This window comes from Pseudomonas sp. S32 (assembly GCF_016648095.1).
GTDB classification, from domain to species: Bacteria; Pseudomonadota; Gammaproteobacteria; order Pseudomonadales; family Pseudomonadaceae; genus Aquipseudomonas; species Aquipseudomonas parafulva.
Window position 1 is genome coordinate 171,107 of sequence record NZ_JACVVF010000001.1, and the last position, 49,164, is coordinate 220,270.

Below are 49,164 nucleotides of genomic sequence, written 5' to 3' on the forward strand. Positions count from 1 at the left end.
ATTGAAGGTGTACGATGACGACCAACCCTGGATCAGCATGGCCCACCCCAAGGTGTTCACCGCCATGCGTGACAACGTGGAGGGCTATGTGATCAGCCCCCTGACCACCAACAACTTCGCTACCACCAAGGTGAAGTAGAACAACAACGACCGCCGGCAACCCAGACGGGGACCGGCGGCATTGCCGTGAGGGCGGCCAGCCCCACGGCCTGATGAGGTACCCCGACGATGTTGAGTTTTATTGCCCGGCGCCTTGGCCTGCTGATACCGACGTTTTTTGGTATCACGCTGCTGACCTTCGCGCTGATACGCCTGATCCCCGGCGACCCGGTGGAAGTGATGATGGGCGAGCGCAGGGTCGACCCGGAAATGCACGCCCAGGCCATGGAACGCCTGGGCCTGAACAAGCCGCTGCCGGCCCAGTACCTGGACTACGTGGGCAAGCTGGCCCAGGGCGACCTGGGTGAATCGCTGCGTACCCGCGAAAGCGTGTGGCGCGAGTTCATGACCCTGTTCCCGGCCACCCTGGAACTGGCCATGGCCGCCCTGCTGTTCGCCGGCATCGTCGGCCTGCTGGCAGGCGTGATCGCCGCACTCAAGCGCGGCTCGCTGTTCGACCACGGGGTGATGGGCCTGTCCCTGGCGGGGTACTCCATGCCGATCTTCTGGTGGGGCCTGATCCTGATCATGTTCTTCTCGGTGAGCCTGGGCTGGACGCCGGTTTCCGGGCGTATCGACCTGCTGTACGACATCGAGCCCAAAACCGGCTTCATGCTCATCGACACCTTGCTCAGCGACGAAGAAGGCTCGTTCAAGGATGCCGTGATGCACCTGATTCTGCCGGCCATCGTGCTGGGCACCATCCCCTTGGCGGTAATCGCGCGCATGACCCGCTCCTCGATGCTGGAAGTGCTGCGCGAAGACTACGTGCGCACCGCCCGCGCCAAGGGCCTGTCACCGGCCCGCGTGGTGTTCGTGCACGGTTTGCGCAACGCGCTGATCCCGGTGCTCACGGTGTTCGGCCTGCAGGTGGGCACCTTGCTGGCCGGTGCGGTGCTGACCGAAACCATCTTCTCCTGGCCGGGCATCGGCAAATGGCTGATCGAAGCCATCGGTGCCCGTGACTACCCCGTGGTCCAGAACGGCATCCTGTTGATCGCCTGCCTGGTGATTCTGGTCAACTTCGTGGTGGATATCCTCTACGGCCTGGCCAACCCACGCATCCGTCATCAGCGCTGAGGGCCACGCCATGAACAACCCGATTGCAAAACCCGTGTCGCCGGCAAGCCCGGTAGACCACAGCCTGCTCTACCCCTCGCCCTACAAGGAGTTCTGGCAGGCCTTCGCCCGTAACAAAGGCGCAGTGATGGGCCTGGCATTCATGTGCGTGGTGGTGTTCTGCGCACTGTTCGCACCCTGGGTCGCGCCCCATGACCCCAGCGAGCAGTACCGCGACTTTCTGCTGACGCCGCCGGTATGGCTTGAAGGCGGCACCTGGCAGTTCATCCTGGGCACCGACGAACTGGGCCGCGACCTGCTTTCGCGGCTGATCCAGGGTGCGCGGCTGTCGCTGCTGATCGGCCTGTCGTCGGTGGTGATGTCGCTGATCCCGGGCATCCTGCTGGGCCTGCTGGCCGGGTTCTTCCCGCAGCTGCTCGGCCCGTCGATCATGCGCCTGATGGACGTGATGCTGGCCTTGCCCTCGCTGCTGCTGGCAGTGGCCATCGTCGCCATCCTCGGCCCTGGGCTGATCAACACCGTGATTGCCATCGCCATCGTGTCGCTGCCTTCGTACGTACGCCTGACCCGCGCCGCCGTCATGGGCGAACTGAACCGGGACTACGTCACCGCTGCCCGCCTGGCCGGTGCCGGGCTGGGGCGGCTGATGTTCGTCACCGTACTGCCCAACTGCATGGCCCCGCTGATCGTGCAGGCCACGCTGAGTTTTTCTTCAGCCATTCTCGACGCGGCAGCCCTTGGCTTCCTTGGCCTGGGTGTCCAGCCACCCACGCCTGAGTGGGGCACCATGCTCGCTTCTGCCCGCGACTACATCGAGCGCGCCTGGTGGGTGGTGAGCCTGCCCGGCCTGACCATTCTGCTCAGCGTGCTGGCAATCAACCTGATGGGCGACGGCCTGCGCGATGCGCTGGACCCGAAACTCAAGAACGCCGCCTGAGGAGCACGCCCATGTCACTGTTGCAAATCAACAACCTCAACGTGCGCTTTGGCGACGCCAATGCGGTGCCCGTGGTCGACGGCCTGGACCTGAGCGTGCAGGCCGGGGAAATCCTGGCCATCGTCGGCGAGTCCGGCTCTGGCAAGTCGGTGACCATGATGGCCCTGATGGGGCTGATCGACGCCCCCGGGCGCATTACCGCCGACGTCCTGACCTTTGACGGCACCAACATGCTCACCCTCAGCGGCCGCCAGCGGCGCAAGGTGGTGGGCAAGGACATCGCCATGGTCTTCCAGGACCCGATGACCGCCCTCAACCCCAGCTACACCGTGGGCTACCAGATTGAAGAAGTGCTGCGCCAGCACCTGGGCCTGAAGGGCAAGGCGGCGCGCCAGCGTGCCCTCGAGTTGCTGAACAAGGTCGAGATCCCGGCCGCAGAAAGCCGCCTGGATGCCTACCCTCACCAGCTGTCGGGCGGTATGAGCCAGCGGGTGGCAATCGCCATGGCCATTGCCGGCGAGCCGAAACTGCTGATTGCCGACGAACCCACCACGGCCCTGGACGTGACCATCCAGGCGCAGATCATGGAGCTGCTGGTGAACCTGCAGCAGGAGCGCAACATGGCGCTGATCCTGATTACCCACGACCTGGCGGTGGTTGCCGAAACGGCCCGGCGCGTGTGCGTGATGTACGCAGGCCAGGCCGTGGAGGTGGGCCAGGTGCCGGAACTGTTCGACATCCCGGCCCACCCCTACACCGAGGCGCTGCTGGCAGCGATCCCCGAGCACAGCGCCGGCGCCGAGCGGCTGGCCACGCTGCCCGGCATCGTGCCTGGCCGCTATGACCGGCCACAGGGCTGCCTGCTGTCGCCCCGCTGCCCCTATGTACAGGACAACTGCCGACAACAACGCCCGGCCCTGGAGGCCAAGGCCCACAGCCAGGCCCGTTGCTTCTACCCGCTGAACCAGGAGGTGGCGTGATGGCCGTCGTTCTATCCGCCCGGGACCTGACCCGGCATTACGAAGTGTCTCGCGGGCTGTTCAAGGGCCATGCCCTGGTGCGTGCACTGAACGGTGTGTCGTTCGAGCTGGAAGCCGGCCAGACCCTGGCAGTGGTGGGCGAGTCCGGCTGTGGCAAGTCGACACTGGCCCGTGCGCTGACCCTGATCGAGCAACCCACCTCCGGCTCCCTGCAGATTGCCGGCACCGAGGTCAACGGCGCCAGCAAGGCCGAGCGCAAGCAGCTGCGGCGCGATGTGCAGATGGTGTTCCAGAGCCCCTACGCGTCGCTGAACCCACGCCAGAAGATTGGTGATCAGCTGGCCGAGCCGCTGCTGATCAACACGTCGCTGAGCAAAGCCGAGCGCCGTGAAAAAGTGCAGAAGATGATGGAACAGGTGGGCCTGCGCCCGGAGCACTACCAGCGCTATCCACACATGTTCTCCGGTGGCCAGCGCCAGCGCATCGCCCTGGCCCGGGCAATGATGCTGCAACCCAAGGTGCTGGTGGCGGACGAGCCGACCTCGGCACTGGACGTGTCGATCCAGGCCCAGGTGCTGAACCTGTTCATGGACCTGCAGCAGCAGTTCGGTACCGGCTATGTGTTCATCTCGCACAACCTGGCGGTGGTGCGGCACGTGGCGGACCAGGTGCTGGTGATGTACCTGGGCCGGCCGGCAGAAATGGGGCCCAAGGCCGACATCTACGAAAAGCCGTTGCACCCTTACACCCAGGCACTGTTGTCAGCCACACCGGCTATCCACCCGGACCCGCTCAAGCCGCGCATCCGCATTGCCGGTGAACTGCCCAACCCGTTGAATCCGCCTGAGGGCTGCGCGTTCCACAAGCGCTGCCCCTATGCCACAGACCGGTGCAGCAAGGAACTGCCAGGGTTCCGGCAGGTAGGCACGCGGCAGGTGGCGTGCCACTACGCCGAGCAGTTCCTGTAACGAATCAGGCCGCCGGTTCAGGCCGCCAGGCAAAAACAAAAGGGCCGCTTGCAGCGGCCCTTTTGTATTCAGTGCATGTTGTCAGTGCAGCGATCAGTGCACGAACAATGCGATAAGAATGATGATTGGAATTGGGATACCCAGCATCCACAGTAGAATCGAGCGCATAGTTATTCTCCTTGCTTATCGTTGAATGGTGCGGTGAGCGACGTAGTCGCCTTCAACCCACTGCACGTGATCGCGGCGACGGCCACCGTACAGGGCGGCGACGCTGGCGAAGAAGGCGCCGCACAGCAGGGCGACGAAGGTCCACAGGGCAGTCCATGCGGCCACTTTGGCAGCGGTGTCGGCCGCCTGCTTGGCGTCGGTCTTGAGCTGCTGGATCTGAGCCATTACCTGATCAACACGGGCTTCAGCTTCAGCCTGGGTCATGCGGGTACGTTGAGCCACCAGCTGTGCCAGGTAGGCGCGGTCTTCCGGGGCCAGCGCACCGTCACCGGCAGCACCCTTGGCCAGAATGCGGGCGGCCACACCATTGGCAGCGTCATCGCTGACCGGAGCCGGGCCTTCGCCACGGAACAGGCCATCAACGAAGTAGCCCAGGGAGTCGTCCGAGGCTTGCGAAGCCGCTGCACCGCCTGCCGCTACCGTTACACCTGCTGCCTGCGACGCAGCACTGGCGCCGGCACCTACCAGGTTGCCCGCGGTACCCAGTATCAGCATGGCCGCCACCAGCGTGGCGACAGCCCACGACAGGAAACCATGCGCAGTATCACGGAAATACACTTCATCGCCATGCAGGTTCGCCCATTTGACGCGCAGGCGACCGGCCAGGTAGCCACCCAGGCCGGAAGCGATGATCTGCGTCACCAACAACCAGACAATGGTGGAAATGCCCAAGGCTTTCGCGCTTGCCCCCTCATTGGCCCAGGGCGAGGTGGCCGCAAAGCCAAGCCCCGCACCCAGCACTACCAGTATGAGAGATACGGCGGCTGCAGCAGCGGCGCCAGCGAAGATCGCCGCCCAGGAAACACCTGAGCGGCTTTGTGTATCGACAACGGAGTAGTCGGCAGAGGGGATCATGATGTGTTCGCCTGTATGTTGTTAGCGAGAAGTCCATTCGCGCAGTAAACGTTGCAGCGGCTGTGCCAGTTGTCACAAAAAATGACGTCTATACAAATCAAGCACTTAGAAAAAAACGCCATTTTTTCATCGTGCAAAATGCGCGAATGGGCTGCTGGGGTCAGGTGTTCTGCATTCTTGTGGCAAGCCGGGCGACGAGGCATCATTTGCCCATGACCCTACCCGATGGCCCGGCCCAGACGCCGCTCACTGCCGATACCGTCCTGCGCTACCACCTGTGCTGGAAGTACCGTGACCTCGATGGCGTGCTTGCCCTGTATCACCCCGATGTCCAGTACCACGACTTCTTCCAGAACCGCGTGCTGGGGTACCAGAACCTGCGCGACTACGTGGGCGCCTGCCTGCCCCACGCGGCCGGGGAAGACATCGTGCACAGCGACCGGATACGCGTTGACGGCTGTACCGCATTCATCCAGTACCAAGTCACCGTGCAAGGGGGGGATGGGCTGGTGGCGTTCCAGTCCAGCGAAGCGATCACGGTCCGGGACGGGCTGATCTGGCGGGTGAATGAATACGCTACCCTGGTGCGCCAGGGCGGCAGCCCCCACAGCGGCGGTGGTTTACGCCCGGCCACCAGCCGCCTGGGCCTTTCACCCCGCCAGCTGTCGACCATGGCCCAGGACCTGGAGCATTACTTCCAGGGGCATCGCCCCTATCTGGACCCGGAACTGGACCTGCAGCAGGTGGCCAACGCCAGCGGCTACAGCCGCAACCAGATCTCCTACCTGCTGAACCAAGTGCTGGGGCAAAGCTTTTACCGCTATGTGAACCAGGCGCGCCTGCATCACCTGATGGCGACCCTGGACGAGGACAGCGCCACCACGCCCATCGACGACCTGGCGTTCAGCGCCGGTTTCAATTCGCTGTCGGCGTTCTATAAATGCTTCCGCGAACACACCGGCCTTACGCCCAAGGCGTACCTGAAGCAGATTTCCCTGCGTGCACGCACGTAAGACAACCGCCGGGGTTCGCCACTAGGATCGCCACATACCCCGCCGGATGTGGAGCCCGCCCCGATGCAACCCCTGCGCAGCCTGAGCTTGTGGATGGACCAGCTTGACGAGCCGCTGTGCGCTCGCCCGGCCCTGCGCGAGAGCCTCGAGGCAGACGTGTGCATCATCGGCGCCGGCTACACCGGCCTGTGGACCGCCTATTACCTCAAGCGCCAGGCGCCGCAGCTGAACATCGTGGTGATCGAGGCCAACATCGCCGGCTTCGGCGCGTCAGGGCGCAATGGCGGCTGGCTGATGGGCAACCTGCTGGGTGAGGACCGCCTGCTGGCGAGCCTCTCGCCGCAACAACGCCGGGCCAGCATCAACCTGCTGCACGCCATTCCCGACGAGGTCGGTACCGTGCTGCAGCGTGAGGGCATCGATTGCGACTACCGCAAGGGGGGCGTGCTGTACTGCGCCGCCCGCTACCCCGAGCAGGAGCGCAGCCTGCGCGCCTACCTCGACGACCTGTATCGCCAAGGCATGACCGAGGACGACTACCGGTGGCTAAGCCCCGAGCAGCTGGACGCCCAGGTGCGTATCAGCAATGCCTATGGCGCCATCTACAGCCCGCACACCGCCACCATCCAACCGGCGAAGCTGGCCCGCGGCCTTGCCCGTGCTGTAGAAGCCCTGGGGGTGCCTATTTATGAGAACACGCCCGCGCTTGACTGGCGGTCGGGCGAGGTCAGCACGCCCCTGGCACGCATCCGCTGCCAGTGGATCGTGCCGGCAGTGGAAGGCTATGCTGCCAGCCTGCCACCGCTGGGCAAGCATCAACTGCCGGTACAGAGCCTGCTGGTCGCCACCGAGCCGCTACCCGACACCACGTGGGATGAAATCGGCCTGGACCGGGGGCAGGCATTCAGCGAAGGCAGCCGCCAGGTCACCTATGGCCAGCGCACCACCGACAACCGCCTGGTTTTCGGCGCACGGGGCGGCTACCGCTTTGGCGGCAGGCTGCGGGACGACTTCAACCTCCAAGCCCATGAAGTGGAACTGCGCCGCTACCTGTTCAGCGACCTGTTCCCGCAGCTGCAGCACGCGCGCATTACCCACACCTGGGGCGGCAACCTGGGCATGGCCCGGCGTTTCCGCCCGCACATGCTGTGCGACCGCCAGCGTGGCATTGCCCTGGCGGGCGGGTATGGCGGTGAGGGCGTGGGGGCCACCAACCTGGGCGGTCGCACATTGGCGGCGCTGATTCTGAACCAGCACAACGCCCTCACCGGCCAGCCCTGGGTGCACGACAACCGCCCGCTCGCCAGCCTGGCCAGCTGGCCGCCCGAACCCTGCCGCTGGCTGGGCTACAACGCCATCATCCAGAGTTTCGTCCACGAGGACCGTACCCTCGCCAACCCGGCTACCCCGCCTTGGCGCCGGCGCCTGGCCAGCCACCTTGCGGACTTCATGGAAGGCTTCATGCACTGACTTCCCTACACCCAGACAGGACCTCGTTCATGAGCATCACCCAGTTCAAACAGACAGACACGGCTGTACTGCAAACCAGCAACCCGGTGGCGGTGCCGCTCGGCGAACCGGTGGCGGTCACCTCGGTAACCTGCGTGGAACGCAGCGACGGGGTGGAGACCGGTATCTGGGAATGCACCCCGGGCCGCTGGAGGCGGCAGATCGTGCAGCAAGAGTTCTGCCATTTCATCAAAGGCCGCTGCACCTTCACCCCCGACGGTGGCGAGCCCTTGGTGATAGAAGCCGGAGACGCACTGATGCTACCGGCCAACAGCACCGGCACCTGGGACATCCAGGAAACCGTGCGCAAGACGTACGTGCTTATTTTCTGATCCGCTGATCGCCTGCCTTCGATAACAACAGACAAAGCAAGGTAAACCCGACATGCGCACACTCCTGATCGCCCCCCTGATGCTGGCCGCCAGCGTGGCCGGTGCCGCCGAAACGGTAAAGATCTACAACTGGTCCAGCTACGTCGCCCCCGACACCCTGAAGAACTTCCAGCAAGCCACCGGCATCGTGCCCACCTATGACGTGTACGACAGCAACGAGACCCTGGACGGCAAGTTGATGACGGGCAATTCCGGGTACGACGTGGTGTTCCCTTCCAACCACTTCATGGCCCGGCAAATCCAGGGCAAGGCACTCAAGCGCCTGGACAAGTCCCAGCTGCCCAACTGGAAAAACCTCAACCCGGTGCTGCTCAAGGCACTGGAGGTCAATGACCCAGGCAACCAGTATGGCTTCCCGTACCTGTGGGGCAGTACCGGCATCGGCTACAACATCGACAAGGTCAAGGCCGTGCTTGGTGACAATGCACCGGTCGACTCCTGGGACCTGATTTTCAAGCCTGAGTACATGAGCAAGTTGAAGCAGTGCGGCGTGGCGGTGCTGGACAACGGCCCGGAGCTGCTGCCAATCGCCTTGCACTACCTCGGCCTGCCCCACCACAGCCAGAACCCGGCGGACTACGACAAGGCCAAGGCGCTGCTGATGCAGGTACGGCCCTACATCAGCTACTTCCATTCATCGAAGTACACCGGCGACCTGGCCAATGGTGATATCTGCGTCGTGGTGGGCTTCTCGGGGGATGTACTGCAGGCCAAGAACCGCGCAGAGGAAGCGCATAACGGGGTAAAGGTCGGCTACTCGATCCCGAAGGAGGGTGCCCCGCTGTGGTTCGACATGGTGGCAATGCCGGCCGATGCACCGGATGAAAAGGCAGGGTATGCCTACATGAACTACCTGCTGGAGCCGCAGGTGATGGCCAACATCAGCAACCATGTGCAGTACGCCAATGGCAACCTGAATGCTGACGGCCTGGTGGACCCGGCCCTGAAGGGCAACAGCATGATCTACCCAAGCGAAGCGGTGATGGGCAAGCTCTACGCCCTGGAGGCCATGCCCGCCAAGATCGACCGCATTCGCACCCGGATATGGACCAGCATCAAGGCCGGCAATTGACAGCGGCTGCACGCCGCGCAAGCTGCAAGCTGCAAGCAGTGCGGCCCGACACAGGTCCGCTTCTTCTTGTAGCTTGAGGCTTGAAGCTTGAAGCTGCTGACAGCTGCTTTCAGCAGCTGTCAGTGGTGCTCGCGGGTAGCGCGGAACTTGATGTCAGGCCAGCGCTCTTCCATCAGTGCCAGGTTGACCCGGGTGGGTGCCAGGTAGGTCAGGTGACCACCCCCGTCGATGGCCAGGTTTTCCATGGCCTTGTTCTGGAAGTCCTCGAGCTTCTTCTTGTCGTCACAAGTGATCCAGCGCGCCGACCAGACGGTGATGGGCTCGTAGGCGCACTCGACCTTGTATTCTTCCTTCAAACGGCTGGCCACCACATCAAACTGCAGCACACCCACGGCGCCCAGGATGATGTCGTTGCTGCGCTCGGGGAAGAACACCTGGGTGGCGCCTTCTTCCGCCAGCTGCTGCAGGCCCTGGCGCAACTGCTTGGACTTCAGCGGGTCTTTCAGGCGCACGCGGCGGAACAGCTCCGGGGCGAAGTGCGGGATGCCGGTGAAGCCCAGCGCCTCGCCTTCGGTGAAGGTGTCGCCGATCTGGATGGTGCCGTGGTTGTGCAGGCCGATGATGTCGCCGGCAAAGGCCTCTTCCAGCTGTTCACGCTCGGAGGAGAAGAACGTCAGCGCATCACCGATACGCAGGTCCTTGTTGGTGCGCACATGGCGCATTTTCATGCCCTTTTCGTACTTGCCCGAGCAGATGCGCATGAAGGCGATGCGGTCCCGGTGTTTCGGGTCCATGTTCGCCTGGATCTTGAACACAAAACCGGTGAACTTCTCTTCCACCGGCTCCACGGTGCGCTCGTGTGCCACCCGGCCCAGCGGGCGCGGCGCCCAGTCGACCACGGCGTCCAGCACATGGTCCACACCGAAGTTGCCCAGCGCGGTACCGAAGAACACCGGCGTGAGCTGGCCGTCGATGAACTCCTGCTGGTTGAACTCATGGCAGGCGCCCTGCACCAGCTCAAGCTGCTCGACGAACCCATCGTACTGATCGCCCAGGTGGGCACGGGCTTCGTCGGAGTCCAGTTGCTGGATGATCTTGGCTTCAGTGCGTTCGTGGCCGTGGCCCGGCGTGTACACCACGATGTAATCGCCGGTGAGGTGGTACACACCCTTGAAGTCGCGGTAGCAACCGATCGGCCAGGTAATCGGCGCGGCCTTGATCTTCAACACCGCCTCGATCTCGTCCAGCAGTTCGATCGGGTCGCGGATGTCGCGGTCGAGTTTGTTGATGAAGCTGACGATGGGGGTGTCACGCAGCCGGCACACATCCATCAGGGCGATGGTGCGCGGCTCGACGCCTTTACCGCCGTCAAGCACCATCAGCGCCGAGTCCACCGCGGTGAGGGTACGGTAGGTGTCTTCCGAGAAGTCTTCGTGGCCGGGGGTGTCGAGCAGGTTGATCATGTGCTCGCGGTACGGGAACTGCATCACCGAGGTAGTGATGGAGATACCACGCTGCTTCTCCATTTCCATCCAGTCGGAGGTTGCGTGGCGGTCGGACTTGCGCGACTTCACGGTACCGGCGACGGAGATGGCCTTGCCCATCAGCAGCAGCTTCTCGGTGATGGTGGTCTTACCGGCGTCGGGGTGGGAAATGATTGCGAAAGTGCGGCGCTTCGCGACTTCGGCGGCCTGGTTGGTCATGGGAAATCGCCTGACTTGGGATCGAAAAGGGGCAGTATCATACCCGAATTCACAGGCGGGCCAAAGCACCGGCGTGCCGCCTGTTCAGGCGACAGGCCGGTTGCGGCTCAATGGTCGTCCAGTAGTTCTTCACCGATATCGGTAACACGGATCTGCAAGTCGAGCGGTTCACCCTCACCTGCGCGAGCACAGGCGAACCAATGATCTGCCACGTGCTCGCGCTCGGTTGCGCACAGCTCCAGGTTGGTAGTCCGCGTCCAGATACGGGCTGCGACGTGATCACCCGGTTGCAAGCTGCGATCCATACCTGCGAGGGCTCCTTGCTCGTTCAGGGCCATCACCTTCCATAATCGCTCATCTGCGACCTTTTCATCGTACAGGCAACCGTAGTCATTGCCATTACGGTCCAAGTAGCGTTTTTTCGAGTTGAAGTCCCGCCCTGTACGGCGGCTCCAGGACTGGATGTCGTAGTATCGACGCCCCCTGGCTTCGTCCACCATGCACCGGAACCAGAACCGGTGAGGTTCACGGCCAACCAGTGACGACACAACCAGCCAGTCATCGGCGACGCGCGCCGCCTCCCCACCGCGCACTACCAATTTTGCGCAATCCAGAAACCCCTCCAAGCCCGGTGTCGAGCATGCCACGTGGGCGACGAAGGAGCGGTCATAGTCATGAACAAGCATTGAGTAACCTCCCGAATGAGTTTTTTATCTGGGGGCGCGAGCACCCTCACAGCTCAATATTTAAGGGCTATAGCGCTGTGAAAGGCTTAGGGAATTGGCAACCGCAAGGGAAATGGGCGCTGGCCAAATGCCGCCTCAGATGGGAACCTTATGCCCCCCGGAGACGTCCACTCCCCTGCAACCCACCTCGGTTCAGGGCTGGTTTCACCAGCATCCACGAGCCTGACGGGGCTCGACTCATGGCATGACCGCCCTGCCCTGCAGGCATCACGCTGCTACTCGCGAACACACCACCCGCCGCCCGATCGGGCCGGCCAAGAAGAAGTGTGCTCGCCGACGACAATAAGGAGTCCACCTGTGGCGAAACGCTACGGAAAAGGGCTGTTGGGATGGGCCACCGTGCTCGTCATCCTGGCCCTGCTGGTCCACTGGATCGGCCTCGACACAATCGCGCGCTATCGCGACGATCTGACGTTCTACCTGCAAGCGCACCTGGTGCTGGTGCTGGCTTCGATGGCGGCGGCATTGGCCGTGGGTATCCCCGCCGGCATTGCCTTGAGTCGACCGCACAGGGTCGACAAAGCCGAGCGCTTCATGCAGTTCTTCAACGTTGGCAACACCATCCCCCCCCTGGCCGTACTGGCCATCGCCCTCAGCGTTCTGGGCATCGGCGCAGGGCCTGCGATCTTCGCCCTGTTCCTCGCCTCCCTCCTGCCCATCGTGCGCAACACCTACGAAGGCCTGAAGAACGTACCCGCCTCGCTCAAGGAAGCCGCCACCGGCATCGGCATGACGCCGCGCCAGCAACTGTGGCAGGTGGAACTGCCCAACGCCGTGCCCATCATCGTCGGTGGCGTGCGGGTGGCCCTGGCACTGAATGTGGGCACTGCGCCGCTGGCGTTTCTGATCGGTGCCAACAGCCTGGGCAGCCTGATCTTCCCTGGCATCGCCCTGAACAACCAACCGCAGTTGCTGCTTGGCGCAGCTTGCACCGCACTGCTGGCGCTACTGCTGGATGCGTTGGTGAGTTTTTCCAGCAGACGCTGGCTGGAACGCGGCCTGGCCTGACCACTTGAGGGAACCCATGAAAAAAGTTATCGCCTTGCTCCTGGGCGCGGGCCTGCTGTTGTCAGGTTTTGCCCAGGCAGCGGAAAAACCGCTGATCCGTATCGGCGCCCGGGTGTTCACCGAACAGACCGTGCTGGCCGAAATCACCGCCCAATACCTGCGCGCCAACGGCTTTGACGTTCGCGTCACCGGCGGCCTGGGCAGCAGCCTGGCACGCCAGGCCCAGGAAACCGGCCAACTCGACCTGATGTGGGAATACACCGGCGTATCGCTGGTGTCGTACAACCACATCGACGAGCGCATGCCCAGCCCCGAGGCCACGTACGCCAAGGTCAAGGAACTGGACGCACGCAAGGGCCTGGTATGGCTCAAGCCATCGAAGTTCAGCAACACCTATGCCCTGGCCCTGCCCAGTGAAGTTGCCCGTGAGTACCCGCAGGTGAACACCATCAGCCAGCTGAACGAAGTGCTCGAGGCCGAGCAATCGCGCAAGCACCTGGTGGCGCTGGACACCGAGTTCGCCAACCGCCCGGACGGCCTTGATGGCCTGCAGGCGCGCTACGGCATGCACCTGGGCCGGGCCAACATCCGGCAGATGGATGCAGGGCTGGTCTATACCGCCCTGCGCAACAACCAGGTGTTCGCAGGGCTGGTGTACACCACTGACGGCAGGCTCAACGCGTTCGAGCTCAAGCTGCTGGAAGACGACAAGCATTACTTCCCTGACTACACCGCAGGGCCGGTGATCCGCAAAGCCGTACTGGACGCCCACCCCCAGCTCGCCGAGCTGCTGGCGCCCCTGGCCGACCAACTGGATGACGAGACCATGCGCCAGCTCAACGCCAAGGTCGACGTCCAGCACCAGAGCCCGTCTTCGGTGGCCGCCGCCTTCCTGCGTGAGCATCCCTTGCACGAGGTGACCCCATGAGCCTGTTCGACACGTTCGCCCACCTGGACTGGGCATTGGTCCTGCAACTGACCTGGCAGCACATCATGCTGGTGGGCATCGCCGTGGGCCTGGCCATCCTCATCGGCGTGCCGCTGGGCATCCTTATGACCCGTTTCCCGTTCCTGGCCGGCCCGCTGCAGGCCAGCGCCACGGTGCTGCTGACCATCCCTTCCATCGCCCTGTTCGGGTTGCTGTTGCCGTTCTACTCCAAGTTCGGCCAGGGCCTGGGCCCGCTGCCGGCGATCACGGCAGTGTTCCTTTATTCACTGCTGCCCATTCTGCGCAACACCTACCTGGCGCTGACCAACGTCGAGCCAGGCATCCGTGAAGCCGCGCGCGGTATCGGCATGACCTTTGGTCAGCGCCTGCGCATGGTCGAATTGCCCATCGCCGTACCGGTGATCCTGGCCGGCGTGCGTACCGCCGTGGTGATGAACATCGGCGTGATGACCATCGCCGCCACCATCGGCGCGGGCGGCCTTGGCGTGCTCATCCTCACCTCCATCAGCCGCAGCGACATGTCGATGCTGCTGGTTGGCGCCGTACTGGTCAGCCTGCTGGCAATCATTGCCGACCTGCTGCTGCAAACCCTGCAACGTGCCCTGACTCCAGAAGGAATGCGCTCATGATCGAACTGAAAAACCTCAGCAAAACCTTCAACGCCAACGGCAAGGATGTCAAAGCCGTGGACGCGGTCAGCCTTACCGTCAACGAAGGCGAGATCTGCGTGTTCCTTGGCCCCTCGGGCTGCGGCAAGAGCACCACGCTGAAGATGATCAACCGCCTGATTACCCCGACGTCCGGGCAGGTGTTCATCAATGGCGAGGACACCAGCGGCCTGGACGAGGTGACCCTGCGTCGTCACATCGGCTACGTGATCCAGCAGATCGGCCTGTTCCCCAACATGACCATCGAAGAGAACATCACCGTGGTGCCACGGCTGCTCGGTTGGGATAAGCAGCGCTGCCACGACCGCGCCCGCGAGCTGATGCACATGATCAAGCTTGAACCCAAGCAATACCTGCAGCGCTACCCCCGCGAGCTGTCCGGTGGCCAGCAGCAGCGTATCGGCGTGATCCGTGCCCTGGCGGCAGATGCACCGGTGCTGTTGATGGACGAACCGTTCGGCGCGGTGGACCCGATCAACCGCGAAATGATCCAGAACGAGTTCTTCGAAATGCAGCGCGCGCTGAACAAGACGGTGATCATGGTGAGCCACGATATCGACGAAGCGATCAAGCTGGGCGACAAGATCGCCATCTTCCGCGCCGGCAAACTGCTGCAACTGGACCACCCGGATACCTTGCTGGCGCACCCGGCAGACGATTTCGTCAGCAACTTCGTCGGCCAGGACAGCACGTTGAAGCGCCTGTTGCTGGTGCGTGCCGAAGACGCGGCAGACAACGCGCCCTCGGTAAGCCCGCAGACACCGGTAGGCGAAGCCCTGGAGCTGCTGGACGAACACGACCGCCGCTACGTGGTGGTGACCGATGGCCAGAACAAGGCGCTGGGCTACGTGCGCCGCCGCGACATGCACCGCCAGCAAGGTACCTGTGCCGACTTCCTGCGCCCCTTCAACGCCACCGCCTCCCACGACGAGCACCTGCGCATCCTGCTGTCGCGCATGTACGAGTTCAACCGCGCCTGGTTGCCGGTACTGGATGCCGAACAGGTGTTCCTGGGCGAGGTAACCCAGGAGTCGATCGCCGCCTACCTGAGTTCGGGGCGCTCCCGCGGGATGAAGACCAGTATCGTCTCGCCGGCCGAGGTGGCCGCCTCGTAACGTGCCACCTGCCAGCCGCAAACGAGGAATCGCCGGTCAGTAACAAAAAATTTATGCACAAATACCGGGACGCCCGTACCCGATAAATGTGGCCATAAATATGAACACCCCCGCGCCCCTCACCACCGGCGCTGCCCCCACCAGAACGTGCAAGTCCTTGTGGGGGCGGGCCTGTGTACACCACCTGGAAACAGGGCTATTCCACAATTCTTTACGCTTGAAACAGCCTGGGGAACATCGGCCGGTCATACGAGTCGGTTATTCGAAGGGTGGCGGGTGTATCCACGGCGATCACGCCGGGATTGCCTGTTGATTCTGCATTCTTCACGCCCTAAAGTGCGCGCCGAACGTCCATGCTGGAAACGATCCATCCGGCTCAAGTACTGAGTAGGCGAACCAAAGTGGGGATACGGAGGGCGTTCAGTTTGCAGCCACTTAAATTTTCAGTTTGCCCATGGAGTCCCTGAGCATGTCGATCCAGGTCGAAGATTATTTCGCACGCGACACCTTCCAGAAAATGAAGGCTTTTGCCGACAAGCAGGAAACGCCGTTCGTACTCATCGACACCCAGATGATCAGCAAGGCCTACGACGACCTGCGCGCCGGCTTCGAATTCGCCAAGGTCTACTACGCGGTCAAGGCCAACCCAGCGGTCGAGATCATCGACCTGCTCAAGGACAAAGGCTCGAACTTCGACATCGCCTCCATCTACGAGCTGGACAAGGTGATGGACCGCGGCGTCAGCGCCGACCGTATCAGCTACGGCAACACCATCAAGAAGTCCAAGGACATCCGCTACTTCTTCGAGAAGGGCGTGCGCCTGTACGCCACCGATTCGGAAGCCGACCTGCGCAACATCGCCAAGGCCGCACCGGGCTCGAAAGTGTACGTGCGCATCCTCACCGAAGGTTCCACCACGGCTGACTGGCCGCTGTCGCGCAAATTCGGCTGCCAGACCGACATGGCCATGGACCTGCTGATCCTGGCCCGTGACCTGGGCCTGGTGCCTTACGGCATTTCCTTCCACGTGGGTTCCCAGCAGCGTGACATCAGTGTGTGGGACGCCGCGATCGCCAAGGTCAAGGTGATCTTCGAGCGCCTGAAGGAAGAAGACGGCATCGAACTGAAGCTGATCAACATGGGGGGTGGCTTCCCGGCCAACTACATCACCCGTACCAACAGCCTGGAAACCTATGCCGAGGAAATCATCCGCTTCCTGAAGGAAGACTTTGGTGATGACCTGCCAGAAATCATTCTGGAGCCAGGCCGCTCGCTGATCGCCAACGCCGGTATTCTGGTCAGTGAAGTGGTGCTGGTAGCGCGCAAGTCTCGTACCGCCGTGGAGCGTTGGGTGTACACCGACGTGGGCAAGTTCTCTGGCCTGATCGAAACCATGGACGAGTCCATCAAGTTCCCGATCTGGACCGAGAAAAAGGGCGAGATGGAAGAAGTGGTCATCGCCGGCCCCACCTGCGACAGTGCCGACATCATGTACGAGCACTACAAGTACGGCCTGCCGCTGAACCTGGCCATTGGCGACCGCCTGTACTGGCTGTCCACCGGTGCCTACACCACCAGTTACAGCGCTGTGGAATTCAACGGCTTCCCGCCGCTGAAGTCCTACTACCTGTAACACCGAACGGGGCCGCAAGGCCCCGTTTTCGTTGGGGCCTTGCCTTCGCAGGCGGTGTAGCAGACGGGTTTTAACCCCTGGGGCTGTAAAGATTGTAAAGCCTCACGAATGTTAACCAATCTCAATTGCTGGCCACTATCACTTCCATTAACATCCCCGGGCGCCGCGCCTATGCGGCCGTACACAGGGTGATCGATGGTGGTGAAGAAGACGCTGTTCCAACTGCACTGGTTGTTTGGCATCACCGCGGGGTTGGTGCTGGCGTTGATGGGCATCACCGGCGCCCTGTATTCGTTCCAGGAAGAACTGCTACGCGCGTTCAATGGCGAGGTGCTGCGGGTCGAGGTGCGGCCCGAAGGTGTATTGCCGCCTGCCGAACTGGTCAAACGCGTAGAGGCCCAGCAGCAGGACAAGGTGGCAATGCTATGGGTGGATGTGCGTGAGGGTGATGCGGCCCGCGTATTCTTCACCCCCGCGCCAGGCGAGCGCCGCGGCGAACTGCGCTATGCCGACCCTTACACCGGTGAGCTGAAGGGGGACGTGGCGGGCCAGGGCTTCTTCAGCCTGATGCTCAACCTACACCGGTTTCTGGCCATGGGTGACACCGGCCGGCAGATCACCGGCGCCTGCACCCTGATGCTGGTGTTCTTCTGTTTGTCCGGGCTGTACCTGCGCTGGCCACGCAAGGCCCTGGACTGGCGCACCTGGCTTACCTTCGACTGGGCCAAGAAAGGCCGCGCATTCAATTGGGACCTGCACGCCGTGGCGGGTACCTGGTGCCTGCTGTTCTATCTGCTGTTCGCGCTTACCGGTTTGTTCTGGTCCTACGAATGGTACCGGGAGGGCCTCAACAGGTTGCTGGCCGATGCCCCGGCCGCAGGCCAGCAGCAAAAACGCGGCGAAGGCCGTGGCCGCCACGGCCCCCAACACGTCGACAAGAACGCCCCGCCGCTGGTGGTCGATTACGACGCCATCTGGGCCACCCTCAGCAACGCTGCCGGCCCTGGGCTGGCCAGCTACAACCTGCGCCTGCCCCCTGTGGGTGGGCAACCCGCCAACCTGTTCTACCTGCAGGCCGATGCCGAGCACCCCCGGGCATTCAATACACTTGTGCTGGACCCGGCCAACGGCCAAGTGCAGCGCCATGAGCGCTACACCGACAAGTCGTTCAAGGCCCAGCTGCTGCAGAGTGTCTATGCCCTGCACGTGGGCGAGTATTTCGGCCTGGTGGGGCGTATCGCCCTGACCATCGCCAGCCTGACCATGCCGGTGTTCTTCGTCACCGGCTGGCTGTTGTACCTGGACCGGCGCCGCAAGAAGCGCCAGGTACGCGCAGCCCGGGGCAATGTAGCCATTGCGAACACGGCGGGCGACGGCTGGCTCGTCGGTTTCGCCAGCCAAAGCGGCTTTGCCGAGCAGTTGGCCTGGCAGACCGCCGCCCAGCTTCAGGCGGCAGGCCTGGCTGTGCAGGTTCGGGCGCTGGGTACACTGACAGAGGAGGATTTGCGCCAGGCCAGGCGTGCCGTGTTCGTGGTCAGCACCTTCGGTGACGGTGAGGCGCCGGACAGCGCCCGGGGCTTCGAGCGCAATGTACTGGGCAAGGCCTTGGCACTGAACCACCTCAGCTATGCCCTGCTCGCCCTGGGCGACCGTCAGTATCCACACTTCTGCGGCTTCGCCCGCCGCCTGCAGGGCTGGCTGGGTGAGCGTGGGGCCACCTGCGCATTCAGCCCGGTCGAGGTGGACAGCGCCGACCCTGCGGCCTTGCAGCAATGGCAGCAGGCACTGACACGTCTGACCGGGGCGGAGCCGGTGACAGCGTGGCAACCGCCGAGCTTCGGTAGCTGGTCACTGGTCAGCCGCACACTGTTGAACCCGGGCAGCCTGGGGCAGCCGGTCTACCTGCTGGGCTTGCAGCCGCAGGAGCCTGCGACTTGGGAAGCCGGCGACTTGGTGGAGGTCCTGCCGCTCAACGGCCCTTGCCGGGTCGAGGCATTTCTCAAGGGCTTGGCGCTGGATGCCATGGCCCCAGTGCAACTGGGCGGCCTGACCGAAACCTTGGCCCAGGCGCTGGCGGGCCGGCAATTGCCGATGCGCCGGGATCATCTGGTGGGCCTGCACCCGCAAGCACTGGTGGAGGCACTGGTGCCCATCGGCACCCGCGAGTACTCGATTGCCTCAATCGCCAGCGACGGCGTGCTGGAGCTGATTGTGCGCCAGGAGCGACACACCAATGGGCAACTGGGCCTGGGCTCGGGCTGGCTGACCGAATACCTGCCCCTGAATGGCTCACTCACCCTGCGCCTGCGCCGCAACAGCGGCTTCCACCTCCCGGAAACTGCCGCGCCGATGGTGCTTATTGGCAATGGCACTGGCCTTGCGGGGTTACGCAGCCTGGTTCGCGCACGGATCAGCGCGGGCGAGCAGCGCAACTGGCTGCTATTCGGCGAGCGTAATCGGGCACATGACCTGCTGTGTGGCAGTGAGCTGCAAAGCTGGCTGGCCAGTGGCGACCTCACGCGCCTGGACCTGGCCTTCTCCCGTGACCAGGCAGAAAAGGTGTACGTGCAGGATGTATTGCTGCAGCAGGCCGATGAACTGCGGCGCTGGGTGGCCGAGGGTGCCTGCATCTATGTCTGCGGCAGCCTGCAAGGCATGGCCGCGGGTGTGGATGCGGCGCTCAACGGCATACTGGGCGAGGCAGCTGTGCAGCAACTGATCGAGGACGGGCGCTATCGGCGGGATGTGTACTAGGGTAGCCGGGTACCTGCCGACAGCAGCCGCCAGTCAATGCAGGTCGAAGGTGTCGGCGTCCAGGTTGGCCGGGAATTTGGTGCGGTAAGCGGCCAACTCCGCTGCGCTGAGCACCACCGTGAACACGCCGTCCGCCTCACCGGCGCTCAACAGGCTCTCGCCCTGGAAATCCAGCACCTGGCTGTCGCCGGAATACGCAAACCCTTTGCCGTCGGTCCCCACACGGTTCACCGCAGCCACATAGCACAGGTTCTCGATGCCCCGCGCCGGCAACAGGCGGTTCCAGTGCTGGCGACGGGCAGCGGGCCAGTTGGCGGTGTACAGCAGCAGGTCGGTGTCCTGGGCATCGCGGCTCCACACCGGGAAGCGAAGGTCGTAGCAAATCAGCGGGCGGATACGCCAGCCCTTGAGCTCGAACTGCACCTGACGCTCCCCAGGGGTGTAATGCTTGTGCTCACCGGCCATGCGGAACAGGTGACGCTTGTCGTAATGCAGGATCTCACCATCCGGCCGCGCCCACAGCAAGCGGTTGCGATGGCTACCGTCGGCTGCCTGAATGATGACGCTACCGGTGATCACCGCGCCGTGCTTCCTGGCCTGGGCCTTCAACCACTTGTAGGTTGGCCCGTTTTCCTGCTCGGCCAGGCTTTCGGACTGCATCGAAAACCCTGTGGTGAACATTTCTGGCAGGATCACCAGGTCCACCTCGCCCACGTGCTCCAGCAGCGCTTCGAAATGCGCGTAGTTGGCCTCGGGGTCGTGCCAGGCGAGTGTGGTTTGCACCAAGGCAATTTTCAGATTCGGCAGCGTACTCAAATCGCGCATAGTTTCTCCGCTGCCTGGCGCAGCGTCTCCTCTCGTTTGGCAAAGCACAGGCGCACCAGGCGCTGCCCGGTGATGGCCTGCTGGTAGAACACCGACACGGGGATGGTCGCCACCCCGTGCTCGCGGGTGAGCCACAGCGACATCTGCACATCGTCCAGGTCGGGGCGTATGTGCGCGTAGTCCACCAGCTGGAAATAGGTGCCTGCGGTGGGTGTGAACGTAAACCGCGAGCCCGCCAGTAAACCGCAGAAGAGGTCGCGCTTGGCCTGGTAGAACGCGGGCAACTGCTCGACATGTTCAGGGTGCGCGGCCATGAAGTCGGCCAGGGCACACTGCAGGGGGGTGACCCCGCAGAAGTTCACGTACTGGTGCACCTTGCGCAGTTCTGCGCTGAGCGCTGGCGGTGCGATCACGTAGCCAGTCTTCCAGCCAGTGACGTGGTAGGTCTTGCCGAACGAACTGACCACGAACGCGCGCCGGTACAACTGCTCATGGGCCAGCACGCTGGCATGGCGGGCACCGTCGTACACCAGGTGTTCGTAGACTTCATCGCTGACCACGAACACGTCGCGCTCGCCGATCAGTGCGGCCAGCTGGTTCAGGTCTTCGTGGGTGACCAGCGCGCCGCTGGGGTTGTGCGGCGAGTTGAGAATGACCATGCGGGTACGCGGGCTCAGGGCATCCGCGAACCGCTGCCAGTCGATACGAAAGTCACCGTCGCCAAGCTGCACGTGCACACAGCGCCCCCCCGCCAGTTGCACGGAGGGTTCGTAGCTGTCGTAGGAAGGGTCAAAAACGATCACCTCGTCACCGGGGTGAACCACCGCCTGGATGGCGCAGAAAATCGCCTCGGTGGCACCGGGCGTGATGGTCACTTCCTGGTCAGCATCCACCTGGGCCCCGTACAACCGCTGCACCTTGGCCGCCACCTGCTGACGCAGCGCAGGCAAACCGGTCATCGGCGAATACTGGTTGTGCCCGGCGGCCACATGGCGCCCTACCGCGTCGAGCAGCGCCTGTGGCCCATTGAAGTCAGGGAAACCTTGCGACAGGTTCAACGCACCCGTCTGCGCGGCAAGCTGAGACATGGTCGTGAAAATGGTAGTGCCGACATCCGGCAGTTTACTGCTGATCATGTCTCCCCCCTTTCCTAGCTGCAAGCTGCAAGCTTCAAGCTTCAAGCTTCAAGCCGTGAGCCGTGAGCCGCGAGCTTGAAGCTGCAAGAAAAAGCAAAGATAACGCGGTCTGCTTTTACTTGCAGCTTGCCGCTTGCAGCTCGCAGCTGCTTTACCGCTTGTCGCGGCGCTTTTTCTCGGCTTTTTTGTGGTGGGACATCAAGCGGCGTTTCTTGTTGACCTGGCGGTCGGTCAGGGTGTTTTTCTTGCCTTCGTACGGGTTGTCACCACCCTTGTACTCAATGCGGATCGGCGTACCGACCAGCTTCAGTACCCGGCGGTAGGTGTTTTCCAGGTAACGGGAGTACGACTTCGGAATCTTGTCGGTCTGGTTACCGTGAATCACGATCAGCGGCGGGTTGGCGCCACCCAAGTGGGCATAGCGCAGCTTGATGCGGCGGCCGTTGACCAGCGGCGGCTGGTGTTCGCTGACCGCATCCTCGAGGATCTGGGTCAGGCGGCTGGTCGGCCAGCGGGTGACCGCAGACAGGAACGCAGCCTGCACCGACTTGTACAGGTGGCCTACCCCAGTGCCGTGCAACGCCGAGATGAAGTGGATGTCGGCAAAATCGACGAAGAACAGCCGGCGCTCCAGCTCGGTCTTCACGTAGTCGCGCTCACCCGGCTCCATGCCGTCCCACTTGTTCAGGGCGATGACAATGGCACGGCCCGCTTCCAGGGCAAAGCCCAGCAGGTTGAGGTCGTGGTCAACCACCCCTTCGCGGGCATCCATGACGAAGATGACCACGTTGGCGTCCTTGATCGCCTGCAGCGTCTTCACCACCGAGAACTTCTCGACTTCCTCGTGGATCTTGCCGCGCTTGCGCACACCCGCCGTGTCGATGAAGGTGTACTTGTCACCATCACGCTCGAACGGGATGTAGATACTGTCACGGGTAGTGCCTGGCTGGTCGTACACCACCACACGCTCTTCGCCGAGCATGCGGTTTACCAGCGTCGACTTGCCCACGTTGGGGCGGCCGATGATGGCGATCTTGATGCCATCCTTCTCGCTCGGGCCCGGAATGCGCACGGCCTCTTCGCCTTCGGCCACGTCGGCGTCCAGCGCCTCTTCGACCTGGTCGCGCGGGACGTGGCCCAGTACGGCTTCCATCAAGGCGTTGATGCCGCGCCCCTGGGAACCCGCTACCGGAATGGCATTGCCCATGCCCAGCGGCGAGAATTCGGCGCGGGCAACATCGGCGTCGATGTTGTCGATCTTGTTGGCAACCAGAATCGCTTCTTTGTTGCGCTTGCGCAGGTGCTCGGCAATCATCTGGTCGGCGGCAGTCATGCCGGCACGGGCATCCACCAGGAACAGCACATAGTCGGCCTCTTCGATGGCCATCAGCGACTGCTCGGCCATCTTTTCGTCCATGCCCACTTCGTCACCGGTAATACCACCGGTATCGATCAGGATGAAGGAGCGACCCTGCCAGCTGGCATCACCATACTGGCGGTCACGGGTCAGGCCCGACAGGTCACCGACGATGGCATCGCGGGTTTTGGTCAGGCGGTTGAACATGGTGGATTTGCCAACGTTCGGGCGGCCCACCAGGGCAATTACGGGAACCATTGGCTCTCCACTCTTGAATTCTTGAAAATGCAAAGGCCGCTGCAAGGCAGCGGCCGGAGTTCGGGCGGCGTGTCCTACGCCGCGGCCTGAAGCCCTATCAAGGCTTCAAGCATAGCTTCAGCGGATGGTCAGTGCCTCGAGCTTGCCGCTGTTGCCAAATACATAGATGGTGTCGCCGACCACCAGTGGTCGGGCGCGCAGGCCATCGCTGTCGATACGCTCACGGCCAACGAAGCGGCCATCGACCTGGCTCAGCAGGTGCAGGTAGCCTTCGAAGTCACCCACTGCCACGTAGCTGCTGTACACCTCCGGGGCGGTCAGCTGCCGGCGAGCCATGGCATCGTTGGACCAGATGGCGCTGGAAGAACGCTCGTCCACCCCTTCGACGGTACCGGACGCTTCGCTGACGTAGACGTTGCCGAAGCCCTGGGCCACACCCACATAGCTGGAGGCGTCGCGCTGCCAGATCACACGGCCGCTTTCCAGGTCCAGGCCCGCAACGCGGCCCTGATAGGTACTGACGTACAGCGTACCACCGGAGAGCAGCAACCCGCCGTCGATATCCACAACACGGTCCAGCTCGGAGCGGCCCTTGGGAATGGCCACGCGGCTTTCCCACACGGGTACGCCGTTGCTGATATCCACCGCAACCACCTTGCCGGTGGACAGGCCGGCCACGGCCAGGCGGTTGGTGGCGATTGGCGCGCCGGTGCCACGCAGTGTCAGCACAGCGGGGCTGCTTTCGTAGATCCAGCGACGATCACCGGTAGCCGCGTCCAGGCCGATCAGGCGATCGTCCTGGGTTTGTACAACGACCACATCACCGTTGTTGGCAGGCGGCGCCAGTACTTCGCTGGTCACCCGCGAACGCCAGCGCTCTTCACCAGTGCTCGCGTCCAGGGCGATTACTTCACCCTTGAGGGTGCCGAGCATCACCAGGCCGTAGCCCACGCCGACAGCGCCGGACACTGGCAGGTCAAGGTCCTTGTTCCACACCACGTTACCGGTGATGCGATCAAGGGCATAAACGTCGCCCTTCACGTCGGACGCGTAGATGCGGTCGTTTTCAATGGCTGGCACCAGGGTGTTGTAGGTTTCGCCCTGGCCGTCACCAATCGAACGGCTCCACTGCTTTTTCAGCACCACTTCCTCGGTGAACTTGGTCAGCTCGGCCGGGGGCAGTTCCTTCTTGCTGTTGCTGCTGCAACCTGCGGCCAGTACGGCCAAGGTCAGCACTGCTGCTTGTTTCCAACCGATCACTTACGCGTCCCCTTTGGCCAGGTCATCCAGCTTCAATTGCAAGCCACCGACCGCCGCCTCGTCGGACAGCGCAGCCTTGGCTTTTTCGTAAGCGCTGTGGGCGTCGTCAGCGCGCCCCAGCTGCACCAGCAGGTCACCCTTCAACTCTTCACGGCTGGCCAGAAACGCCTTGTCAGCGTCGCCGTCCAGCAGCTTCAGGGCATCCTCGGCCTTGTTCTGAGCGGCCATTACCCGTGCCAGGCGCTGGCGGGAAATCTCGCCCAGGGTGGTATCGGCGGGCTTGTCCACCACAGACTTGAGCTCGGCAGCGGCGTCGTCAAGTTTGCCGGTTTCTACCGCCACCTTGGCCACGAACAGGCTACCGTACTGGGCATAGGCGGTACCGCCGAACTCGCTCTTGAGCTTGCCGGCCAGTTCCGCAACCTTGGTCGCGTCAGGCTGGCCGCTGGGCGTCAGGCTGGTTTCCAGCAAGGCCTGGTACAGCTGCGAAGCACCTTGGGACTGGTTGTTCTGGTACTTGTGCCAGGTATTCCAGCCCAGTACCACCACACCCGCCAACAGGGCGCCGGTCAGCAGCGGCTTGCCGTTGCGGTTCCACCAGTCCTTGACCCCTACCAGTTCATCATCGGTACTCGACACCCCAATACTCCTTTTCGCCTATTCGCTTGTTGAACCGCGTTACGCCTGGGCGATCGCGGTTTCCAGGTGCTCTGCAAGAGCATCCCAGGCAATGTTCTGTTGTTCGCCCTGACCGCGCAGGGGCTTGAAGCCGATCTGCTGGCTGGCCAGTTCGTCGTCGCCGAGAATCAGGGCGAACAGCGCGCCACTCTTGTCGGCCTTCTTGAACTGGCTCTTGAAGCTGCCAGCACCGGCGTTGACCGCCAGGCGCAGGCCCGGCAGGCGATCGCGCAACTGTTCCGACAGGCGCAACCCGGCCAGTTCGGCCTGCTCGCCGAAGGCGCACAGGTAGACGTCGACCTGACGGCTGATGGATTCAGGCACCTTGCCGAACGTTTCCAGCAGCAGGATCAGGCGTTCGATACCCATGGCGAAACCAACGCCGGGGGTCGGCTTGCCGCCCATCTGCTCGACCAGGCCATCGTAACGCCCACCGGCACACACTGTGCCCTGGGCGCCAAGTTTGTCGGTGACCCACTCGAAGACCGTCTTGCTGTAGTAGTCCAGGCCACGCACCAGCTTGGTATTGAGCTGGAACGGGATACCGGCAGCGTCCAGGCGCGCCCTGAGGCCTTCGAAGTGCACCCGCGACTCGTCGTCCAGGTAGTCTTCGAGCTTGGGTGCGCCCACCAGCACCGCCTGGGTGTTCGGGTCCTTGCTGTCGAGGATGCGCAGCGGGTTGCTCTTCAGGCGACGCTGGCTGTCTTCGTCGAGCTGCTCCAGGCGCGCCGAGAGGAACTCGACCAGCGCATCACGGTAGCGGGCCCGTGCTTCGCTGGTGCCCAGGCTGTTGAGTTCCAGCTTGACCGCGTCCTGGATGCCCAGCAGGCCCCACAGGCGCCAGGTGAGCATGATCAGTTCGGCATCGATGTCCGGGCCGTCCAGGTTGAACACTTCCACACCGATCTGGTGGAACTGGCGGTAGCGGCCTTTCTGTGGGCGCTCGTGGCGGAACATCTGGCCGATGTACCAGAGTTTCTGCACCTGACCGTTGCCGGTGATGCCATGCTCCAGCACCGCACGTACGCACGCTGCCGTGCCCTCGGGGCGCAGGGTCAGCGAATCGCCGTTGCGGTCCTCGAAGGTGTACATCTCCTTTTCGACGATGTCGGTCACTTCGCCGATGGAGCGTTTGAACAGCTCGGTGAACTCCACGATGGGCGTGCGGATCTGGCTGTACCCGTAGGTGTCCAGCAGGCCGGCAACGGTACCCTCGAAGTAGCGCCACAGCGGCGACTGTTCTGGCAGGATGTCGTTCATGCCACGGATGGCTTGCAGCGATTTGCTCACGAATAGTCCTTACGAATTCTGTGTATCAGCCACGGGCAATCAGTGCCGCGTCGGCTTCGGCCTTTTCGGCCGCTTTCTGGCGAATGAGCTTTTCCAGCTCATCCACCAGGTTGTCATTGGTGAGCTTCTGTGCCGGCTTGCCGTCGATGTACACCAGGTTCGGCGTACCACCCGTCAGGCCCACATGGGACTCCTTGGCTTCACCGGGGCCGTTGACCACGCAGCCGATCACTGCAACGTCCAGCGGTACCAGCAGGTCTTCCAGCCGCCCCTCCAGCTCGTTCATGGTCTTGACCACATCGAAGTTCTGCCGCGAGCAGCTCGGGCAGGCGATGAAGTTGATGCCACGCGAACGCAGGTGCAGCGACTTGAGAATGTCGTAACCGACCTTCACTTCCTCGACCGGGTCGGCCGCAAGCGAAATACGGATGGTATCGCCAATGCCTTCGGCAAGCAGCATACCGAGGCCCACAGCAGATTTCACCGTCCCCGAGCGCAGGCCGCCGGCTTCGGTGATGCCCAGGTGCAACGGCTGCACGATCTGCTTGGCCAGCAGGCGATAGGCTTCGACGGCCATGAACACATCGGAGGCCTTGACGCTGACCTTGAAGTCCTGGAAGTTCAGGCGATCGAGATGCTCCACATGGCGCAACGCCGACTCTACCAGCGCAGCCGGGGTCGGTTCGCCGTACTTCTTCTGCAGGTCCTTCTCCAGGGAGCCTGCGTTGACGCCGATACGGATCGGGATACCCCGGTCGCGGGCGGCATCCACTACAGCCCGCACACGGTCCTCACGGCCGATGTTGCCCGGGTTGATACGCAGGCAGTCCACACCCAGTTCGGCCACGCGCAGGGCAATCTTGTAGTCGAAGTGAATGTCGGCCACCAACGGGACGCTGACCTGCTGCTTGATGCGGCCGAAGGCCTCGGCGGCGTCCATGTCCGGTACCGAGACGCGAACGATGTCGACGCCGGCATCGACCAGACGCTGGATCTGCCCGACGGTAGCCGCCACATCGTTGGTGTCGGTATTGGTCATGCTCTGTACTGCAATGGGGGCATCACCACCCACCGGCACATTGCCGACCCAGATTTTGCGGGATTCGCGACGTTTGATCGGGGATTCGCCGTGCATGAGTTACTGTCCCAACTTCAGGCGAGCGGTTTCGCCACTGGTGAACGGGGCAACGTCGACGGGCTGGCCGTTGTAGCTGACCTGGGCGCCACGGGCAAAGCCCAGACGTACCGCGAAGGGCGGCTTGCCGGTCAGTTCGAGGTTGTCCCCCTTGCGCTTGATGGCGCTGAACAGCACCTTGCCGTTGCCATCGGAAACCTGGGTCCAGCAATCGGCCACGAACTGGATGGCGACCTTGGCACTGCCGGCTGGCACGGCGGCTGGCTGAGCAGCGGCCTCGGCCGATGGCGCAGGGGTGGCCGGTGTACTGGGTGCCGCCACGGTTGGGCTGGCGGTGCTGGGGGCAGGTGCCTGTTGCACCGTCGCCGGGCTGCTGGCCGGGGCCGTAGCGGCCGCAGGTGCCTGTTCGGCAGTGGCGGCTTGCTGGCCGGCCGTGTTCTGCTCCAGAGGCAACGGCGCGCTCTCGGGCTGCTGCCCTGCCGAAACCGCCTGGTCTTCAGGCTCATCGAGCGGGTGGATCTGGGTGGTGCCGTCTGCGCTTTCGACCTCGACATGTTCAAGGGCGATCTTCGACAGGTCCTTGCCACGCTGGCTGCCCTGGTCCTGCCACCAGGCGAAGCCACCCCCAACCACCGCCAAAAGCAGCAGCAGGCTGACGCCGCGCAGAATGTTATGGGACAGGCGCATGGGCTCTTCGATGCGGCCCAGCGAGTGCACGTCGCTGCCCTTGGCATGGGTGCCGGTGTAGCGGTCGAAGGCCTCTACCAGCGCGGCCTGGTCCAGGTCCATCAGCTTGGCGTAGGCACGGATATAGCCACGGGCGAAGGTGTGCCCCGGCAGCTTGTCGAAGGCGCCGGTTTCCACATGGTTCAACGAACTGAGGGTGAGGTTGAGCTTGCGGGCCACCTCGGCTTGGGACCAGTCCCGTTTTTCACGGGCCAGGCGCAAAAGCTCACCGGGGTTCTGGCCAGGCGCTACGGCTACTTCGGGATGCGCGGCGTTCATCGTTGCTCCGACAGGTATTGCTGATATTCCGGCGTACCGGGATAAAGTCGTTGTAATTGCTGGCCCAGCTCGGCCAATGTGCCTTGTTGGTCGAAGACCCTGGCAAGGCGGCTACCCAGCAACAAGCTACGGGCGTCGTGGTCGCTCAGCTGGCTGAAACGATCGTAGTAGTCCCGGGCCGGCACATAATGCCTGTTTTCGTAGGACAACTCAGCCATTTCCAGCAAGGCTTTCGGCTGCCGTTGGTCCAACTGCAGTGCTTTGTGCAAATAGGCATGCGCCTGGTCGCGGCGATCGAGCCGCAGGGCAGTCAGGCCGAGGTTCTCGAACACACGCGAGCGCTCAGGATACAGGGTATCGGCGCTGGCCAGGCGAAACATCTGCTCGGCCTCGGCAAATCGCCCCTGAGCATAAAGGAAACTGCCGTAATTGTTGCGAATTCGTGTGGTGCCGGTACTGGCCTGCAGGGCCTGGCGAAAATGCCGCTCGGCCAGGGCGGGCTCACCTTCAGCCTGGTAAACCAGCGCCAGAGCCGCGTGGGCATCGCTGTCGTGGTTGTCCAGTGCCAGCGCCTGGCCCAATGGCACCTTGGCCTGGCCGGTCAAACCCTGTTGCAAATAACCCAGGCCCAACTGCACGTAGGCGCGCCCCGCCTGCGCCCTGCCCTCGCGACTGGCCAGCGGGTCGCCGGTGCCGCCCGACACGCAACCGGCCAGCAGCAGGAGCGCAAGGATCGACAGCGCGGCGCGCAGGGTCATGGGCACGGTACCGGTCAGTGGCTGGCGGGGCTGTCTTGGCGCTCCACATCAGCCGAAAGCTGACGCACGGCAATGTAACGCTCGCTGCGGCGGGTACGGTCGTTGACCTGGCCGACCAACTGACCACAGGCCGCGTCGATGTCCTCGCCGCGGGTGGTGCGGGTGGTGACGTTGAAACCACCGTGGTGCAGCATGTCCTGGAAGCGACGAATGGCATTGTTGCTCGGCCGCTCGTAGCCCGAATGCGGGAACGGGTTGAACGGGATCAGGTTGATCTTGCACGGCACGTCGCGCAACAGCTCGATCATCTGTGCGGCGTGCTCGGGCTGATCGTTGACATCCTTGAGCAGCGTGTACTCGATGGTGAGCACGCGCTTGCCACCCAGGGTGTCCATGTAGCCCATGCACGATTGCAGCAGCATCTTCAGCGGGTACTTCTTGTTGATCGGTACCAGCTTGTTGCGCAGCTCGTCGTTGGGCGCGTGCAGCGACAGGGCCAGCGACACATCGATATGCTTGGCCAGCTCATCGATCATCGGCACCACGCCCGACGTGGACAGGGTGACGCGGCGCTTGGAGATGCCGTAGCCAAGGTCATCCATCATGATTTTCATGGCGGCGATGACGTTGTCGAAGTTAAGCAAGGGCTCGCCCATGCCCATCATGACCACGTTGGTAATCGCGCGGTCGATCTTGGCGGGGACGGTCCCGAAGGATTTGTTGGCAAGCCACACCTGGCCGATCACTTCGGCGGCGGTGAGGTTGCTGTTGAAGCCTTGCTTGCCGGTGGAGCAGAAGCTGCAGTCCAGGGCACAGCCGGCTTGCGACGACACGCACAGGGTGCCGCGATCGTCGGTAGGGATGTAGACGGTTTCGACGCAGCTGCCGGAGGCAACGCGGATGACCCATTTGCGGGTACCGTCAGCGGAAATGTCTTCACTGACCACTTCCGGTGGACGAATCTCGGCAACGGCCTCGAGCTTTTCGCGCAAGACCTTGCCGACGTTCGTCATGGCGGCGAAATCATCGACGCCAAAATGGTGAATCCATTTCATCACCTGGCCGGCACGGAAGCGTTTCTCCCCGATCGAGTCGAAGAATTGTTCCATTTCCGGCTGGGTCAGACCCAACAGGTTGATTTTGCCAGTAGATGTCGTCATGGATTCACCCTCACCCGTAAGCTTTCGCTTAGCGAGTGGTTACCTCGGTAGCAGCGAAGAAGTAAGCGATTTCGCGAGCAGCAGCAGCTTCGGAGTCCGAACCGTGAACGGCGTTGGCGTCGATGGACTCGGCGAAGTCGGCACGGATGGTACCGGCAGCAGCTTCTTTAGGGTTGGTGGCACCCATCAGCTCACGGTTCTTGGCGATGGCGTTCTCGCCTTCCAGAACCTGAACAACTACCGGGCCGGAAGTCATGAAGGCAACCAGGTCACCGAAGAAGCCGCGCTCGCTGTGCTCGGCGTAGAAGCCTTCAGCTTCGGCCTTGGACAGTTGTTTGATTTTCGAGGCAACGATTTTCAGGCCGGCTTCTTCGAAGCGGCTGGTGATCTTGCCGATGACGTTCTTGGCAACGGCGTCAGGCTTGATGATGGAGAAGGTACGTTGAACAGCCATGGATAACTCCAGAATATGAGTGTTGCGAAAAATTAAACCCGCGAATTATACGCGGGTTCCGGGGGATTGCCTAACCTGCAGATAACGCTTAATCGGCTTCGTCGATCCAGGCGGCCTGGATAGCTTCGAGCACTTTCTCACCGCCGCGTGACGGATCGTCGCTGAAGCCTGGCAATGCCAGCACCCAGCGGTGCAGGTCGACGAAATTCACATAACGAGGATCGACGTCAGGCTTGCTTTCTGCAAGCTCGATGGCGATATCAAGTACATCAACCCATTTCAGACTCATGTACAGGCCCTCAGTGCGGTGCTTCGGCAGCGTGGTTGAGCGAATACTTGGGGATCTCGATGGTGAGGTCCTGGTCCTTTACCACCACCTGGCAACCCAGGCGCGACTGGGCTTCCAGGCCCCAGGCCTTGTCCAGCATGTCCTCTTCCAGCTCGTCGGCTTCTTCGAGGGAGTCGAAGCCCTTGCGCACGATGCAGTGGCAGGTGGTGCAGGCCTTGACCCCACCACAGGCACTTTCCATCTCGATGTGATGATCGTGGGCCAGCTCCAGGACATTGGTCCCGGCCGGTACCTCCACGGTCAGCCCTTCAGGGCAGAACTTCTCATGCGGCAGGAATGTTACCAGCGGCATCGATTACTCCTCGATCTCATTCAGGTTGCGCCCGGCCAGTGCGGCTTTGACCGTCGAATCAAGGCGACGGGCGGCAAATGCATCGGTCACCTGCGACAGACGCTTGGTCTGTTGCTCGATGGCAGCGCCATCAGTGCCGGCCAGCAAATCACGTAGTTCTTGCATCTGGAATTCGATAGCCTGGCGCTCTTCGCCGCTGAGCAGGCGCTCGCCATCGGCGTCCAGAGCGCCTTGTACCGCCTCCAGCAGGCGTTCGCCGTCCACCTGGTGCTCGCGCAGCTGACGTGCCTGCTTGTCGGTGCCGGCATGTTGGAAGGAGTCTTTGAGCATGCGGGCGATTTCACCGTCGGTCAGGCCATAAGACGGCTTCACCTGAATGCTCGCCTCCACGCCCGAGGCCAGTTCGCGCGCCGCGACGCTGAGCAAGCCATCGGCGTCCACCTGGAAGGTCACGCGAATTTTCGCAGCGCCGGCAACCATGGCCGGAATACCGCGCAGCTCAAAGCGTGCCAGCGAGCGGCAGTCGCTGATGAGCTCGCGCTCACCCTGCAGCACGTGGATCATCATGGCCGTCTGGCCATCCTTGTAGGTGGTGAACTCCTGGGCGCGGGCTACCGGGATGGTGGTATTGCGCGGGATCACCTTCTCCATCAGCCCGCCCATGGTCTCAAGCCCCAGGGACAGCGGGATCACATCCAGCAGCAACAGCTCACCGCCCTCGCGGCGGTTGCCGGCCAGGGTATCGGCCTGGATGGCAGCGCCAATGGCCACCACCTGGTCGGGGTCGATCGAGGTCAGCGGGGCACGGCCAAACAGCGTACCCACCGCCTCGCGCACGCGCGGCACGCGGGTAGAACCCCCCACCATGACCACGGCGCTGACGTCTTCGAGCTCCACACCGCTGTCACGCACGGCGCGGCGGCAGGCCTTGAGGCTGCGGGCGACCATGGGCTCGATCATGGCGTCGAAGGCCGCTCGGCTGAGCCCACCCTGCCAGGCGCCATGGCTGACCGCGACCACGTCGGCGTCGGTGAGGGCTTCCTTGGCCGCGCAGGCAGCTTGCAGCAGGGCACGCTGGGTAGACGGGTCGAGGTCGGACGACAAGCCTGCCTGCTCGATGATCCAGCCAGCAATGGCATGGTCGAAATCGTCACCGCCCAAGGCAGTATCACCGCCGGTGGCCAGCACTTCGAACACACCTGCGGTCAGGCGCAGGATGGAGATATCGAAGGTACCGCCACCCAGGTCGTAGATGGCCACCACGCCTTCGGCGTTCTGGTCCAGGCCGTAAGCCACGGCTGCGGCAGTAGGCTCGTTGAGCAGGCGCAGCACGTTCAGGCCGGCCAGGCGCGCAGCGTCCTTGGTAGCCTGGCGCTGGGCATCATCGAAGTAGGCAGGCACGGTAATCACCGCGCCCACCAGGTCGCCGCCAAGGGTAGCCTCGGCACGCTCGCGCAGCACCTTGAGGATGTCCGCCGACACTTGCACCGGGCTCTTGGGCCCCTGAACGGTATCGATGAACGGCATGTGCGACTCGCCGCCAACAAAGCGGTAGGGCAGTTGCTCACCCAGCTGCTTGACGTCGGCCAAGCCACGCCCCATCAGGCGCTTGACCGACAGCACGGTATTGAACGGGTCGCTGGAGGCGGCATCACGTGCAGCCTGGCCGACTTCGCTGCGCCCTTCGAGGTAGCGCACCGCCGACGGCAGAATGACATTGCCCTGCGCATCGGGCAGGGGCTCGCTGACACCGCTGCGCAGTGCAGCGACCAGAGAATTGGTAGTACCCAGGTCGATCCCCACCGCCAGGCGGCGCTGGTGCGGCTGAGGGGTTTGACCGGGTTCGGCAATCTGCAGTAGGGCCATGCTTATCTGAGTACCTTAGGTGCCATCACGGGCGGCACCGGGTTAATCGTCGAGGCGCTCTTCGAGTTGGCGCACTTCTTGGGCGAGCTTGTCGAGGAACTGCATGCGGCGCATCAGGCGCTCGGCCTGCTCGCGCTCTGCAGCAACATCCCAGCAGGCGGCGAAATCGTCGTTCAGCGTGTCCTGGGCAACCTTCAGGCGCTTCTTGAACACGGCAACGCCGTCGAGATCCGCTTCATCCTGCAGCTCTTCGAGCTCTTCACGCCACTGCATCTGCTGCAACAGGAAGTCCGGGTCGTGGACCGTGACTTCCTGGGGCACTTCGTGGCCATCGATGGCCAGCAGGTAGCGTGCGCGGCGCGGGGCGCTGCGCAAGGTCTGGTACGCATCGTTGAGGGCTGCGGACTTTTCCAGCGCCACGCGCTGCTCACGCTCGGAAGCGTCGGCAAAGCGATCAGGATGAACATCGCGGGCCAACGCGCGGTAGCGAGTGGCCAGCTTGTCGAGATCCAGGCGGAAGCTTGGCTGCAGGTCGAATAATGCGAAGTGACAAGGAGTACCCACGGCCAGCCTCAGACGTTGAAGCTTTCGCCGCAGCCACACTCACCGCGCACGTTGGGGTTGTTGAACTTGAAGCCTTCGTTCAACCCTTCCTTGACGAAGTCCAGCTCGGTACCGTCAAGGTAGACCAGGCTCTTGGGATCGATGATCACCTTGACACCGTGGTTCTCGAACACCTCGTCTTCCGCAGCCAGCTCGTCGACGAACTCCAGCACGTAGGCCAGGCCCGAGCAGCCGGTGGTGCGCACGCCCAGGCGAATGCCTTCACCCTTGCCGCGCCCTTCCAGGGAACGCCGCACGTGGTTGGCGGCGGCTTCTGTCATGCTGATAGCCATCAGAGCTCCTTACCTCGCAACAGGCGACTTAGATCAAGCCTTTTTTCTGCTTGTAATCGCGTACGGCTGCCTTGATGGCATCTTCGGCGAGTACCGAGCAGTGGATCTTGACCGGCGGCAACGCCAGTTCTTCGGCCAGCTGGGTGTTCTTGATGGTTTCAGCTTCGTCCAGGGTCTTGCCCTTCATCCACTCGGTGGCCAGGGAGCTGGAAGCGATGGCCGAACCGCAGCCGTAGGTCTTGAACTTGGCGTCTTCGATGACGCCCTGCTCGTTGACCTTGATTTGCAGACGCATCACGTCGCCACACGCAGGGGCGCCGACCATGCCGGTACCGACATCGGGGTCCTCGGCATTCATCTTGCCGACGTTGCGCGGGTTTTCGTAGTGGTCGATGACCTTTTCACTGTATGCCATGGTGCAATTCCTTCCTCATCAGGGAGCCGCTCTTGCCGGCGACTGCTTAGTGGGCGGCCCACTCGATCTTGGAGATGTCAACGCCGTCTTTGTACATATCCCACAGCGGCGACAGTTCACGCAGTTTGTTCACCGCCTCGCAGACTTTCTGCGCGGCGTAGTCCACTTCTGCTTCGGTAGTGAAGCGGCCGAAGGAGAAACGGATCGAGCTGTGCGCCAGCTCGTCGTTGCGGCCCAGCGCACGCAGTACGTACGAAGGCTCGAGCGAAGCGGAGGTGCAGGCCGAACCGGACGATACGGCAATGTCCTTCAGCGACATCAGCAGCGACTCGCCTTCGACATAGTTGAAGCTCAAGTTCAGGTTGTGCGGTACACGGGCAGCCTGGCTGCCATTGACGTACAGCTCTTCCAGGCTGGACACCTGCTTGAAGAAGCGGTCGCTCAGGGCCTTGATGCGCACGTTCTCGGCGGCCATTTCCTGCTTGGCGATGGCGAAAGCTTCGCCCATGCCAACGATCTGGTGGGTTGGCAGGGTGCCCGAACGCATGCCGCGCTCGTGGCCACCGCCATGAATGGTGGCTTCAAGGCGTACCCGTGGTTTGCGGCTGACGTACAGCGCGCCGATCCCTTTGGGGCCGTACACCTTGTGCGCCGAGAACGACATCAGGTCGACCTTGAGCTTTTGCAGGTCGATTTCGACCTTGCCGGCGGACTGGGCAGCGTCGACGTGGAACAGCACACCGCGCGAGCGGGTGAGTTCGCCGATGGCGGCGATGTCGTTGATCGAGCCGACTTCGTTGTTCACGTGCATCAGCGACACCAGGATGGTGTCATCGCGCAGCACCGCCTCGACCATGGCCGGGGTGACGATGCCGTCTGCGCCTGGCTCGAGGTAGGTCACTTCAAAGCCTTCACGCTCCAGCTGGCGAGCCGTGTCCAAGACCGCCTTGTGCTCGATCTTGGAGGTGATGATGTGCTTGCCCTTGGTGTGATAGAAGTGCGCCACACCTTTAAGGGCGAGGTTGTCGGACTCGGTGGCACCGCTGGTCCAGACGATCTCGCGCGGGTCGGCATTGATCAGTTCGGCAACCTGGCGACGGCCGTGCTCGACCGCTTCTTCGGCCTTCCAGCCGAAAACGTGGGAGCGCGAAGCAGGGTTACCGAAGTTGCCGTCCGCCGTCAGGCAGTCGGCCATCTTCTGGGCCACGCGTGGGTCAACCGGCGTGGTCGCGGAGTAATCGAGGTAGATCGGCAACTTCATTTTTCTCTCCTATCAGGCGGTGGCGTCGCTCGTCGTCCCTGGGGGATCAATCGACGGCGGACGTCTCAATCTTGTCCAGCTGGGCAGACAGGCCGGCGACACGGCGCAGGTCCTGGCGCTGGGCGACTTCCTGCACCTCACGGCGCTTGACGAGGTCGGCCAGGCTGATGCCGCTGAGGAATTCGTGAATCTGCTGGCTGAGGTCGCACCACAGGTGGTGGGTCAGGCAGGTATCACCGGCGTGGCAGTCCCCGAGCCCCTGGCAACGGGTGGCATCGACCGATTCGTTGACCGCGTCGATGACCTGGGCAACCTGGATGGTTTCCATGCCCCGCGAGAGCTGGTAGCCGCCGCCCGGGCCGCGCACGCTGGATACCAGGCTGCTGCGGCGCAGCTTGGCGAACAGCTGCTCCAGATAAGAGAGGGATATGCCCTGGCGCTCGGAAATGTCCGCCAAAGACACCGGCCCATGCTGCGCGTGCAACGCCAGGTCGAGCATGGCAGTGACGGCGTATCGGCCTTTGGTAGTCAGTCGCATGGCTATTGGGTACCACGGGAGTTTCGGGATGTGTGCGAGTATGCGATTCCCGAGCATTTAAGTCAACTATTAGACCTACTGCTTTAGTCGGGTTTGCATACGGGAGGGCGGCGCGATTGTAGCAGACAGGGGGCGTTTAGCACACGCCCCCTGTCCGGGGCGTGCTTCGGGTGTGGCGCAATCAATGCGACCGAGCGTCGCGCTGGGCCAACTGGGCGGCCTCGGTGAACTCATCGTCCGGCAGCGCCGGCAGCTCCTTGGCGCAGTAATCGCTGCCCATGCGGGTCAGCGCACCACACATACCCTCGAGGCGTTCGTCCACGGCTTGCAAGTGGTCGAGCATCTGACCGATGGCACGGGCGACCGGGTCCGGCATGTCGCCGCTGACGCCATAGGCATCGAAGCCGATCTTTTCCGCCATGGCCTTGCGCCGGGCTTCCAGCTCGGTGTCTTCGCTCTTGACGATGATGCGCCCCGGGATGCCAACCGCAGTAGCGCCAGCCGGCACCGCCTTGGTCACCACCGCATTGGAACCGATCTTGGCCCCGGCACCTACCGTGAAGGGCCCCAACACCTTGGCCCCCGCCCCTACCACCACGCCGTTTTCCAGGGTGGGGTGGCGCTTGCCCTTGTTCCAGCTGGTACCGCCCAGGGTGACGCCTTGGTAGAGGGTGACATCGTCGCCGATCTCGGCCGTTTCACCGATGACGATGCCCATGCCATGGTCGATGAAGAAACGCCGGCCAATGGTGGCGCCGGGGTGGATCTCGATGCCGGTCAGCCAGCGCCCGAAGTTGGACACCAGCCGCGCCAGCCACTTGAAGTCGCGTTTCCACAGGGCATTGCCCAGGCGGTGCAGCCAGATGGCATGCATGCCCGGGTAGCAGGTCAGCACTTCAAAGGCGTTGCGGGCAGCCGGGTCACGGTGGAAAACGCTTTGAATATCTTCACGCAGGCGTTCGAACATCTGTCAGTCCTTCCGTTTATGCGGCTCGCCACGGACCACTTTCTGGGTCTCGGTGAGAATGCCGCGCAAAATGCTCATTTCCGAACGCTCGACCGCCACCCGCCCATACAGCCTGCGCAAGCGCGGCATGAGGTGCTTGGGTTTCTCCGGGTCGAGGAAGCCGATACCTACCAGGGTTTTTTCCAGGTGGTCGTAGAACAGCTCCATTTCGTCCATGGTTGCCAACTCGTTGGCATCAACCTTTTCGACCTTGCCCGGCGCGGGCTCGGCCGCCAGCCACGCCATGCGCACCTCGTAGGCAAGCACCTGCACGGCGGCGGCCAGGTTCAGCGAACTGAAGCCGGGGTTGGAGGGAATGTGCACGTGGAAGTGACATCGCTGCAGCTCTTCGTTGGTCAGCCCGGCATGCTCACGCCCGAATACCAGGGCGATCTCCTCACCGGTGCCAGCATGCTCCACGGCCTTGGCGCCGCAGTCACGGGGGCCGATCAGCGGCCAGGGGATACTGCGCTCACGGGCACTGGTGCCCATGACCAGGTTGCAGCCAACCAATGCCTGTTCAAGGCTGTCGACCACTACGGCGGCGCCCAGTACATCGTCGGCACCGGACGCGCGGGCGCTGGCGTCCGCTGCCGGGAATTCCTTGGGCTGCACCAGCACCAGGCGCGTCAGGCCCATGTTTTTCATGGCACGCGCAGCGCCGCCGATGTTGCCGGGGTGGCTGGTATTGACCAGAACAACACGAATATTTTGCAGCAAGGTGTTGTGCTCACAGATGCAGAAATCAGGGCCATCGATCTTACAGAACCGACGGGCGTAACGCCAAGGAAGCGCATGTGACCCTTTTGCCGTCAAAGTTTTCTGCTAGAATGATCGGCTTTCTTCTTTAACATCTCCAGGTGACCCGCCCATGCAGCCTATGCTGAATATCGCCCTGCGCGCCGCTCGCAGCGCCAGTGAACTGATTTTCCGCTCCATCGAACGCCTGGATAGCATCAAGGTCGATGAGAAAGAGGCCAAGGACTACGTTTCCGAAGTCGATCGCGCTGCCGAGCAAAGCATCGTCAATGCCCTGCGCAAGGCCTACCCGAACCACTCCATTCAGGGCGAGGAAACCGGCCTGCACGCCGGCTCCGGCGAGGAAGGCAAGGACTACCTGTGGGTCATCGACCCGCTGGACGGCACCACCAACTTCCTGCGCGGCATCCCGCACTTTGCCGTCAGCATCGCCTGCAAGTACCGCGGCCGCCTGGAGCACGCCGTCATCGTTGACCCGGTTCGCCAGGAAGAATTCACTGCCAGCCGCGGCCGTGGCGCCCAGCTCAATGGCCGTCGCCTGCGGGTCAGCTCGCGCACCAGCCTTGATGGCGCCCTGCTGGGCACCGGCTTCCCGTTCCGTGACAGCCAAATGGCCGACCTGGACAACTACCTGGATATGTTCCGCGCCCTCACCGGCCAGACTGCCGGCATCCGCCGCGCCGGCTCGGCCAGCCTGGACCTGGCCTACGTGGCCGCCGGCCGCTTCGATGCCTTCTGGGAATCGGGCCTGTCGGAATGGGACATGGCAGCAGGCGTGCTGCTGGTGCAGGAAGCTGGCGGCCTGGTGAGCGACTTCAACGGTGGCCACGACTTCCTCGAAAAAGGCCACATCGTTGCCGGCAACATCAAGTGCTTCAAGGCAGTACTGACGGCTATCCAGCCGCACCTGCCAGAGAGCATGAAGCGCTAAGCGCAGATCGCCGAAATGCAAAAAGCACCCCTCGGGGTGCTTTTTTGTGCCTGATGGTTTTATGTAGCCTGAACCTGTCTCATCGCTAACAAGCTCCCTGCTTGAGGGGCGGGTTAACCCGCGCAGAGGCCGGCTCAGGCAGCATAAATCACTGGCCAGCATCACTCAAAATCAACTTGCCGTTCTTGTCCAGCGGAATGGTCGAGCCGGGCTCGCGGTCCATCTTCACATGGCCGACCTGGTCGCCGATGGTGTACTTCACGTTATACCCCACCACCTTGTCACTGATGTCATTGACCGTGTTGCAGCGGGTTTGCGTGGTGGTGTAGGTGTCACGCTGCTGCATGCCTTCCTGCACCTTGTTACCGGCGTAACCGCCACCTACCGCACCGGCCACCGTCGCGATCTTCTTGCCGGTGCCGCCACCGATCTGGTTACCCAACAGGCCACCGGCCAGCGCACCCACCACAGTACCTGCAATCTGGTGCTGGTCTTTCACCGGGGCCTGACGAGTGACGGTAACGTCCTTGCACACTTCGCGCGGCGTCTTGACCTGCTGCTTGATCGGCTGCACGTCAGTGACCTGGGCATATTCAGGGCCTTTGTTCACCAAGCTGTAGGTCGCCACAGCACCTCCGGCGGTAACACCGACAGCACCCAGAACCGCACCCACCAGCATTGATTTATTCACGTGAACCTCCTGATCGTACTTACGGGGCTGTGCCCGCCTTCTCCCTGCCTTGGAGCAAAAAAAAAGGCGCGAGTTCAATACTCGCGCCCTGTTACCTGCCCAACGGAAGGAAGATTCCGTTACGGGCGGTCGTCCACGCCCTCTGCCTTGGCTGGCGGGATCAGGTCTTCGCTGTTCAGGTTCAGCCAGATCAGCACCACGTTGGCGATGTAGATCGACGAATAGGTACCCGCCATCACACCAATGAACAGTGCCAACGAGAAGCCGAACAGGTTGTCGCCGCCGAAGAACAGCAGCGCAGCGATGGCCAGCAAGGTAGACACCGACGTGGCGATGGTACGCAGCAGGGTCTGGGTGGTGGACACGTTGATGTTCTCGATCAACGACGCCTTGCGCATCACCCGGAAGTTTTCACGTACCCGGTCGAATACCACGATGGTGTCGTTCAGCGAGTAACCGATGATCGCCAGCACGGCCGCCAGCACGGTCAGGTCGAAGGTGATCTGGAAGAACGACAGAATACCCAGGGTGACCACAACGTCGTGGATCAGCGAAATGATCGCACCCACGGCGAACTTCCACTGGAAGCGGAACGCCAGGTAGATGAGGATGCCGCCCAACGCCAGCAGCATGCCCATGCCGCCCTGGTCGCGCAGCTCTTCACCCACTTGCGGCCCCACGAACTCCACGCGCTTGAGCGTGGCCGGGTTGTCCCCGCCCGCCTTCTGCAGCGCGGCAGCCACCTTGTTGCCCAGTTGCGGGTCATCACCCGGCATGCGCACCAGCAGGTCGGTGGTGGCACCAAAGCTCTGCACGATGGCTTCATGGAAGCCAGAATCGTTCAGCTCGGCGCGCACCGCCTTCAGGTCAGCCGGGCGCTCGTAGGTCAGCTCGATCAGCGTACCGCCGGTGAAGTCCAGGCCGAAGTTCAGGCCCTTGTGCCACCAGCTGAACAGTGCCAGCACGGTGAGGAGTACGGTGATGGCGAACGCGACATTGCGCACGCCCATGAAATTGATGGTTTTCATCGCAGCTCCCTCAAACCCACAGCTTCTTGATGTCACGCCCGCCGCAGGTCAGGTTGACCATTGCACGGGTCACCATGACGGCGGTGAACATCGAGGTGAAAATCCCGAGGGACATGGTGACCGCAAAGCCCTTGACCGGGCCGGTACCCATGGCGAACAGGATGCCGCCTACCAGCAGGCTGGTCAGGTTGGCGTCGATGATCGCGGTGTAGGCGCGGTTGAAACCTTCGTGAATGGCGCGCTGCACCGACATGCCGGCTTTGAGCTCTTCGCGGATACGCGAGAAGATCAGCACGTTGGCGTCCACCGCCATACCCATGGTCAATACGATACCGGCGATACCCGGCAGGGTCAGCGTGGCGCCCAGCAGCGACATCAAGGCCAGCAGCAGCACCATGTTGCCTGCCAGGGCGATGGTGGCGATCACGCCGAAGCCGCGGTAAATGGCGATGATGAACAGCGAGACGAACAACATGCCCCACAGCGACGCATCAACACCCTTGGTGATGTTGTCGGCACCCAGGCTTGGGCCAATGGTACGTTCTTCAGCGAAGTACATCGGCGCCGCCAGACCACCGGCACGCAGCAGCAGTGCCAGTTCCGACGACTCACCCTGGCCGTTGAGGCCGGTGATGCGGAACTGGCTGCCCAGCGGCGACTGGATGGTCGCCAGGCTGATGATCTTTTTCTCTTCCTGGAAGCTCTGCACCGCGACGTCTTTCTCGACGCCGTCGACAGTTTGCTTGACGTAGCGGGTGATCGGTTTCTGCTCGATGAAGATCACCGCCATGCTGCGGCCCACGTTGCTACGCGTGGCGCGGCTCATCAACTCGCCACCGTGGCCATCCAGGCGAATGTTCACCTGTGGGCGGCCGTGCTCGTCGAAGCTGGCCTGGGCATCGGTCACCTGGTCGCCGGTGATGATCAAGCCACGCTCGACAGGGGCGGAACGGCCACCTTCGCGGAACTCGAACACCTCGGTGGTGGCCTTGGAAGCGCCTGGCTCGGCACCGAAGCGGAACTCCAGGTTGGCGGTTTTACCCAGGATACGCTTGGCTTCGGCAGTGTCCTGCACACCCGGTAGCTCGACCACGATACGGTTGGCGCCCTGGCGCTGTACCAGCGGCTCGGCGACACCCAGTTCGTTGACCCGGTTACGCACAGTGGTGAGGTTCTGCTTGATGGAGTATTCGCGGATTTCGGCGACCTTGGCCTGGGTAAGCGCCAGGCGCAGCACGGCGAGGTCGTTACGCTCGGTAGTGGTCAGGTCGAAATCGCTGAAATTCTTGCGTACCAGGGCACGTGCCTGTTCGCGGGTAGCGTCGTCGGAGAAGCCCAGCATGATGCCGCCATCCTGCTGCGGCAGGCTGCGGTAGCGTATGCGCTCCTTACGCAGCAAGGTCTTGACCTCGCCTTCGTAGACTTTCATGCGGGCGCTCATGGCCTTGTCCATGTCCACTTCCAGCAGGAAGTGCACACCACCGGACAGGTCCAGGCCCAGCTTCATCGGGCTGGCACCCAGGTTGCGCAGCCACGTGGGCGTGGTCTGGGCCAGGTTCAGGGCTACGACGTAATCATCGCCCAGCGCCTTGCGCACTACATCCTTGGCTGGCAGCTGGTCTTCCTGGTTGGTCAGGCGGATCAGGCCACTGCCCTTCTCACCCAGGCTGGTGCCTTTTACGGTGATCTTGGCATCGACCAGCGCCTTGCTGACGCGATCGAGGTCGGCCTGACTGACCTGCAGCGCCGAGCTGGCACCACTGATCTGTACAGCCGGATCATCCGGGTAGAGGTTGGGAGCGGAATAAATAAAACCGATCGCCAGTACCACCAGGATCAGTGCGTATTTCCACAGAGGGTATTTGTTCAGCATCACGCCGCCCGTTCAAGACGCGGGGCGCGTTGCGCGCCCCGACTGGAAAAATGAAACCGGTAACTCAGATAGCCTTGAGCGTACCTTTTGGCAGGGTGGCCGCAATGGCACCCTTCTGGAACTTCAGTTCGACAGTGTCGGACACTTCCAGCACCACGAAATCATCGGACACCTTGACGATCTTGCCGGCGATACCGCCGTTGGTGACAACTTCGTCGCCTTTTTGCAAGTTGCCCAGCAGGTTCTTCTGCTCTTTGGCACGCTTGGCCTGCGGGCGCCAGATCATCAGGTAGAAGATGACCAGGAAGCCGACCAGGAAGATCCACTCGAAACCGGTGCCGGCAGGGCCAGCGGCAGGTGCAGCAGCGTCCGCGTACGCGGCGGGGATGAAGAAGCTCATTGGGCACTCCTAATGCAATGTTCTAATAATGGATGCAAACAGTCAGTCCAAGGGCGGCACAGGCAGCCCGCGCTTGGCGTAGAAGGCGTCGACAAAGGCGGCCAATTTACCCTGTTGAATAGCCTCGCGTAAACCGGCCATCAAGCGCTGGTAATGGCGCAAGTTGTGGATGGTATTCAGCATGCTGCTCAGCATTTCGCCGCACTTGTCCAAGTGGTGCAGATACGCGCGGGAGAAGTTGCTGCAGGTGTAGCAATCACAGGTCGGGTCCAGCGGCGATTCATCATGACGATGGAACGCGTTGCGGATCTTGATCACCCCTGTATCGACAAACAGATGGCCGTTACGTGCGTTACGCGTTGGCATCACGCAGTCGAACATGTCGACGCCGCGGCGCACACCCTCAACGAGATCTTCCGGTTTGCCTACCCCCATAAGGTAACGAGGTTTGTCAGCAGGCATCTGGCCTGGCAGGTAATCCAGCACCTTGATCATCTCGTGCTTGGGTTCGCCCACCGACAGGCCACCAATGGCCAGGCCGTCGAAACCAATGTTCTCCAGGCCTTCCAGCGAGCGCATGCGCAGGTCCTGGTACATGCCGCCCTGGACGATGCCGAACAGCGCCGCCGTATTGTCGGCGTGGGCATTCTTCGAACGCTGGGCCCAGCGCAGCGACAGCTCCATGGAGGTACGGGCAATGTCGTGCTCGGCCGGGTACGGGGTGCACTCGTCGAAGATCATCACCACGTCCGAGCCCAGGTCACGCTGCACCTGCATGGATTCTTCAGGGCCCATGAACACCTTGGAGCCGTCCACCGGCGAGGCGAAGGTCACGCCCTCTTCCTTGATCTTGCGCATGGCGCCCAGGCTGAACACCTGGAAACCACCGGAATCGGTGAGAATCGGGCCTTTCCACTGCATGAAGTCGTGCAGGCCGTTGTGCTTCTTGATCACCTCGGTGCCCGGGCGCAGCCACAGGTGGAAGGTGTTACCCAGGATCATCTCGGCGCCGATCGCCTCGATGTCGCGGGGCAGCATGCCCTTGACCGTGCCATAGGTGCCCACCGGCATGAACGCCGGGGTTTCGACGGTACCACGGGGGAAGGTGATGCGGCCCCGACGGGCCTTGCCGTCGGTGGCCAGCAGTTCGAAGGACATTCGACAGGTGCGACTCATGCTTGATCCTCGGGCCCGCGTGGCGCCGGATTGCGGGTGATGAACATGGCATCACCGTAACTGAAGAAGCGGTACCCCTGCTCGACCGCTGCCGCGTAGGCAGCCATGGTCTGGGAGTAGCCGGCAAAGGCCGAGACCAGCATCAGCAGCGTGGACTCGGGCAAGTGGAAATTGGTGACCAGGGCGTCTACCACATGGAACGGTCGGCCCGGGTAGATAAAGATGTCGGTGTCGCCGCTGAACGGCTTGAGCACGCCATCACGGGCTGCGCTTTCCAGCGAGCGCACGCTGGTTGTACCGACTGCGATTACCCGCCCGCCACGGGCGCGGCACGCCTCGATGGCATCGACCACATCCTGGCTCACTTCGAGCCACTCTTTATGCATGTGGTGGTCTTCGATGTTGTCCACCCGTACCGGCTGGAAGGTGCCGGCCCCTACGTGCAGGGTGACGAAGGCACGCTCTACGCCCATGGCGGCAATTTGCGCCAGCAGGGCCTCATCGAAGTGCAACCCTGCAGTGGGCGCGGCAACGGCGCCGGCGCGCTCGGCATAGACGGTCTGGTAGCGCTCACGGTCCGCGCCTTCGTCGGGGCGGTCGATGTAGGGCGGCAGGGGCATGTGGCCGACCCGGTCGAGCAGCGGCAGCACTTCTTCGGTGAAACGCAGCTCGAACAACGTGTCGTGGCGGGCGACCATCTCGGCTTCACCGCCGCCTTCCAGCAAAATGACCGTACCCACTTTGGGCGCTTTGCTGGCGCGCACATGGGCCAGCACACGGTGGCTGTCCAGCACCCGCTCCACCAGCATTTCGAGCTTGCCGCCCGACGCCTTCTGGCCGAACAGCCGTGCCGGAATGACCCGGGTGTTGTTGAACACCATCAGGTCGCCGGGGCGCAGGTATTCGAGCAGGTCGGGAAATTGCCGGTGCGCAAGCGCGCCGGTTGGCCCATCGAGCACCAGCAGACGGCTGCCATGGCGCTCGGCCAGCGGGTGGCGGGCGATCAGGGAATCAGGGAGTTCGAAGGAGAAATCGGCGACGCGCATGATGATGTTCGGTTCGGCAGGGCCGGGAAGTTTAGCCCAATGTGTGAAAATTGACCATGAAAGCCGATTGACCGACCAGCGGCACCTCTCTATACTGCGCGCCACGCCCTGATGGCGGAATTGGTAGACGCGGCGGATTCAAAATCCGTTTTCGAAAGGAGTGGGAGTTCGAGTCTCCCTCGGGGCACCAAAATCCGGAAAAAACCGACCTAGTGGTCGGTTTTTTTTTGCCCGCTCCACAGCCAGCCCCCTGCGCGGCCTCTGGCGCCAGGCTATTGATTTTCCCCCCGCACAACCATGCAGGAAGCCTATTGGCCAGTGGCCACACTAGTCCATAAGCTTACATTCGTCGGATATATGCCGAATGTATTGCTTCAGTAATGGCATTTAGCCATATTGCGGCACCCTTCCCTCTCACTTCCGTGTGAACCATGAAGACAATCGCGCCCTGCATGGCGGCAATGATGCTGCTCAGTGGGTGCAATGGAATGCCAACGTCCTACGTTTCAGACCCTGTCTACAGCCAAGCCTTCGTGGTCACCTCCGGTGCGCCGCTGCCCATGCTGCTGATGGCCAGCGCCATACAGTGGAACGACGATTACGCCGTCACTGCCAAGCACACCCCCTTCCTGCGCAACGTGGTGCACGAAGGCCTAGGGGATGTGGTGTTCTTCAAGCACAAGGCCAGCGCAGTGCCGCATTGGCGCCAGTACGTGCCAGGCGAAGCCGTTACGGCAGTGGGTTTCAACAGCCTGATGATGCCGGTGCAAGGCAAGGGCCATGCGCTTTCGTCGCTGGTGCGCCTGGATGGCACGCCCGGCAGCGTGTTTTATTCGGTGCACGATGGCCCGATCACCAAAGGTATGTCTGGCGGGCCAGTGTTCGCCGATGACGGCAATGTGGTTGGCATCAACGTCGCGATCATCCCCACCCGCGAGATCGACGCGGCCAAGCGGCCGGACCTGGCCGGCAAGGACCGGGTCAGCGTGTTCATGTCGTTCAGCGAAATCGACAAGGAATGGCGCCGCTACCAGTACCTGCTGGCACACAAGGCCAAGCCCGGGGCACCGGGGTCGGTGAAAGGCTACGTGGCCGTCGCGGCCAAGTCCTGATCAGGCCGGCTGCGGATTGGCGGGCGCCAACATGATGCAGTTGCGCCCGGCATTCTTGGCGCCGTACAGGGCCATGTCCGCCGCATGCAGCCAGGCTTCGGCATTGTCCATATGCGGCTCATACGGCGCCACGCCAATGCTCAGGCTCAACGCCAGTTCTGGCAGCGCCGGGTCGCGGAAGGCTTCCACCGCAAGGCGCAGGCGCTCCAGCACTTCACGCGCCTGGGCGGGGGTGGTTTCGGGCAGCATCACGCAGAACTCGTCACCGCCATAGCGCGCTGCCGGGTCGCGCTTGCGCAGGTGCAGCGACAAGGTGGCACTGATGACCCGCAGGATCTTGTCGCCAACCAGGTGGCCATACCGGTCATTGACCTGCTTGAAATGGTCGACATCGATCAGCGCCAGACAATTGCCACCGCCCCCGGCTTGGCAACGCTCGAATTCGCTCAGCAGCAACGCCTTCCACGCACCGTGGTTGCTCAAGCCGGTCAACGCATCGGTCTGGCTGAGGCGGGCCAGGGCGCGCTTGTGCTTGCCAAGCTGAACGGTCACCTGATAACAGATCAGGCCAATGGCCATGGGGTAGATCAGCAGTATCGGCAGGCACGCCAGCATCTGCGCCTGGGTGGTGGCTGGGAACAGTGGCGGCCCATACAGCCACAGCCCCAACGCGATGCCGGCTGCCTGGGCTGTCAAGGTTTTGAACAGCATGTGCCAGCCGCCTGCAGCGATCTTGTCCATGGCGATCATCGACAGGATGATGACGCTGGGCAGTGGGTTGAGCCCCATCACGCCTGCCCAACAGCCGCCGGCAAAGCCATCGAAGACCAGGTTGCGTTGCTCGGTGCGGAACGGTTCGCCGGAGCGGCGGGCTAGCTGATACGCCAGGTGCGGCCAGACAAAGCCGTGGACAAACAGCAGTGCCCACACCCAGCCGGCAGGCTGCAGGGGGAAGATGCCGATCAATACACAAAAAAAGCCGAGACCGGTACCGATGGCGCGGGGGGCATACATGCGTCTGGCGAAAGAAAGGCCTTTGCCTGTGCGCTGGTTCATGGCGGGGTACCGAAGGAATGCTGCCCTGGAGATGCATCGGACGGGCCACGCAGCGTGGGCATGGGCAGCCATTCGACACAAGGCATTGTGCCACTATCGAGCCGATGCGGGCAAACCTGTTGGACGAAATGCGACGCAGGTGTGAGGGTGTGGCTCGAACATGGTTTGCAACACCCAGCCTGCGAACCTTCGCCACTGCCCGACGTCCCATCCAGCACACTGAAACGTTTGAGGTGCGCCATTTGAAAGACGTCATCATTCGCAAGTATCGCCTGGCAGTGAAGACCATTGGCTACATCGGCTGGTCACTGTTCTGGCTGCTGATCTGGGACGTGCTGGTCACCATTGATTTCATGCTGTTCTTCAACAGCAAGTTCACCTTGCCGCTGATCCCGCTGACCCTGCTAGGCTCGGCCCTGGTGGTGCTGGTGAGCTTTCGCAACAGCAGTGCCTACAACCGCTGGTGGGAAGCACGCACATTGTGGGGCGCGCTGGTGAACAGCTCGCGTAGCTTCGCCCGGCAGACGCTGACCTTGATCGATGACCCCGAAGACGGCCTCAACCCGGTCAAGGCTACCCTGCTGCGCCGTCATATTGCCTATGTGAACTGCCTGGCGGCCCAGCTGAGGGGCGAAAAATGCGCGGACGAACTGGGCGCATTCATCCCCGAGGCGGAGTTCGAGCGGCGCACGCGCTCCAACAACTTCGCCAACGACATCGTCAGTGGCTCCGCTGCCCTATTGGCACGTGAATACCAGGCTGGGCGCCTGGACAGCATTCGCCTGGCGCGCCTGGAGTCGACACTGGTGGACTTGTCCAATGCCCAGGGCGGCATGGAACGTATCGCCAATACGCCCCTGCCCTACCCCTACGTGTACTTCCCACGGCTGTTCATTACCCTGTTCTGCCTGATTGTGCCGGTGGGGTTGGTAGAGTCGCTGGAATGGTTCACGCCGCTGGCGTCTACCGTGGTGGGCTTCATGCTGCTGGCCATCGAGCGCATCGGCACCGACCTGCAGAGCCCATTCCGCTTCAGCGAGCATCAGATCCAGATGGACACCATCTGCGAGACCATCGAGCGGAACCTGGAGTCGATGCAGCGCGGCGCGCAGTCCGCTGAGGCAGTGACTGCCTGATACTTTTTGCGCAACCGCGGTGGCGCAGGGCGAGCAGGGTAAACCCCGCTCACCTGCCGCCACGCACATAACGCTGGCGCAACACGTCGCTCAAGGCATCCACCAGAAACACCAGCACCAGCATGCCCAGGATCACCGTGCTGGCCTGCGCCTCCTGGAACAGGCTGAGGGTGGTGTAGAGCATCTGGCGGCCCGCACCCCCCCCCCCCAAAACCCGGGCCCGGGGGTTAAAACGCGCGGTGTAGCCC

Annotated in this window: 49 protein-coding genes, 1 tRNA gene and 1 pseudogene (1 of these 51 running past the window's edge); 19 read left to right on the forward strand and 32 right to left on the reverse strand. The window is 62.7% G+C overall.

Annotated features, from left to right (window positions below):
- The 5 genes from IAE38_RS00800 to IAE38_RS00820 form a co-directional block, all read left to right on the forward strand.
- Nucleotides 1-139, forward strand: partial view of an ABC transporter substrate-binding protein gene (locus IAE38_RS00800; protein ID WP_201215308.1) — the 3' end only. It extends 1,472 nt beyond the left edge of the window; 139 of the gene's 1,611 nt are visible here — the last part of the coding sequence; the start codon falls outside the window, past its left edge; it ends in the stop codon at nt 137-139.
- 89 nt (nt 140-228) lie between these two features.
- The gene (locus IAE38_RS00805) at nt 229-1,239 is read left to right on the forward strand and encodes an ABC transporter permease subunit (RefSeq protein WP_028631561.1); all 1,011 of its coding nucleotides are present in this window, start codon (nt 229-231) and stop codon (nt 1,237-1,239) included.
- 10 nt (nt 1,240-1,249) lie between these two features.
- Entirely contained in the window at nt 1,250-2,176 is a 927-nt protein-coding gene (locus tag IAE38_RS00810) for an ABC transporter permease subunit (RefSeq protein WP_028631562.1), read from the forward strand.
- 11 nt (nt 2,177-2,187) lie between these two features.
- On the forward strand, nt 2,188-3,156 hold the full coding sequence (locus tag IAE38_RS00815; protein ID WP_201215310.1) for an ABC transporter ATP-binding protein: 969 nt from the start codon (nt 2,188-2,190) through the stop codon (nt 3,154-3,156).
- Entirely contained in the window at nt 3,156-4,124 is a 969-nt protein-coding gene (locus IAE38_RS00820; protein WP_201161922.1) for a peptide ABC transporter ATP-binding protein, read from the forward strand. The genes IAE38_RS00815 and IAE38_RS00820 overlap by 1 nt, the downstream gene beginning before the upstream one ends.
- A 183-nt stretch (nt 4,125-4,307) precedes the next feature.
- Here the strand turns inward: IAE38_RS00820 and IAE38_RS00825 are convergent, their stop codons facing one another.
- Nucleotides 4,308-5,207, reverse strand: a complete 900-nt coding sequence (locus IAE38_RS00825; RefSeq protein WP_028631565.1) for a hypothetical protein — start codon at nt 5,205-5,207, stop codon at nt 4,308-4,310.
- Nucleotides 5,208-5,419: 212 nt separating this feature from the next.
- Here IAE38_RS00825 and IAE38_RS00830 point away from each other — a divergent pair, with 212 nt between their 5' ends.
- The 4 genes from IAE38_RS00830 (at nt 5,420) to IAE38_RS00845 (ending at nt 9,193) form a co-directional block, all read left to right on the forward strand.
- On the forward strand, nt 5,420-6,220 hold the full coding sequence (locus IAE38_RS00830) for an AraC family transcriptional regulator (protein ID WP_201215312.1): 801 nt from the start codon (nt 5,420-5,422) through the stop codon (nt 6,218-6,220).
- 63 nt (nt 6,221-6,283) lie between these two features.
- Nucleotides 6,284-7,690, forward strand: a complete 1,407-nt coding sequence (locus IAE38_RS00835; RefSeq protein WP_201161920.1) for an NAD(P)/FAD-dependent oxidoreductase — start codon at nt 6,284-6,286, stop codon at nt 7,688-7,690.
- A gap of 29 nt (nt 7,691-7,719) precedes the next feature.
- Nucleotides 7,720-8,061 carry a cupin domain-containing protein gene (locus IAE38_RS00840; RefSeq protein WP_028631568.1) on the forward strand — a complete coding sequence of 114 codons (342 nt, stop codon included), beginning with the start codon at nt 7,720-7,722 and terminating at the stop codon, nt 8,059-8,061.
- A 52-nt stretch (nt 8,062-8,113) separates the two neighbouring features.
- Complete coding sequence (locus tag IAE38_RS00845) at nt 8,114-9,193, forward strand: polyamine ABC transporter substrate-binding protein (protein ID WP_201161919.1); 1,080 nt, start codon at nt 8,114-8,116, stop codon at nt 9,191-9,193.
- A 119-nt stretch (nt 9,194-9,312) separates the two neighbouring features.
- Here the strand turns inward: IAE38_RS00845 and IAE38_RS00850 are convergent, their stop codons facing one another.
- Complete coding sequence (locus IAE38_RS00850; protein WP_201161918.1) at nt 9,313-10,896, reverse strand: peptide chain release factor 3; 1,584 nt, start codon at nt 10,894-10,896, stop codon at nt 9,313-9,315.
- Nucleotides 10,897-11,003: 107 nt separating this feature from the next.
- Nucleotides 11,004-11,582, reverse strand: a complete 579-nt coding sequence (locus IAE38_RS00855; protein WP_201215314.1) for a hypothetical protein — start codon at nt 11,580-11,582, stop codon at nt 11,004-11,006.
- A 357-nt stretch (nt 11,583-11,939) separates the two neighbouring features.
- Between IAE38_RS00855 and IAE38_RS00860 the strand changes: the two genes are divergently transcribed.
- The 6 genes from IAE38_RS00860 (at nt 11,940) to IAE38_RS00885 (ending at nt 19,769) form a co-directional block, all read left to right on the forward strand.
- The gene (locus IAE38_RS00860; protein WP_028631571.1) at nt 11,940-12,650 is read left to right on the forward strand and encodes an ABC transporter permease; all 711 of its coding nucleotides are present in this window, start codon (nt 11,940-11,942) and stop codon (nt 12,648-12,650) included.
- Nucleotides 12,651-12,666: 16 nt separating this feature from the next.
- Nucleotides 12,667-13,578: a glycine betaine ABC transporter substrate-binding protein gene (locus IAE38_RS00865; RefSeq protein ID WP_201161916.1), complete on the forward strand. Its 912-nt coding sequence runs from the start codon at nt 12,667-12,669 to the stop codon at nt 13,576-13,578.
- Nucleotides 13,575-14,228 carry an ABC transporter permease gene (locus tag IAE38_RS00870; protein WP_028631573.1) on the forward strand — a complete coding sequence of 218 codons (654 nt, stop codon included), beginning with the start codon at nt 13,575-13,577 and terminating at the stop codon, nt 14,226-14,228. Before IAE38_RS00865 ends, IAE38_RS00870 begins: the two co-directional genes overlap by 4 nt.
- Nucleotides 14,225-15,382 (forward strand): osmoprotectant ABC transporter ATP-binding protein OsmV, encoded by a 1,158-nt coding sequence (locus tag IAE38_RS00875; protein ID WP_028631574.1) that lies wholly within the window; start codon nt 14,225-14,227, stop codon nt 15,380-15,382. Before IAE38_RS00870 ends, IAE38_RS00875 begins: the two co-directional genes overlap by 4 nt.
- A 469-nt stretch (nt 15,383-15,851) precedes the next feature.
- Nucleotides 15,852-17,015, forward strand: coding sequence for a type III PLP-dependent enzyme (locus IAE38_RS00880; RefSeq protein ID WP_028631575.1), 1,164 nt, complete (start codon nt 15,852-15,854; stop codon nt 17,013-17,015).
- A gap of 198 nt (nt 17,016-17,213) precedes the next feature.
- Entirely contained in the window at nt 17,214-19,769 is a 2,556-nt protein-coding gene (locus IAE38_RS00885; RefSeq protein WP_201162038.1) for a PepSY domain-containing protein, read from the forward strand.
- A 33-nt stretch (nt 19,770-19,802) separates the two neighbouring features.
- Here IAE38_RS00885 and IAE38_RS00890 read toward each other — a convergent pair whose 3' ends face one another.
- From IAE38_RS00890 to trmJ, 21 genes are all read right to left on the reverse strand, one after another.
- Nucleotides 19,803-20,594: an amidohydrolase gene (locus IAE38_RS00890; protein ID WP_201161915.1), complete on the reverse strand. Its 792-nt coding sequence runs from the start codon at nt 20,592-20,594 to the stop codon at nt 19,803-19,805.
- Nucleotides 20,582-21,730, reverse strand: coding sequence for a pyridoxal phosphate-dependent aminotransferase (locus IAE38_RS00895; RefSeq protein WP_201161914.1), 1,149 nt, complete (start codon nt 21,728-21,730; stop codon nt 20,582-20,584). The genes IAE38_RS00890 and IAE38_RS00895 overlap by 13 nt, the downstream gene beginning before the upstream one ends.
- A 151-nt stretch (nt 21,731-21,881) precedes the next feature.
- Nucleotides 21,882-23,345, reverse strand: coding sequence for a ribosome biogenesis GTPase Der (der, locus tag IAE38_RS00900; protein WP_201215316.1), 1,464 nt, complete (start codon nt 23,343-23,345; stop codon nt 21,882-21,884).
- A gap of 117 nt (nt 23,346-23,462) precedes the next feature.
- The gene (bamB, locus tag IAE38_RS00905; RefSeq protein WP_201215318.1) at nt 23,463-24,605 is read right to left on the reverse strand and encodes an outer membrane protein assembly factor BamB; all 1,143 of its coding nucleotides are present in this window, start codon (nt 24,603-24,605) and stop codon (nt 23,463-23,465) included.
- Nucleotides 24,606-25,244, reverse strand: a complete 639-nt coding sequence (locus IAE38_RS00910; RefSeq protein ID WP_060482248.1) for a tetratricopeptide repeat protein — start codon at nt 25,242-25,244, stop codon at nt 24,606-24,608.
- A 39-nt stretch (nt 25,245-25,283) separates the two neighbouring features.
- Nucleotides 25,284-26,573: a histidine--tRNA ligase gene (gene hisS, locus IAE38_RS00915; protein ID WP_201215320.1), complete on the reverse strand. Its 1,290-nt coding sequence runs from the start codon at nt 26,571-26,573 to the stop codon at nt 25,284-25,286.
- A 25-nt stretch (nt 26,574-26,598) separates the two neighbouring features.
- Nucleotides 26,599-27,708: a flavodoxin-dependent (E)-4-hydroxy-3-methylbut-2-enyl-diphosphate synthase gene (gene ispG / locus IAE38_RS00920; RefSeq protein ID WP_028631583.1), complete on the reverse strand. Its 1,110-nt coding sequence runs from the start codon at nt 27,706-27,708 to the stop codon at nt 26,599-26,601.
- Between the two features lie 3 nt (nt 27,709-27,711).
- A complete protein-coding gene (locus IAE38_RS00925) occupies nt 27,712-28,713 on the reverse strand; it encodes a RodZ domain-containing protein (RefSeq protein WP_201215321.1) in 1,002 nt (333 codons plus the stop codon).
- The gene (pilW, locus tag IAE38_RS00930) at nt 28,710-29,471 is read right to left on the reverse strand and encodes a type IV pilus biogenesis/stability protein PilW (RefSeq protein ID WP_201215323.1); all 762 of its coding nucleotides are present in this window, start codon (nt 29,469-29,471) and stop codon (nt 28,710-28,712) included. Before pilW ends, IAE38_RS00925 begins: the two co-directional genes overlap by 4 nt.
- Nucleotides 29,472-29,485: 14 nt before the next feature.
- Complete coding sequence (gene rlmN, locus IAE38_RS00935; protein ID WP_060482251.1) at nt 29,486-30,631, reverse strand: 23S rRNA (adenine(2503)-C(2))-methyltransferase RlmN; 1,146 nt, start codon at nt 30,629-30,631, stop codon at nt 29,486-29,488.
- A gap of 28 nt (nt 30,632-30,659) precedes the next feature.
- The gene (gene ndk, locus IAE38_RS00940; protein WP_028631587.1) at nt 30,660-31,085 is read right to left on the reverse strand and encodes a nucleoside-diphosphate kinase; all 426 of its coding nucleotides are present in this window, start codon (nt 31,083-31,085) and stop codon (nt 30,660-30,662) included.
- 88 nt (nt 31,086-31,173) lie between these two features.
- Nucleotides 31,174-31,374: a Fe-S cluster assembly protein IscX gene (gene iscX, locus IAE38_RS00945; RefSeq protein ID WP_028631588.1), complete on the reverse strand. Its 201-nt coding sequence runs from the start codon at nt 31,372-31,374 to the stop codon at nt 31,174-31,176.
- A gap of 10 nt (nt 31,375-31,384) precedes the next feature.
- Nucleotides 31,385-31,726 carry an ISC system 2Fe-2S type ferredoxin gene (gene fdx / locus IAE38_RS00950; RefSeq protein ID WP_201215325.1) on the reverse strand — a complete coding sequence of 114 codons (342 nt, stop codon included), beginning with the start codon at nt 31,724-31,726 and terminating at the stop codon, nt 31,385-31,387.
- Between the two features lie 3 nt (nt 31,727-31,729).
- Nucleotides 31,730-33,592, reverse strand: coding sequence for a Fe-S protein assembly chaperone HscA (hscA, locus tag IAE38_RS00955; protein ID WP_201215327.1), 1,863 nt, complete (start codon nt 33,590-33,592; stop codon nt 31,730-31,732).
- 42 nt (nt 33,593-33,634) lie between these two features.
- The gene (hscB, locus tag IAE38_RS00960) at nt 33,635-34,156 is read right to left on the reverse strand and encodes a co-chaperone HscB (protein ID WP_201215329.1); all 522 of its coding nucleotides are present in this window, start codon (nt 34,154-34,156) and stop codon (nt 33,635-33,637) included.
- Between the two features lie 8 nt (nt 34,157-34,164).
- The gene (gene iscA, locus IAE38_RS00965) at nt 34,165-34,488 is read right to left on the reverse strand and encodes an iron-sulfur cluster assembly protein IscA (RefSeq protein ID WP_028631592.1); all 324 of its coding nucleotides are present in this window, start codon (nt 34,486-34,488) and stop codon (nt 34,165-34,167) included.
- 28 nt (nt 34,489-34,516) lie between these two features.
- On the reverse strand, nt 34,517-34,903 hold the full coding sequence (gene iscU, locus IAE38_RS00970; protein WP_003248539.1) for a Fe-S cluster assembly scaffold IscU: 387 nt from the start codon (nt 34,901-34,903) through the stop codon (nt 34,517-34,519).
- 46 nt (nt 34,904-34,949) lie between these two features.
- Complete coding sequence (locus tag IAE38_RS00975) at nt 34,950-36,164, reverse strand: IscS subfamily cysteine desulfurase (RefSeq protein WP_201215331.1); 1,215 nt, start codon at nt 36,162-36,164, stop codon at nt 34,950-34,952.
- 46 nt (nt 36,165-36,210) lie between these two features.
- Nucleotides 36,211-36,702, reverse strand: coding sequence for a Fe-S cluster assembly transcriptional regulator IscR (gene iscR / locus IAE38_RS00980; RefSeq protein WP_028631594.1), 492 nt, complete (start codon nt 36,700-36,702; stop codon nt 36,211-36,213).
- Nucleotides 36,703-36,883: 181 nt separating this feature from the next.
- On the reverse strand, nt 36,884-37,669 hold the full coding sequence (gene cysE / locus IAE38_RS00985) for a serine O-acetyltransferase (protein WP_201161909.1): 786 nt from the start codon (nt 37,667-37,669) through the stop codon (nt 36,884-36,886).
- Between the two features lie 3 nt (nt 37,670-37,672).
- On the reverse strand, nt 37,673-38,428 hold the full coding sequence (gene trmJ, locus IAE38_RS00990) for a tRNA (cytosine(32)/uridine(32)-2'-O)-methyltransferase TrmJ (protein WP_201213978.1): 756 nt from the start codon (nt 38,426-38,428) through the stop codon (nt 37,673-37,675).
- Between the two features lie 151 nt (nt 38,429-38,579).
- Here trmJ and suhB point away from each other — a divergent pair, with 151 nt between their 5' ends.
- On the forward strand, nt 38,580-39,398 hold the full coding sequence (suhB, locus tag IAE38_RS00995; RefSeq protein ID WP_201215333.1) for a type III secretion system regulator SuhB: 819 nt from the start codon (nt 38,580-38,582) through the stop codon (nt 39,396-39,398).
- 148 nt (nt 39,399-39,546) lie between these two features.
- On the opposite strand, the gene IAE38_RS01000 is transcribed toward suhB, so the two are convergent.
- The 6 genes from IAE38_RS01000 to queA form a co-directional block, all read right to left on the reverse strand.
- On the reverse strand, nt 39,547-40,089 hold the full coding sequence (locus IAE38_RS01000) for a glycine zipper 2TM domain-containing protein (RefSeq protein WP_028631598.1): 543 nt from the start codon (nt 40,087-40,089) through the stop codon (nt 39,547-39,549).
- 119 nt (nt 40,090-40,208) lie between these two features.
- Nucleotides 40,209-41,117 carry a protein translocase subunit SecF gene (secF, locus tag IAE38_RS01005; RefSeq protein WP_201161906.1) on the reverse strand — a complete coding sequence of 303 codons (909 nt, stop codon included), beginning with the start codon at nt 41,115-41,117 and terminating at the stop codon, nt 40,209-40,211.
- Nucleotides 41,118-41,127: 10 nt separating this feature from the next.
- Nucleotides 41,128-42,990, reverse strand: coding sequence for a protein translocase subunit SecD (gene secD, locus IAE38_RS01010; RefSeq protein WP_201215335.1), 1,863 nt, complete (start codon nt 42,988-42,990; stop codon nt 41,128-41,130).
- Nucleotides 42,991-43,054: 64 nt separating this feature from the next.
- Nucleotides 43,055-43,390: a preprotein translocase subunit YajC gene (gene yajC, locus IAE38_RS01015; RefSeq protein WP_016484964.1), complete on the reverse strand. Its 336-nt coding sequence runs from the start codon at nt 43,388-43,390 to the stop codon at nt 43,055-43,057.
- Between the two features lie 42 nt (nt 43,391-43,432).
- Nucleotides 43,433-44,548 carry a tRNA guanosine(34) transglycosylase Tgt gene (tgt, locus tag IAE38_RS01020; RefSeq protein WP_161629574.1) on the reverse strand — a complete coding sequence of 372 codons (1,116 nt, stop codon included), beginning with the start codon at nt 44,546-44,548 and terminating at the stop codon, nt 43,433-43,435.
- 14 nt (nt 44,549-44,562) lie between these two features.
- Nucleotides 44,563-45,612, reverse strand: coding sequence for a tRNA preQ1(34) S-adenosylmethionine ribosyltransferase-isomerase QueA (gene queA / locus IAE38_RS01025; protein ID WP_201215336.1), 1,050 nt, complete (start codon nt 45,610-45,612; stop codon nt 44,563-44,565).
- Between the two features lie 105 nt (nt 45,613-45,717).
- Here queA and IAE38_RS01030 point away from each other — a divergent pair.
- Nucleotides 45,718-45,802 (forward strand) — tRNA-Leu (locus tag IAE38_RS01030).
- Nucleotides 45,803-46,076: 274 nt separating this feature from the next.
- Entirely contained in the window at nt 46,077-46,724 is a 648-nt protein-coding gene (locus IAE38_RS01035; RefSeq protein WP_201213998.1) for a trypsin-like peptidase domain-containing protein, read from the forward strand.
- Here the strand turns inward: IAE38_RS01035 and IAE38_RS01040 are convergent, their stop codons facing one another.
- A complete protein-coding gene (locus tag IAE38_RS01040) occupies nt 46,725-47,780 on the reverse strand; it encodes a diguanylate cyclase (protein WP_201215338.1) in 1,056 nt (351 codons plus the stop codon).
- Between the two features lie 242 nt (nt 47,781-48,022).
- Between IAE38_RS01040 and IAE38_RS01045 the strand changes: the two genes are divergently transcribed.
- A complete protein-coding gene (locus tag IAE38_RS01045; protein ID WP_060482259.1) occupies nt 48,023-48,916 on the forward strand; it encodes a bestrophin family protein in 894 nt (297 codons plus the stop codon).
- A gap of 49 nt (nt 48,917-48,965) precedes the next feature.
- Here the strand turns inward: IAE38_RS01045 and IAE38_RS01050 are convergent.
- A pseudogene (locus IAE38_RS01050) lies at nt 48,966-49,164 on the reverse strand (hypothetical protein); the annotation flags it as partial.

Bases quoted from the DNA above. Each gene is read 5' to 3' on its own strand.
- IAE38_RS00815 (WP_201215310.1), top strand. From the start codon at position 2,188: ATGTCACTGTTGCAAATCAACAACCTCAACGTGCGCTTTGGCGACGCC.
- tgt (WP_161629574.1), bottom strand. From the start codon at position 44,548: ATGTCCTTCGAACTGCTGGCCACCGACGGCAAGGCCCGTCGGGGCCGC.
- IAE38_RS00865 (WP_201161916.1), top strand. From the start codon at position 12,667: ATGAAAAAAGTTATCGCCTTGCTCCTGGGCGCGGGCCTGCTGTTGTCA.
- yajC (WP_016484964.1), bottom strand. From the start codon at position 43,390: ATGAGCTTCTTCATCCCCGCCGCGTACGCGGACGCTGCTGCACCTGCC.
- IAE38_RS00870 (WP_028631573.1), top strand. From the start codon at position 13,575: ATGAGCCTGTTCGACACGTTCGCCCACCTGGACTGGGCATTGGTCCTG.
- iscR (WP_028631594.1), bottom strand. From the start codon at position 36,702: ATGCGACTGACTACCAAAGGCCGATACGCCGTCACTGCCATGCTCGAC.
- pilW (WP_201215323.1), bottom strand. From the start codon at position 29,471: ATGACCCTGCGCGCCGCGCTGTCGATCCTTGCGCTCCTGCTGCTGGCC.
- IAE38_RS00875 (WP_028631574.1), top strand. From the start codon at position 14,225: ATGATCGAACTGAAAAACCTCAGCAAAACCTTCAACGCCAACGGCAAG.
- iscX (WP_028631588.1), bottom strand. From the start codon at position 31,374: ATGAGTCTGAAATGGGTTGATGTACTTGATATCGCCATCGAGCTTGCA.
- der (WP_201215316.1), bottom strand. From the start codon at position 23,345: ATGGTTCCCGTAATTGCCCTGGTGGGCCGCCCGAACGTTGGCAAATCC.
- ndk (WP_028631587.1), bottom strand. From the start codon at position 31,085: ATGGCTGTTCAACGTACCTTCTCCATCATCAAGCCTGACGCCGTTGCC.
- IAE38_RS00845 (WP_201161919.1), top strand. From the start codon at position 8,114: ATGCGCACACTCCTGATCGCCCCCCTGATGCTGGCCGCCAGCGTGGCC.
- iscA (WP_028631592.1), bottom strand. From the start codon at position 34,488: ATGGCTATCAGCATGACAGAAGCCGCCGCCAACCACGTGCGGCGTTCC.
- IAE38_RS00880 (WP_028631575.1), top strand. From the start codon at position 15,852: ATGTCGATCCAGGTCGAAGATTATTTCGCACGCGACACCTTCCAGAAA.
- IAE38_RS00820 (WP_201161922.1), top strand. From the start codon at position 3,156: ATGGCCGTCGTTCTATCCGCCCGGGACCTGACCCGGCATTACGAAGTG.
- IAE38_RS00850 (WP_201161918.1), bottom strand. From the start codon at position 10,896: ATGACCAACCAGGCCGCCGAAGTCGCGAAGCGCCGCACTTTCGCAATC.
- queA (WP_201215336.1), bottom strand. From the start codon at position 45,612: ATGCGCGTCGCCGATTTCTCCTTCGAACTCCCTGATTCCCTGATCGCC.
- IAE38_RS01035 (WP_201213998.1), top strand. From the start codon at position 46,077: ATGCTGCTCAGTGGGTGCAATGGAATGCCAACGTCCTACGTTTCAGAC.
- fdx (WP_201215325.1), bottom strand. From the start codon at position 31,726: ATGCCGCTGGTAACATTCCTGCCGCATGAGAAGTTCTGCCCTGAAGGG.
- IAE38_RS00975 (WP_201215331.1), bottom strand. From the start codon at position 36,164: ATGAAGTTGCCGATCTACCTCGATTACTCCGCGACCACGCCGGTTGAC.
- secF (WP_201161906.1), bottom strand. From the start codon at position 41,117: ATGAAAACCATCAATTTCATGGGCGTGCGCAATGTCGCGTTCGCCATC.
- rlmN (WP_060482251.1), bottom strand. From the start codon at position 30,631: ATGACGACATCTACTGGCAAAATCAACCTGTTGGGTCTGACCCAGCCG.
- IAE38_RS01040 (WP_201215338.1), bottom strand. From the start codon at position 47,780: ATGAACCAGCGCACAGGCAAAGGCCTTTCTTTCGCCAGACGCATGTAT.
- iscU (WP_003248539.1), bottom strand. From the start codon at position 34,903: ATGGCATACAGTGAAAAGGTCATCGACCACTACGAAAACCCGCGCAAC.
- cysE (WP_201161909.1), bottom strand. From the start codon at position 37,669: ATGTTCGAACGCCTGCGTGAAGATATTCAAAGCGTTTTCCACCGTGAC.
- IAE38_RS00810 (WP_028631562.1), top strand. From the start codon at position 1,250: ATGAACAACCCGATTGCAAAACCCGTGTCGCCGGCAAGCCCGGTAGAC.
- IAE38_RS00805 (WP_028631561.1), top strand. From the start codon at position 229: ATGTTGAGTTTTATTGCCCGGCGCCTTGGCCTGCTGATACCGACGTTT.
- secD (WP_201215335.1), bottom strand. From the start codon at position 42,990: ATGCTGAACAAATACCCTCTGTGGAAATACGCACTGATCCTGGTGGTA.
- suhB (WP_201215333.1), top strand. From the start codon at position 38,580: ATGCAGCCTATGCTGAATATCGCCCTGCGCGCCGCTCGCAGCGCCAGT.
- IAE38_RS00840 (WP_028631568.1), top strand. From the start codon at position 7,720: ATGAGCATCACCCAGTTCAAACAGACAGACACGGCTGTACTGCAAACC.
- IAE38_RS00890 (WP_201161915.1), bottom strand. From the start codon at position 20,594: ATGCGCGATTTGAGTACGCTGCCGAATCTGAAAATTGCCTTGGTGCAA.
- IAE38_RS00925 (WP_201215321.1), bottom strand. From the start codon at position 28,713: ATGAACGCCGCGCATCCCGAAGTAGCCGTAGCGCCTGGCCAGAACCCC.
- IAE38_RS00835 (WP_201161920.1), top strand. From the start codon at position 6,284: ATGCAACCCCTGCGCAGCCTGAGCTTGTGGATGGACCAGCTTGACGAG.
- IAE38_RS00855 (WP_201215314.1), bottom strand. From the start codon at position 11,582: ATGCTTGTTCATGACTATGACCGCTCCTTCGTCGCCCACGTGGCATGC.
- IAE38_RS00895 (WP_201161914.1), bottom strand. From the start codon at position 21,730: ATGATCAGCAGTAAACTGCCGGATGTCGGCACTACCATTTTCACGACC.
- hscA (WP_201215327.1), bottom strand. From the start codon at position 33,592: ATGGCCCTACTGCAGATTGCCGAACCCGGTCAAACCCCTCAGCCGCAC.
- ispG (WP_028631583.1), bottom strand. From the start codon at position 27,708: ATGCACGGCGAATCCCCGATCAAACGTCGCGAATCCCGCAAAATCTGG.
- IAE38_RS00830 (WP_201215312.1), top strand. From the start codon at position 5,420: ATGACCCTACCCGATGGCCCGGCCCAGACGCCGCTCACTGCCGATACC.
- IAE38_RS00825 (WP_028631565.1), bottom strand. From the start codon at position 5,207: ATGATCCCCTCTGCCGACTACTCCGTTGTCGATACACAAAGCCGCTCA.